General features: G+C 71.9%; 52 protein-coding genes and 1 pseudogene (1 of these 53 only partly in view). 25 read left to right on the forward strand and 28 right to left on the reverse strand.

Features of this window, described 5'->3' with window-relative positions:
- Positions 1 to 113: 113 nt before the first annotated feature.
- A complete protein-coding gene (locus tag NON00_RS03250; protein ID WP_256017646.1) occupies positions 114 to 842 on the forward strand; it encodes an SOS response-associated peptidase in 729 nt (242 codons plus the stop codon).
- On the opposite strand, the gene uraH is transcribed toward NON00_RS03250, so the two are convergent.
- Together uraH and NON00_RS03260 are read right to left on the reverse strand one after the other, a co-directional pair.
- A complete protein-coding gene (gene uraH / locus NON00_RS03255) occupies positions 827 to 1183 on the reverse strand; it encodes a hydroxyisourate hydrolase (RefSeq protein ID WP_256017647.1) in 357 nt (118 codons plus the stop codon). The genes NON00_RS03250 and uraH overlap by 16 nt on opposite strands.
- Positions 1183 to 2646 carry a SidA/IucD/PvdA family monooxygenase gene (locus tag NON00_RS03260; protein WP_256017648.1) on the reverse strand — a complete coding sequence of 488 codons (1464 nt, stop codon included), beginning with the start codon at positions 2644 to 2646 and terminating at the stop codon, positions 1183 to 1185. The genes uraH and NON00_RS03260 overlap by 1 nt, the downstream gene beginning before the upstream one ends.
- Before the next feature lie 138 nt (positions 2647 to 2784).
- Between NON00_RS03260 and NON00_RS03265 the strand changes: the two genes are divergently transcribed.
- The gene (locus tag NON00_RS03265; RefSeq protein ID WP_256017649.1) at positions 2785 to 4452 is read left to right on the forward strand and encodes an ATP-binding protein; all 1668 of its coding nucleotides are present in this window, start codon (positions 2785 to 2787) and stop codon (positions 4450 to 4452) included.
- Between the two features lie 47 nt (positions 4453 to 4499).
- Here the strand turns inward: NON00_RS03265 and NON00_RS03270 are convergent, their stop codons facing one another.
- Positions 4500 to 4715, reverse strand: a complete 216-nt coding sequence (locus NON00_RS03270) for a hypothetical protein (protein WP_256017650.1) — start codon at positions 4713 to 4715, stop codon at positions 4500 to 4502.
- A complete protein-coding gene (locus tag NON00_RS03275; protein WP_256017651.1) occupies positions 4702 to 5670 on the reverse strand; it encodes a tripartite tricarboxylate transporter substrate binding protein in 969 nt (322 codons plus the stop codon). The genes NON00_RS03270 and NON00_RS03275 overlap by 14 nt, the downstream gene beginning before the upstream one ends.
- A gap of 133 nt (positions 5671 to 5803) precedes the next feature.
- Here NON00_RS03275 and NON00_RS03285 point away from each other — a divergent pair, with 133 nt between their 5' ends.
- From NON00_RS03285 to sugE, 3 genes are all read left to right on the forward strand, one after another.
- On the forward strand, positions 5804 to 6529 hold the full coding sequence (locus NON00_RS03285; protein WP_305123181.1) for a GntR family transcriptional regulator: 726 nt from the start codon (positions 5804 to 5806) through the stop codon (positions 6527 to 6529).
- Positions 6530 to 6587: 58 nt separating this feature from the next.
- A complete protein-coding gene (locus NON00_RS03290; protein ID WP_256017652.1) occupies positions 6588 to 8336 on the forward strand; it encodes a dihydroxy-acid dehydratase in 1749 nt (582 codons plus the stop codon).
- 102 nt (positions 8337 to 8438) lie between these two features.
- Positions 8439 to 8753 carry a quaternary ammonium compound efflux SMR transporter SugE gene (sugE, locus tag NON00_RS03295; RefSeq protein WP_256017653.1) on the forward strand — a complete coding sequence of 105 codons (315 nt, stop codon included), beginning with the start codon at positions 8439 to 8441 and terminating at the stop codon, positions 8751 to 8753.
- Positions 8754 to 8899: 146 nt separating this feature from the next.
- On the opposite strand, the gene mqo is transcribed toward sugE, so the two are convergent.
- Positions 8900 to 10558: a malate dehydrogenase (quinone) gene (mqo, locus tag NON00_RS03300; protein WP_305123185.1), complete on the reverse strand. Its 1659-nt coding sequence runs from the start codon at positions 10556 to 10558 to the stop codon at positions 8900 to 8902.
- A gap of 324 nt (positions 10559 to 10882) precedes the next feature.
- Between mqo and NON00_RS03305 the strand changes: the two genes are divergently transcribed.
- A complete protein-coding gene (locus NON00_RS03305; RefSeq protein ID WP_256017655.1) occupies positions 10883 to 12148 on the forward strand; it encodes a M20 family metallo-hydrolase in 1266 nt (421 codons plus the stop codon).
- 150 nt (positions 12149 to 12298) lie between these two features.
- On the opposite strand, the gene NON00_RS03310 is transcribed toward NON00_RS03305, so the two are convergent.
- Both NON00_RS03310 and NON00_RS03315 read right to left on the reverse strand, forming a co-directional pair.
- The gene (locus NON00_RS03310) at positions 12299 to 12886 is read right to left on the reverse strand and encodes a DUF882 domain-containing protein (RefSeq protein WP_256017656.1); all 588 of its coding nucleotides are present in this window, start codon (positions 12884 to 12886) and stop codon (positions 12299 to 12301) included.
- A complete protein-coding gene (locus NON00_RS03315) occupies positions 12886 to 14529 on the reverse strand; it encodes a murein L,D-transpeptidase (RefSeq protein WP_256017657.1) in 1644 nt (547 codons plus the stop codon). The genes NON00_RS03310 and NON00_RS03315 overlap by 1 nt, the downstream gene beginning before the upstream one ends.
- 507 nt (positions 14530 to 15036) lie before the next feature.
- Here NON00_RS03315 and NON00_RS03320 point away from each other — a divergent pair.
- Positions 15037 to 16134 (forward strand): annotated as a pseudogene (locus tag NON00_RS03320) (aminotransferase class III-fold pyridoxal phosphate-dependent enzyme); the annotation flags it as partial.
- 139 nt (positions 16135 to 16273) lie between these two features.
- Here the strand turns inward: NON00_RS03320 and NON00_RS03325 are convergent.
- Genes NON00_RS03325 through NON00_RS03335 form a run of 3 tightly spaced genes read right to left on the reverse strand, consistent with a single transcriptional unit; the run spans position 16274 to position 18210 of the window.
- Positions 16274 to 17140 carry an FkbM family methyltransferase gene (locus NON00_RS03325; protein ID WP_256017659.1) on the reverse strand — a complete coding sequence of 289 codons (867 nt, stop codon included), beginning with the start codon at positions 17138 to 17140 and terminating at the stop codon, positions 16274 to 16276.
- A 9-nt stretch (positions 17141 to 17149) separates the two neighbouring features.
- The gene (locus tag NON00_RS03330; RefSeq protein WP_256017660.1) at positions 17150 to 17659 is read right to left on the reverse strand and encodes a DUF177 domain-containing protein; all 510 of its coding nucleotides are present in this window, start codon (positions 17657 to 17659) and stop codon (positions 17150 to 17152) included.
- On the reverse strand, positions 17656 to 18210 hold the full coding sequence (locus NON00_RS03335) for a ubiquinol-cytochrome C chaperone family protein (RefSeq protein ID WP_256017661.1): 555 nt from the start codon (positions 18208 to 18210) through the stop codon (positions 17656 to 17658). The genes NON00_RS03330 and NON00_RS03335 overlap by 4 nt, the downstream gene beginning before the upstream one ends.
- Positions 18211 to 18354: 144 nt before the next feature.
- Here NON00_RS03335 and NON00_RS03340 point away from each other — a divergent pair, with 144 nt between their 5' ends.
- Positions 18355 to 18879, forward strand: a complete 525-nt coding sequence (locus NON00_RS03340) for an outer membrane protein assembly factor BamE (RefSeq protein WP_256017662.1) — start codon at positions 18355 to 18357, stop codon at positions 18877 to 18879.
- Between the two features lie 157 nt (positions 18880 to 19036).
- Here the strand turns inward: NON00_RS03340 and NON00_RS03345 are convergent, their stop codons facing one another.
- The 11 genes from NON00_RS03345 to rpiB form a co-directional block, all read right to left on the reverse strand.
- Positions 19037 to 20239, reverse strand: coding sequence for an MFS transporter (locus NON00_RS03345; protein ID WP_256017663.1), 1203 nt, complete (start codon positions 20237 to 20239; stop codon positions 19037 to 19039).
- Complete coding sequence (gene thiL, locus NON00_RS03350) at positions 20239 to 21204, reverse strand: thiamine-phosphate kinase (protein WP_256017664.1); 966 nt, start codon at positions 21202 to 21204, stop codon at positions 20239 to 20241. The genes NON00_RS03345 and thiL overlap by 1 nt, the downstream gene beginning before the upstream one ends.
- A gap of 144 nt (positions 21205 to 21348) precedes the next feature.
- The gene (gene nusB, locus NON00_RS03355) at positions 21349 to 21858 is read right to left on the reverse strand and encodes a transcription antitermination factor NusB (protein ID WP_256017665.1); all 510 of its coding nucleotides are present in this window, start codon (positions 21856 to 21858) and stop codon (positions 21349 to 21351) included.
- Positions 21855 to 22337: a 6,7-dimethyl-8-ribityllumazine synthase gene (gene ribH, locus NON00_RS03360; RefSeq protein WP_256017666.1), complete on the reverse strand. Its 483-nt coding sequence runs from the start codon at positions 22335 to 22337 to the stop codon at positions 21855 to 21857. The genes nusB and ribH overlap by 4 nt, the downstream gene beginning before the upstream one ends.
- Positions 22334 to 23461, reverse strand: coding sequence for a 3,4-dihydroxy-2-butanone-4-phosphate synthase (ribB, locus tag NON00_RS03365; RefSeq protein WP_256017667.1), 1128 nt, complete (start codon positions 23459 to 23461; stop codon positions 22334 to 22336). Before ribB ends, ribH begins: the two co-directional genes overlap by 4 nt.
- Positions 23458 to 24075 (reverse strand): riboflavin synthase, encoded by a 618-nt coding sequence (locus NON00_RS03370; RefSeq protein WP_256017668.1) that lies wholly within the window; start codon positions 24073 to 24075, stop codon positions 23458 to 23460. Before NON00_RS03370 ends, ribB begins: the two co-directional genes overlap by 4 nt.
- Before the next feature lie 2 nt (positions 24076 to 24077).
- Positions 24078 to 25247, reverse strand: a complete 1170-nt coding sequence (gene ribD, locus NON00_RS03375) for a bifunctional diaminohydroxyphosphoribosylaminopyrimidine deaminase/5-amino-6-(5-phosphoribosylamino)uracil reductase RibD (protein WP_256017669.1) — start codon at positions 25245 to 25247, stop codon at positions 24078 to 24080.
- Positions 25247 to 25900, reverse strand: coding sequence for a GNAT family N-acetyltransferase (locus NON00_RS03380; RefSeq protein ID WP_256017671.1), 654 nt, complete (start codon positions 25898 to 25900; stop codon positions 25247 to 25249). Before NON00_RS03380 ends, ribD begins: the two co-directional genes overlap by 1 nt.
- A 7-nt stretch (positions 25901 to 25907) precedes the next feature.
- Positions 25908 to 26378: a transcriptional regulator NrdR gene (gene nrdR / locus NON00_RS03385; RefSeq protein WP_256017672.1), complete on the reverse strand. Its 471-nt coding sequence runs from the start codon at positions 26376 to 26378 to the stop codon at positions 25908 to 25910.
- A gap of 24 nt (positions 26379 to 26402) precedes the next feature.
- Positions 26403 to 27704: a serine hydroxymethyltransferase gene (gene glyA, locus NON00_RS03390; RefSeq protein WP_256017673.1), complete on the reverse strand. Its 1302-nt coding sequence runs from the start codon at positions 27702 to 27704 to the stop codon at positions 26403 to 26405.
- Positions 27705 to 27708: 4 nt separating this feature from the next.
- On the reverse strand, positions 27709 to 28200 hold the full coding sequence (rpiB, locus tag NON00_RS03395) for a ribose 5-phosphate isomerase B (protein WP_256017674.1): 492 nt from the start codon (positions 28198 to 28200) through the stop codon (positions 27709 to 27711).
- A gap of 244 nt (positions 28201 to 28444) precedes the next feature.
- Here rpiB and hemB point away from each other — a divergent pair, with 244 nt between their 5' ends.
- Together hemB and NON00_RS03405 are read left to right on the forward strand one after the other, a co-directional pair.
- Complete coding sequence (gene hemB / locus NON00_RS03400) at positions 28445 to 29446, forward strand: porphobilinogen synthase (RefSeq protein WP_256017675.1); 1002 nt, start codon at positions 28445 to 28447, stop codon at positions 29444 to 29446.
- 180 nt (positions 29447 to 29626) lie between these two features.
- On the forward strand, positions 29627 to 29962 hold the full coding sequence (locus NON00_RS03405) for a twin-arginine translocation signal domain-containing protein (protein ID WP_256017676.1): 336 nt from the start codon (positions 29627 to 29629) through the stop codon (positions 29960 to 29962).
- A 150-nt stretch (positions 29963 to 30112) separates the two neighbouring features.
- On the opposite strand, the gene NON00_RS03410 is transcribed toward NON00_RS03405, so the two are convergent.
- A complete protein-coding gene (locus NON00_RS03410) occupies positions 30113 to 31231 on the reverse strand; it encodes an alpha/beta hydrolase (protein WP_256017677.1) in 1119 nt (372 codons plus the stop codon).
- Positions 31232 to 31605: 374 nt separating this feature from the next.
- Here NON00_RS03410 and NON00_RS03415 point away from each other — a divergent pair, with 374 nt between their 5' ends.
- The 4 genes from NON00_RS03415 to NON00_RS03430 all read left to right on the forward strand — a co-directional run bounded on the left by NON00_RS03415 (position 31606) and on the right by NON00_RS03430 (position 37396).
- Positions 31606 to 33135: an aldehyde dehydrogenase family protein gene (locus tag NON00_RS03415; RefSeq protein WP_256017678.1), complete on the forward strand. Its 1530-nt coding sequence runs from the start codon at positions 31606 to 31608 to the stop codon at positions 33133 to 33135.
- A gap of 85 nt (positions 33136 to 33220) precedes the next feature.
- Entirely contained in the window at positions 33221 to 35593 is a 2373-nt protein-coding gene (locus NON00_RS03420) for a sensor histidine kinase (RefSeq protein WP_256017679.1), read from the forward strand.
- An 85-nt stretch (positions 35594 to 35678) separates the two neighbouring features.
- Positions 35679 to 36974, forward strand: coding sequence for an AmpG family muropeptide MFS transporter (locus tag NON00_RS03425; protein ID WP_256017680.1), 1296 nt, complete (start codon positions 35679 to 35681; stop codon positions 36972 to 36974).
- A complete protein-coding gene (locus NON00_RS03430) occupies positions 36971 to 37396 on the forward strand; it encodes a hypothetical protein (RefSeq protein WP_256017681.1) in 426 nt (141 codons plus the stop codon). The genes NON00_RS03425 and NON00_RS03430 overlap by 4 nt, the downstream gene beginning before the upstream one ends.
- A 186-nt stretch (positions 37397 to 37582) precedes the next feature.
- Here the strand turns inward: NON00_RS03430 and NON00_RS03435 are convergent, their stop codons facing one another.
- The 4 genes from NON00_RS03435 to dapA all read right to left on the reverse strand — a co-directional run bounded on the left by NON00_RS03435 (position 37583) and on the right by dapA (position 42309).
- Positions 37583 to 38494, reverse strand: a complete 912-nt coding sequence (locus NON00_RS03435) for an alpha/beta hydrolase-fold protein (RefSeq protein WP_256017682.1) — start codon at positions 38492 to 38494, stop codon at positions 37583 to 37585.
- The gene (locus NON00_RS03440) at positions 38488 to 40665 is read right to left on the reverse strand and encodes a TonB-dependent siderophore receptor (protein WP_256017683.1); all 2178 of its coding nucleotides are present in this window, start codon (positions 40663 to 40665) and stop codon (positions 38488 to 38490) included. Before NON00_RS03440 ends, NON00_RS03435 begins: the two co-directional genes overlap by 7 nt.
- A gap of 235 nt (positions 40666 to 40900) precedes the next feature.
- Positions 40901 to 41386 carry an SsrA-binding protein SmpB gene (gene smpB / locus NON00_RS03445; RefSeq protein ID WP_256017684.1) on the reverse strand — a complete coding sequence of 162 codons (486 nt, stop codon included), beginning with the start codon at positions 41384 to 41386 and terminating at the stop codon, positions 40901 to 40903.
- Positions 41387 to 41430: 44 nt separating this feature from the next.
- Entirely contained in the window at positions 41431 to 42309 is an 879-nt protein-coding gene (gene dapA, locus NON00_RS03450) for a 4-hydroxy-tetrahydrodipicolinate synthase (protein WP_256017685.1), read from the reverse strand.
- A 347-nt stretch (positions 42310 to 42656) separates the two neighbouring features.
- Between dapA and NON00_RS24710 the strand changes: the two genes are divergently transcribed.
- The 8 genes from NON00_RS24710 (at position 42657) to NON00_RS03490 (ending at position 51815) form a co-directional block, all read left to right on the forward strand.
- Positions 42657 to 44744 carry a lytic transglycosylase domain-containing protein gene (locus NON00_RS24710; protein WP_305123182.1) on the forward strand — a complete coding sequence of 696 codons (2088 nt, stop codon included), beginning with the start codon at positions 42657 to 42659 and terminating at the stop codon, positions 44742 to 44744.
- A complete protein-coding gene (locus NON00_RS03460) occupies positions 44744 to 45259 on the forward strand; it encodes a phosphatidylglycerophosphatase A (RefSeq protein ID WP_256017722.1) in 516 nt (171 codons plus the stop codon). Before NON00_RS24710 ends, NON00_RS03460 begins: the two co-directional genes overlap by 1 nt.
- A gap of 19 nt (positions 45260 to 45278) precedes the next feature.
- Positions 45279 to 45764 (forward strand): CinA family protein, encoded by a 486-nt coding sequence (locus NON00_RS03465; RefSeq protein WP_370688658.1) that lies wholly within the window; start codon positions 45279 to 45281, stop codon positions 45762 to 45764.
- A 206-nt stretch (positions 45765 to 45970) separates the two neighbouring features.
- Entirely contained in the window at positions 45971 to 46294 is a 324-nt protein-coding gene (gene secG / locus NON00_RS03470) for a preprotein translocase subunit SecG (RefSeq protein ID WP_256017687.1), read from the forward strand.
- Between the two features lie 154 nt (positions 46295 to 46448).
- Positions 46449 to 48077 (forward strand): CTP synthase, encoded by a 1629-nt coding sequence (locus NON00_RS03475; protein WP_256017688.1) that lies wholly within the window; start codon positions 46449 to 46451, stop codon positions 48075 to 48077.
- A gap of 177 nt (positions 48078 to 48254) precedes the next feature.
- Positions 48255 to 49928: a CHASE domain-containing protein gene (locus NON00_RS03480; protein WP_256017689.1), complete on the forward strand. Its 1674-nt coding sequence runs from the start codon at positions 48255 to 48257 to the stop codon at positions 49926 to 49928.
- A 109-nt stretch (positions 49929 to 50037) separates the two neighbouring features.
- Positions 50038 to 51315, forward strand: a complete 1278-nt coding sequence (gene eno / locus NON00_RS03485; protein ID WP_256017690.1) for a phosphopyruvate hydratase — start codon at positions 50038 to 50040, stop codon at positions 51313 to 51315.
- Positions 51316 to 51491: 176 nt separating this feature from the next.
- The gene (locus NON00_RS03490) at positions 51492 to 51815 is read left to right on the forward strand and encodes a septum formation initiator family protein (RefSeq protein ID WP_256017691.1); all 324 of its coding nucleotides are present in this window, start codon (positions 51492 to 51494) and stop codon (positions 51813 to 51815) included.
- A 121-nt stretch (positions 51816 to 51936) separates the two neighbouring features.
- Here NON00_RS03490 and NON00_RS03495 read toward each other — a convergent pair whose 3' ends face one another.
- Positions 51937 to 52812 (reverse strand): LysR family transcriptional regulator, encoded by an 876-nt coding sequence (locus NON00_RS03495; protein ID WP_256017692.1) that lies wholly within the window; start codon positions 52810 to 52812, stop codon positions 51937 to 51939.
- Between the two features lie 135 nt (positions 52813 to 52947).
- On the opposite strand from NON00_RS03495, the gene NON00_RS03500 reads away from it, so the two are divergent.
- On the forward strand, positions 52948 to 53985 hold the full coding sequence (locus tag NON00_RS03500) for a YeiH family protein (protein WP_256017693.1): 1038 nt from the start codon (positions 52948 to 52950) through the stop codon (positions 53983 to 53985).
- Between the two features lie 116 nt (positions 53986 to 54101).
- Here the strand turns inward: NON00_RS03500 and NON00_RS03505 are convergent, their stop codons facing one another.
- Positions 54102 to 54743 carry an aspartate/glutamate racemase family protein gene (locus NON00_RS03505; RefSeq protein ID WP_256017694.1) on the reverse strand — a complete coding sequence of 214 codons (642 nt, stop codon included), beginning with the start codon at positions 54741 to 54743 and terminating at the stop codon, positions 54102 to 54104.
- 183 nt (positions 54744 to 54926) lie between these two features.
- On the opposite strand from NON00_RS03505, the gene NON00_RS03510 reads away from it, so the two are divergent.
- Complete coding sequence (locus tag NON00_RS03510) at positions 54927 to 55415, forward strand: DUF983 domain-containing protein (protein ID WP_256017695.1); 489 nt, start codon at positions 54927 to 54929, stop codon at positions 55413 to 55415.
- Positions 55408 to 55505, forward strand: the beginning of a protein-coding gene (locus NON00_RS03515) for a UPF0262 family protein (RefSeq protein WP_256017696.1). The gene runs 373 nt beyond the window's last position; only the first 98 of its 471 coding nucleotides appear in the window; its start codon is at positions 55408 to 55410; the stop codon falls past the right edge of the window. Before NON00_RS03510 ends, NON00_RS03515 begins: the two co-directional genes overlap by 8 nt.

The raw sequence follows: 55505 nt of genomic DNA on the forward strand, positions 1-55505 counted from the left end.
CCACGGCACCGGGGACACTCCGGCCCAGCGGAGCGGCCCGCTTCTCCGGGAGACGGCGGCAGCCTGACAAACATTCTCAAAACCTCTCCTTCGCAAAACAGGGAGTCCTTTGCATGTGCGGCCGTTATTTCGTCCAGCGGGAGGCGGGCCGTCTGCGCGACTATTTCGGCACCGAGGGCGATCTGCCGAATCACCCGCCGAGCTGGAACGTGGCGCCGACGCAGGACTCCTGGGTGGTGCGGCGCCACCCGCAGGAGGGGGTGCGGCATCTCGGGGTGCTGCGCTGGGGGCTGGTGCCGCGCTGGGCGAAGGATGCCTCGGGCGCGGCGAAGCTGATGAACGCGCGCAGCGAGGGGCTGGCGGAGAAGCCCTCCTTCCGCGAGGCGGCGCGGAAGCGGCGCTGCCTGGTCCCGGCCGATGGCTTTTATGAATGGCGCCAGGAGGGCAAGGGCAAGCAGGCCTATGCCGTGGCGCTGAGGAGCGGCGCGCCGATGGCGCTGGCCGGGCTGTGGGAGGGCTGGCAGCAGCCGGATGGCTCCTGGCTGCGCAGCTTCACCATCATCACCACCGAGGCCAATGCGAAGCAGGCGCTGGTGCACCACCGCATGCCGGTGATCCTGCCGCGCGAGGCCTGGGCGCTGTGGCTGGGGGAGGAAGCGGGCGATGCATGGAGCGATGCCCTGGCTCTGCTGCGCCCCAGCCCGGCGGAGGAGCTGGCCTGCTGGCCGGTGGCCGCGCGCGTCGGCAAATTCGCCGAGAATGATGCCGGGCTGATCGCGCGCGATCCCTTAGCCAGCCCGCCGCCGGAGCTGGACGACCCCTCCCCCTACGAGCCGCGATAGGTGGAGTAGGACCAGGGCGTGCAGAGCAGCGGCACGTGGTAGTGCCCCTGCCCCTCGGCCAGGCCGACGCTGATCACCACCTCATCGAGGAAGCGCGGCTCGGGCGCCATGCCGCGGGCGGCGAAGTAGTCCCCGATCTGGAAGCGCAGCTCATAGCGGCCGGGGGTGAAGGCCTCCGGCGGCAACAGGGCGGCCTCGGTGCGGCCATCGGCGTTGGTGGTGCCGTGGCCGATATAGTGGCGGTCCGGCGCCACGCGCCAGAGTTCGACCCGCACGCCCTCGGCCGGGCGGCCGGAGGCGGTGTCAAGCACATGGGTGGAGAGGGCGGAGGGCTTGCTCATCACTCGGCGGCCTCGGGCAGTTCCTCGGGGATGGTGGAGGTGAGTTCGGCGAGATCGAAGCGGCGCAGGCTGTCGAGATGCGCCTCCGCATCCTCCAGCCAGAGGGCGCGGCAGAGGCCGTCCACCAGCCGGGGCACGCCGTATTTCATGCCGCTGATGCTGGCGCCGGAGAGGCCCATGGACAGGGTGGCGGCATAGGTCATGCAGTGGATGCGGCGCAGCAGCGGCGCGGCGCCCGGCGTCTTCTCCCGGAAGGAAAAATCGTCGGCGAGGTAGGGCGAGGCGCCGCAGAGCGGGCTTTCCTCGCCCGGCGGCGGGGTGAAGGCGTCCTTCCACAGCAGGATTTCCGGCGCGAAGGCCGCCAGTTCCGGCCGCAGCCCGAGGTCGAAGGTGAAGCCGGTGCCGAGGATGACGGCATCGGCGGTGAAGCGGCCGCGGGGCGTGTCGAGGGCGACCTGCTCCCCCTCCCCGCCCTTGTCCGTGCCTTTTTCCGGGCTGGCTTCCATGCTGGCGCCCTGGATGGGGGCGCCCATCACCAGCCGGAAGCGCGGGTCGCTGGCGACGCGGTCCCAGCTTTCCTGGGGCGGGGGCTGGTTCAGCTCGAAGATATGCCGGGTGAAGCGCCATTTCAGCACGTCCGGCAGGGCGTGGTACTGGGCGAGATAGCCGGCCTGTTCCATCCAGCGGAAGGGGTTGACGCGCGGCATGCGCGGGCGGCGGACCAGCATGGTGGCGCTGGCCGCGCCGGCCTCCAGCGCGGTGGCCAGGTTGTCGAAGGCGGAGGCGCCGGCGCCCACCACGATCAGGCGCCTGCCGGCCAGGGCGGCGAAGTCGATGGCCTGGGCGGTGTGCAGCACGCGCCCGGGCGGCAATGCGCCGAAGGGGTGCGGCACCTGCCAGGCGCCGGAGCCGTCCATGCCGGTGGCCAGCACCATGCGGCGGGCGAGCTGGACCTGCTCCCCCGCCGGCGTGCGGAAGCGCAGGGCGAGCAGGCGCCCGCCCTGGATGCTGTCCACCGCGAGCAGTTCATGCCCGTGGCGCAGCGGCAGTTCGAGGGTTTCGGCATACCAGTCGAGGTAGCGCTGCCAGTCCTCGCGGCCGATCTTGCGCAGGCTCTCCCAGGCTTCGGCGCCGTCGCGGGCGGTGAAGAAGGCGCGCGGCGTCAGCGCCGGCACGCCGAGGTCGGGGCCGGTGACGTGCTTGGGCGTGCGCAGGGTGCGCATGCGGGCGAAGGTGGTCCAGACGCCGGTGCCGCCCGGCGGGGCGCGGTCGAACACGGCAATGTTATCCACCTTCTGGCGGCGCAGGCCGAAAGCCGTTGCGAGGCCGGTCTGTCCGCCACCAATGATGGCCACATCCAGCACCGCCTCGGCCGCGGGCGGCATCCAGGGATGCGCCGGATAGTCGAGCAGGGCGAGTTGCTGCCGGGCCTGGCGGGCAAGCTCGGCGAGAGGGGCGGGCATGGAGATCTTCCCGGTCATGGCGTGGCGTGGCACGATGCTGCTATGCATCAAGCATGCCGCCGGCTGGCCCCGGCCGGCAAGCACGGCGATGCTTCGGCGCGATTTCGACAGGCCGCCCGACCCCGCATGGAGGTGCCCGTGAGTGCCAGCGTGACCAAGCTCCGCGTCAAGGATGAGGATTTCCTCGTCGCCTCGATGATCGAGCGTTGCCCCAAGAGCATGATGATCCGGGAACTGCTGCAGAACGCGGTGGAAGCCGCCTGCACCGCGCCGGAGGGCAGCCGCAGGGTCGAGTTCTCGGCGCTGGAGGTGGCGGGCGCGCGCAAGCTCGCCCTCTGGAACAGCGGCACGGGGCTGACGGGGCCGGAACTCTACCGGATGTGCGACATCGCCGCCTCGATCCGCAAGGAAACGGGGATGGACCGCAATTTCGGCATGGGCGCCAAGGTGGCCTCGCTGCCCTCCAACCAGAACGGGATGCGCTACCGCTCCTGCCGCAAGGGCTCGGTGCAGGAGGTGGTGATCGGCAAGTACGAGGGCGTCTATGGCCGCCTGCTGCGCCCTGGCGCGGATGGCAAGCCGGTCGAGGTGTCGCGCGTCACCGAGGCGGCCGAGGCCGAGGGCCGGCCGCTCGACCAGGAATGGACCGAGGTCGTGCTGCTGGGCAATGCCCCGGAGCAGGACACGGTGGCCGACCCCTACCAGGGCCAGCCGCGCAGCGCGCCGCGCTGGCTGCCCAGCACCATCGCCCTGCGCTTCTTCCGCTTCCCGCAGGGGGTGGAGGTGGTGATCCGCCACGGCGCCACCCATTTCGCCCGCGATGCCGGGCGCATCATCCCGATGGCCGACCGCCTGGCCACGCTGCGCGACTATGAGGCGGTGCGGCTGCCGGATGGCATCGTGCTGCACTATGCCTATGACCCCTCCGCCAGCCTGCCCGGCACGCCGGAGGAGAAGCGCAGCCTCTGCGCCCTCGTGCACCGGGACGAGCTCTATGCCCTGCAGACCGGCGCGTCCTGGCGGCGCGACGCGCCGAATTTCGGCATCTCCTTCCTGGCGCGCAACATCAGCGTGCTGATCGAGCTGCCGGAGGACTACCCGGTGCAGCCTGAGGCCTACCGCGAGTTCCTGCGCTACCGCAACGAGATGCAGGCGCAGGCGAAGGTGGCGGATTTCGCCGGGCTGGTGGCGCAGAACATCCCCGCCTGGCTGCGCGGCCACATGGCCGCCGCCATGCCGGAGGCGCCCTATGCCCAGGAGGCGACGGAAACCCTGCAGGAGCTGCTCCAGCGCCTGGATGTGCGCCGGCGCCGGCCCGGGCTGAAGCCCAGCCTGGACCCCAAGCTGAACCCCACCGCCACCGACCCCAGCCTGCTGCCGCCGGAGGTCGTGCCCTCCCTCATGCTGCTGCGCGACCCGGCCGAGCTGGCGGACCGCCACCTCACCCACCGCGCCGCCGCCTATTACCCGGAGACGCACCAGCTCCACATCAACCTGACCTACCCGGCGGTCGAGGCGCTGGCCGCGCGGCTGCGCGCCCTGGCGGCCGAGAATCAGGAGCCGGAGGCCGTCACCCGCTGCGCCCTGACGGTGGCGGAGCGGGCGATGGTGCTGCGCATCGCCCGCGCCATCGCCTATGGCCTCTCCAAGCGCGACCAGCCGCGCGAATGGCGCGAGCCGCATCTGCGCCTGCTGCTCTCGCCCGAGAGCCTCTCCCTCGCCGCCGAGGATATCGACAGCGGCTGGGCCGAGGCCGAGCAGGCCATGCGCCAGGCCCTGCAGGACGTGCCGCTGGTGACCGACTGAGCCACCCCGCCGCCGGGGCAGCCCTCCCGGCGGCGAAGGGCAGCCGCCTATTCGATCTGCAGCCCCGTGCGCCGCACCACCTCGCGGAAGCGGGCGAATTCCTCCACCAGGAAGGCCCGCGTCGACTCCGGGGTGGAATCATCGCGCGGGTCGGTGCCGGCGGTGGACAGGCGCTCCCGCACCGCCGGCTCGGCCAGCGCGGCATTGGGGGGGGGGGGGGGGGGCCCCCCCCCCCCCGCCGGCAAGTCACTACGCCCGACCACCACCCTCCCCGTGGAAACCACGTATCCCCCCACCCGCGGGGGGGGGGGGGGGGGGGGGGGGGGGGGGGGGGCCCCCCCCCCCCACCACCTCGGCCGGCATGTCCCTCGGCCCGACCAGCACCGTCCAGGTGGAAAGCTCGTAGCCCGCCACCCCGGCCTCGGCCAGGGTCGGCACGGCGGGGAAGTTGCGGTCCCGCCCGCGCGTCGTCACCGCCAGCAGGGTCAGCGAGCCATCGCGGATCTGCCCGACGACCGAGGCGATCTGGTCGATGGCGAAGAGCACCTCCTGCTTGATCAGCGCCTCCGCCACCGAACTGCCGCCGCGGTAGGGCACATGCATGGCCGGCGCCCCGGCCATCTGGCAGAACAGCGCCCCGGCCAGATGCGCCACGCCGCCCACGCCGGAACTGGCATAGCCCGCCCGCCCCGCCCCCGCGCGCAGCCGCGCCACCAGCTCCGGCACGCTGCGGATGCCGCTGGCGGTGGGCACCACCAGCCCCATCGCGCTCGTCCCCACCACGGCGATGGGGGAGAAATCCTCGGCCGGGTCATAGCGCGCCACGCCCGGCTGCGCCGCCGGCGCCACCGCCAGGGTGGAGGCCGAGCCGACCAGCAGCGTGTAGCCATCCGGCCGCGCCTGGCGCACCGCATTGGCCCCCAGGCTGGAGCCGGCGCCCGGCTTGTTCTCCACCACCACCCGCCCGCCCGGGGCGAGGAGCGGCCCCATCCGGTCCGCCAGCACGCGCCCGGCGAGGTCCGTCGCCCCGGCCGGGGCAAAGGGGACGATGAGGGTGATGGTGCGGTCCGGAAAGGCCGCCAGGGCGGGGCGGGCGGAGAGCGCCAGCCCGCCGCCGGCCAGGGCCAGAGCCTGAGCGCAGAAAGCCAAAGCGGGGGTGGGGAGAAGGCCGCAGACGGCACGGCGTGTGAGAGGCCCGCGCGCAGGGGAAAAGCGCATGGACATTCCTCCATTTTTGGTGATTGCGGCCACTCTCGGCAGCGTCGGCAATGGAGTCAACGATATTGTCGACAATCCTGCCGCCGCCTACTCTGCGCCACCGCACGCCCCGGCGCGCCCGCAGGACAGAGCCATGCCCCCCGACGCCCCCCGCAACACCCCGCCGCCCACTCCCCTGCCCCACGCCCAGCCGGACGCCCAGCCGGACACCCAGCCGGGCGCCCTCCCCGCCACCATCGCCACCGCCCTGGAGGAGGACATCGTCTTCGGCCGCCTCCACCCGCGCGAAAGGCTGCTGGAGGAAGAACTGGCCACGCGCTTCGGCGCCACGCGCCACGCCATCCGCCAGGCCCTGGCCGAGCTGGAGCGCATGGGGCTGGTGGAGCGCATCCCCAACCGCGGCGCCCAGGTGAAGGCCTACACCCTGGCCGAGGTGGAACAGCTCTACGCCCTGCGCGCCCTGCTGGAGCGCGAGGCGGCGCGACAGATGCCCCTGCCCCTGCCGGAGGCCGATCTCGCCACGCTGCGCACCCACCAGGAGCGGCATGACGAGGCCGTGCGCCGCCACGACGCCCGCGCCGCCTTCCGCGCCAACCTCGCCTTCCACCGCGCGCTCTTCGACCGCTGCGGCAATCTCTTCCTGGCCGAGACGATCGAGCATCTGGCGCTGCGCGCCCATGCCATCCGCTTCGCCGCCGTGACCGACCCCGCCGCCCTGGCCCAGGCGCGGGACGAGCACCACGCCATGCTCGCCGCCCTCGCCAGCGGCGACCGCGAGGCCCTGCTGCGGCTCTGCGAGGCGCATCTGGTGCCCTCCCGCCGCGCCTATCTGCGCGCCCAGGCGGCTTTCCTGGCCTGAGCCGGCCTCCTGGCCCGCGCCACCCCCCACAAAAACCCGATCCCCGAGGAGAACGCCCATGACCGACGCCCCCGAGACCGCCGCGCCCAAACCCGAGCCCAAACCCGAGTTGGCCCACGGCCTCGCCCGCGGCCTGACCAATTACGGGGACAGGGATTTCGCCCGCTACCTGCGCCTGTCCATGGCGCGCTCCATGGGCCTCTCCACCGGGCTGCTGAAGAAGCCGGTGGTCGGCATCGCCGCCACCTATTCCGAGTTCAACAACTGCCACCGCCTGGTGCCCGAGCTGGTGGCGGCGGTGAAGCGCGGCGTGCTCGCCGCCGGCGGCCTGCCGCTGGAATTCCCCACCATCTCGCTGGGCGAGGTCTTCCTGAACCCCACCAGCCTGTTCTTCCGCAACCTGATGTCGGTGGACACGGAGGAGATGATCCGCGGCCAGCCGATGGACGCCGTGGTGCTGGTGGGCGGCTGCGACAAGACCGTGCCGGCCCAGCTCATGGGCGCCGTCTCCGCCGATATCCCCGCCATCCAGGTGGTGACGGGGCCGATGATGACCGGCCGCTGGCGCGGTGAGCGCCTCGGCGCCTGCACCGACTGCCGCCGCTTCTGGGCGAAGTTCCGCGCCGGCGAGATCGACGCCGCGACGATCGAGGAGGTGGAGGGCAGCCTCGCCACCACCGCCGGCACCTGCGCCGTCATGGGCACCGCCTCCACCATGGCCTCCCTGGCCGAGGCGCTGGGCATGATGCTGCCGGGCACCGCCGCCATCCCCGCCGTCCATGCCGACCGCATCCGCGCCGCCGAGGCCTCCGGCGCCGCGGCGCTGCGCCTGGCGCAGCTCGGCCTGACGCCCGCGCGCATCGTCACGCCGAAAGCCGTGGAAAATGCCCTGCGCGTGCTGCTGGCCATCGGCGGCTCCACCAACGCCATCATCCATCTGACGGCCATCGCCGGGCGGGCGGGCATCCCGGTGGACCTCCACCGGCTGAACGAGCTGTCCGACACCACGCCGGTGCTGGTGGACCTCAAGCCCACCGGGCCCTTCTACATGGAGGACCTGCACGTGGCGGGCGGCATCGGCGCCGTGCTGCGCGAACTGGCGCCCCTGCTGCACCTCGACGCCCTGACGGTGACGGGCGAGACCCTGGGCGAGCGCCTGGCCGCCGAGCCGGGCTTCGTCGACCGCGCCGTGGTCCGCACCCGCGCCGAGCCGCTCCAGCCGCAGGGCGGGCTGGTGGCGCTGTTCGGCTCCCTCGCCCCGCGCGGCGCCATCCTCAAGCGCGCCGCCGCCGACCCCACGCTCTTCGAGAGGGAAGGCCGCGCCGTCGTCTTCACCTCGCTGGAGGACCTCGCCGCGCGCATCGATGACCCGGATCTCGACGTGACGGCGGAGGATTTCCTGGTGCTGCAGAATGCCGGGCCGCTCTCCGCCTCGGGCATGCCGGAGGCGGGCTACCTGCCCATCCCGTCCAAGCTGGCGCGGGCGGGGGTGAAGGACATGGTGCGCATCTCCGACGCCCGCATGTCCGGCACCGCCTATGGCACCATCGTGCTGCATGTGGCGCCGGATGCCGCCTCGGGCGGGCCGCTCGGGCTGGTGCGCGATGGCGACCGCATCCGCCTCTCCGTGCGGGAGCGCCGCATCGACCTGCTGGTGGCCGAAGACGAACTGGCCCGCCGCCGCGCCGCCCAGCCCCCCGCCCCGCCCCCGCCGAAGCGCGGCTATGCCCGGCTCTACAAGGAGCAGGTGCTCCAGGCCGATGAGGGCTGCGACTTCGACATCCTGCGCGCCGAACCCTCCCGCTAAGGCCCGAAACCCCCTATCTCTGGCGGCGGGAGGACGGCCTCCCCGCGCATGACAACGGCAGGGACGGCCCCGCCACCTTTCTCAGGGGGGCCCGCCCTCATCATGTCCTGGATCTACCTGCTGCTCGCCGGCCTGCTGGAAATCGGCTGGGCCGTCGGGCTCAAATACACGGAGGGCTTCACCCGCCCGCTGCCCAGCCTGCTCACCCTGGCCAGCATGGCGGCGAGCGTCTTCCTGCTCGGGCTGGCCCTGCGCGACCTGCCGATGGGCACCGCCTATGGCATCTGGACCGGCATCGGCACCGTCGGCACCGCGCTGCTCGGCATCCTGCTCTTCGGCGAACCCGCCACCGCGCTGCGGCTCTTCTGCATCGGGCTGATCATCGCCGGGATCGTCGGGCTGAAATTAAGCCATTAAGAGAAAATGTTCTTTTTTGAAAAAAAGAACCAAAAAACTTTTCTCAGCCAGCGTCCCGCCTCAGGCCTGAGGCGGGACGCCAAACTGAAAGAAAGTCTTTTTTCTTCTTTTTCTTCAGAAAAAGAAGAAAACCTAAAATAAAATAATCAAGGCGCCAGATCATGCACCGGGCCGCTCGGCTCACCCACCGGAGCGGGCTGCGGCGCCGGGCGCACCAGGGCGGCGGTGTCGATCCGCGGCGGGGCCGGAAGCTGGAGCACCTCACTGGTGGACAGCCAGCCCTGGTAGGCCTGCTCCGCGCTCTCGTTCAGGCGCTGGCCATAGCTCGGCACCATCTGGAGGATCTTCTCCTTCCAGGCCGGGCTGGCGACCTTGTCAGGGAAGACCTTCTCCAGCAGGCTCAGCATGATCGGCGCCGCCGTCGAGGCACCGGGCGAGGCACCCAGCAGGGCCGCCACGCTGCCATCGCGGGCGCTGACGATCTCCGTCCCCAGCTTCAGCACGCCGCCACGCTTCGCATCGCGCTTGATGATCTGCACGCGCTGCCCGGCCTGCCAGAGGCGCCAATCCTCCCGCCGCGCCTGCGGGAAATATTCGCGCAGGGCGGCGAAGCGCTCCTCATCGGAGAGCATGAGCTGCCCGGCGAGGTATTCCACCAGCGGGAACTCATCCAGCCCGACGCGCAGCATCGGCCAGGCATTGCTCAGCGTGGTGGAGGTCAGCAGGTCCAGATAGGAGCCTTCCTTCAGGAACTTGGTCGAGAAGGTGGCGAAAGGCCCGAAGAGCAGCACCCGCTTGCCGCCGAGGACGCGCGTGTCCAGATGCGGCACCGACATGGGCGGGGAACCGACCGAGGCCTTGCCATAGGCCTTGGCGAGGTGGCGCATCGTCACCTCCTGGTTCTCCGTCACCAGGAAGGACCCGCCGACGGGGAAGCCGGCATAATCCTCCGCCTCGGGGATGCCCGTCTTCTGCAGCAGGTGCAGCGCACCGCCACCGGCGCCGATGAAGAGGAAGCGGGTGTCAAAGACCTGCTCCACCCCCTCCTTCACAGAGCGGCAGGTGACGCGCCAGCGGCCATCGGCGGCACGTTGGATGTCCTTCACCTCGGTGGAAAGATACAGGCCGAAATCCGGCTGCCCCTGCAGGTGGGCGACGAACTGGCGGGTGATCTCGCCATATTCGAGATCGGTGCCGAGCGGCGTCCAGGTCGCGGCGATCTTCTGGGCGGGGTCGCGCCCCTCCATCATCAGCGGCACCCAGCGGCGCAGCTGCTCCGCATCCGTCGCGTATTCCATGCCGGCGAAAAGCGGGCTGGCCTTCAGCGCCTCATGCCGCCGGCGCAGGTATTCGGTATTCTCCTCGCCCCACACGAAGCTCATATGCGGCGTGTGGTTGATGAAGCTGCGCGGGTTCCTCAGCACGCCCGCGCGGATCTGCGCGGCCCAGAACTGGCGCGACACCTGGAAGGCCTCGTTGATCTCGATGGCCTTGGAAATGTCGATGCCGCCGCCCGGCTTCTCCGGCGTGTAGTTCAGCTCCGCCAGGGCGGAATGCCCGGTGCCGGCATTGTTCCAGCCATTCGAGCTTTCGAGGGCGACACCCTCCAGCCGCTCGACCATGGCCATGGACAGGCCAGGCTCCAGCGCGCGCAGCCAGACGCCGAGCGTGGCGCTCATGATGCCGCCGCCGATCAGCAGCACATCCACCTTGCGGGCCTCGGCCCCGGCGGCGAGGGCGGGCGCGCCCAAGGCGGAAGCGCCGGGCAGCGCCGAGGCGGCCAGGCCGGCCAGCGCCACGCCCATCACCTGCCGGCGGCTCACCGGAACATCCAGAGAAGAAACGCCCATCGAAACGGAATTCTCGTTGTCGCTATTCACCCAGAACCAGCCTGTCTTCTCAATTTTAGCGAATGCTGATGTTTAACTTTCGGGCAATGGACGAACAACCCGCACATCAGGACTATGCGCTGACTTCACCGCGCATCAGCCGCGCCCTGGGCGCACCCCTCCGCCCTGGCGGCCTGCCGGGCGCGCGGCCGAATTCGCGCGGGAAAAGCGGCGGGCGGGCTTGTCTTTCCGCCCTCCCCTGCCAGGAATGCCGGGAAATCATCCCCGGGAGAGCGAGTGATGTCCGTGGCCCCCAACCTGATCGCGGCGGTGGACGAGGCCCGCCAGTGGCGCCGCCTGATGGAAATGGCCGAGCTCGGCGCCATCCCCGGCCCGACGCCGGAGGACAGGGGCGTCAACCGCCCCTGCCTCTCGCCGCTGGACCGCGTGGCGCGCCGCCGGCTGATCGCCTGGGCGGAGGAACTCGGCCTCAGCATCGCCACCGACGAGATCGGCAACCTCTTCCTGCGGCATGAGGGCACGGAGCCGGGCGCCGCCCCGGTGCTGACCGGCAGCCACATGGACAGCCAGCCCAATGGCGGGCGCTTCGATGGCATCTGGGGCGTCCTCGCCGGGCTGGAGGCGGTGCAGGCCATCCGCGAGGCCGGGCTTTCCACCCGCCGCCCGATCGAGGTGGTGGCCTGGACCAATGAGGAGGGTGGCCGCTTCGCCCCCGGCTGCATGGGCAGCATGGCCTGGACCGGCTTCCGCCCCCCCACCACCTGGGACGCGGTGACGGACCCGGAGGGCATCACCTTCCGCGCCGCGCTGGACGAGCATCTGCGCGAGGAGGCGGACCTGCCCCGCCGCCCGCTCGGCGCCTACCGCCCGCATGCCTATGTGGAAGCCCATATCGAGCAGGGGCCGCGCCTGGAGGCCGGGGGGCTGGATATCGGCGTCGTCACCGGCATCCAGGGCAGCCGCTGGTTCACCGTGGAGATCCACGGCAAGACCGACCACGCCGGCACCACGCCCCTGATGCAGCGCCAGGACGCGGTGCAGGACATGCTCCGCGCCATCACCGCCCTGAACACCCTGATGCACGACCCGCAGGACGTGCTGCGCTTCACGGTGGGCAAGGTGGAGGTCTTCCCCAATGCCTCCAACACCGTGGCGGACCTGGCGCGCTTCTCCATCGACTTCCGCCACCCGGTGGCCGAGGTGCTGCTGAAGCGCGGCGATGCCATCCCCGGCGTGATCCAGGCGGCGCTGCGCGACTGCACCGCGACGGTGACGGAACGCTTCCACGCCCTGCCCGTCACCTTCCAGCCGGAAGTGCCGGAGGCGGTGGAGCGCGCCGCCCTGGCCCAGGGGCTGAAGGCGCTGCGCCTGCCCTCCGGCGCCTTCCACGACGCGCAGTTCCTCGTGCCGCTCTGCCCGACGGGGATGATCTTCGTGCCCTGCCGCGGCGGCGTCAGCCACCACCCGTCCGAATATTCCACGCCGGAGCAGCTGGCCAAGGGCACGCGCGTGCTGGCGGCGGCGCTGGTGGAACTGGCGAAGTAAGGGAGAGAAACAAAAGAGGTTCTTTTTTGAAAAAAAGAACCAAAAAACTTTTCTCAGTCAGCGTCCCGCCTCAGGCCTGAAGCGGGACGCCAAACTGAAAGAAAGTCTTTTTGCTTCTTTTTCTTTAGAAAAAGAAGATGATTTTACAAATCACCAGCGCCGCGGCGGCCCGCAATCCAGATGGACGAAGCCCTCGCGCCGGTAGAAGCCGACGCCGCCCACCTGCATCTGCGCGGCGGTGCGGGCCACGCCGAAGGAATCGCGGCCCTGGAGGCGGAAATCCGCCGCCATGCCCGACATGTGCAGGCTGACCGTCGAGACCCGGCGCGAGCGCATGGCGTTGGAGGCATTGTGCTCCGGCGTGCGGTAGCCACTGGAGATGACGAAAGCCTCGTCCAGCGCATCCAGCCGGCTGGCCACGGCGTGCAGCACGTCGAACAGGCGCGGGTCCATCGGCGTCACCTCGGAGGCCGAAAGGTCGCGCAACACCCAGTCCAGCTTGTGCAGGGCCTCGCGGTCATAGCGGCCCTCGCGGAAATAGACGCCATCGAAGCTGTCTTCCGTGAAGGCCCGCTGCACCTTGAGGCGGCGCAGCGGCGGCAGCGCCACCGCCTCCGCCCGCCGCGGCAGGGCGGCGGCGCCGAGCAGGCCAAGCCCGGCCGCCAGCACCTCGCGCCGCCCGGCCTGGGCGGGGTCACAGCAGGGGCAGGTGGGGAAGGAGGAACGTCGCAACGGCATCACTCGATCGTGGAGAGGGGGGCGGTCTGGGCGCGCACGGCCTCGCCCGAGGCGCGCACCGGCGTGGCCGAGGGCATGGCCCGCGCCTCGGCCGGCTTGGCGGGCGAGGTGGGGGGAGCGGGGGCGCGCGCCACCACCGCGGCGGGCGGCGTCACCGCCGGGCGCTTCTGGTCCAGCAGGCGCAGATAGGCGCCATCCAGCCCATAGAGATCGGCCAGCAGCCGCGCCTGCCCGTCCTCCACCACCACGGTGTCGTAGTGCAGCCGCACCGGCAGGGTGCGGGCGAGGCCGACGAAGCTGGTCTGCCGGCTGTCCAGCGCGCGCTGGGCGCGCTCGCGGTTCCAGCCGGGGGCGCCTTCCAGCACCAGGTCGAGCAGCTCCATCGGCTGGCTCAGGCGGATGCAGCCGGAGGAGAGGGCACGGTCCGCCCGGCTGAACAGGTGCCGGTCCGGCGTGTCGTGCAGATAGATGTCATCGCCATTCGGCATGACGAATTTCAGCCGGCCGAGGGCGCTGACATCGCTGGCATCCTGGCGGACGAAATAGGGGAAGCGCTGCGGGTTCACGCTGGCCCAGTCCACCGTCATCGGGTCCACCTCCACGCGCTCCCCGGCGACGGTGGTGAAGAGGCGAAAGCCCTTCTCCATCATCGCGCGCGGGTCGCGGCGGAACTTGGGCAGCAGGTCCTCGCGCGCATTGCGCTCCGGCACGCCCCAGGGCGGGTTGAACTGCACCGCCGTCATCCGCACCGCCAGCATCGGCGTGGCCCGCGCCGTCTTGCCGACGATGACGGGCATCTGCATCACCAGCTTCGTGCCCTCCAGCACGCGCAGGCGGAATTCGGGGATATTCACCTCGATGCGGCGGCCGGGCGGCGGGGTGGGCTGGCCACGGCGCTGGTCCATCGCCACGCGGATCTGCCCCACCCGCGCCTCGGCCGGGCGGTTGAGCAGGCGCTGCGTCATGGCGCCGACGCGGCCATCCGCCTCCAGCGCATTCGCTGCCTGCCAGCGGCGGACGGCGGCTTCCAGCGCCGCGTCATAGCGGGCGCCGCCATCCGGCGCGGCGGCCAGGGCGGCATCCTCCACCGCCAGCCGGGCGCGCAGGGCGGGGATGCGGGTGGCATCCTCCATCCCCGGATCCAGCGTGCCGCCGGGGGGAATGGAGGGCCAGCCCCCGGCCTCCACCCGCGCGCGGGCGGCATGCAGGGCGAGGCGCAGCGCCGGCATGTCCGGGTGCAGCAGCGCCGCCTGCTCGATGACCTCGGCCGGCTCGGCGCTGCCATAGAGGCGGGCCTGCCATTGGGCCAGCGGCTGGGCCGCGGCATCGCGCCGCAGGTCGGGCCGGCCGGCATATTCGGGCACATGGCCCAGCAGCAGGTCCGACAGCGCCGCCACCGCGCTGGCATAGAGCGCGGCGGTATAGCCCTGCGGGTCGGTGGTGGCGCGGGCATCCTCGGGGATGTCGTAATGGCGGGGGGTCAGCCCGTCCTGGTCCAGCGCGCGCAGCCGCGCGGCGAGGCGCAGCAGCGCCTCCCACCCCGGCTGCACCGCCGGCCCGCGGGCTGGCCCCGCCGCCCGGGCTGGCCCCGGCAGGGCCAGGGCAGAGGCGATCAGCAGGGCGGACAGGTCTCTGCGGCGCATGACGCCTCCCATAACAGGGGGCCACCCGCCCCCGCCAGTCTTGACACAGCGTTGTTACGCGCCGGCGGAGAGGCCTGAAAGACCTCACATCCCGCTACCGCGTTTCCGGGAAACCGGGGGCTTGACCCCCTGCGGGAGCAGGCGCAGCCTCGGCACAGACATTCTGCCAGGGGAATGGCCATGTCCGCCAGTGCCGCACCTGCGAAAACCGCCGCCGCGCATACCGGGCCGGCGAATGCCACCCCTGCGCTGGAGGCGCATGTTACGCCTGCGCTGGAGGCGCGTGTAAACCCTGCGCTGGAGGCGCGGCCCAATGCCTCCCTCCCGCTGATGCTGGAGGAGGCGCGCGCCGCCTATGCCGCCGCCCGCCCCGCCTCCGCCACCCTGCACGACACCGCGCGGCAGAGCCTGGCCGGCGGCAATACGCGCAGCGTGCTGTTCTACACCCCCTTCCCCACCGCCATGACGCATGGCCGCGACTGCCGGCTGTGGGATGCGGACGGGCGCGAATACATCGACTTCTGTGGCGAGTATTCCGCCGGCCTCTTCGGCCATTCCGAGCCGCGCATCCTGGCCGCCATCCGCGCCGCGCTGGAGAAGGGGCTGAACCTCACCGCCGTGGGGCAGAATGAGGGGCGGCTGGCGGCGCTGATCCAGGCGCGCTTCCCGGCGATGCAGCGCCTGCGCTTCACCAACAGCGGCACGGAGGCCAACATCATGGCCCTGACCGCCGCGCGCAATGCCAGCCGCCGCCCCGGCGTGCTGGCCTTCCGCGGCGCCTATCATGGCGGGGTGCTGGTCTTCTCCGGCGGCGGCGAGGCGGTGACGCTGCCCCTGCCCTTCACCCTGGCCGACTACAATGACGGCCCCGGCGCCGCCGCGCTGATCCGCGCGAAGGCGGACGAGATCGGCGCCGTGATCGTCGAGCCGATCCAGGGCGCGGGCGGCTGCCTCCCGGCCGAGCCGGCCTTCCTGCACGCCCTGCGCGCCGCCACCGCCGAGACGGGCGCCGTGCTGATCCTGGACGAGGTGATGAGCAGCCGGCACGCCCCCGGCGGCATGCAGCAGCGCCTGGGCGTGGTGCCGGACATGGTGACGCTGGGCAAATACATGGCCGGCGGCATGAGCTTCGGCGCCTTTGGCGGCCGGGCGGAGATCATGGCGCAGTTCGACGGCCACCGCCCCGGCACGCTGCCGCATGGCGGCACCTTCAACAACAACGTGCTCTCCATGGCCGCCGGCGTCGTCGCCCTGGGCGAGGTCTTCGGCCCCGCCGAGGCGGAGGCCCTCTTCACCCGGGGCGAGGCCCTGCGCGCCGCGCTCAACCGCGTGCTGGCGGGCAGCGGCATGCAGTTCACCGGGGTGGGCAGCATGCTCTGCCCACATTTCCGCCCCGGCCCCATCCGCGCCGGCTACGCCGCCACCCCGGCGGAGGAGCAGCTGCGCGAACTCTACTTCCTCGACATGATGGAGGCCGGGCTCTACCTCGCCCGGCGCGGCATGATCGCCCTCAGCCTGCCGATCGGCGATGCCGAATGCGCCCGGCTGGTGGAAGCGACCGCCGCCTTCCGCGAGCGCCGCGCGGCGGTCCTGCCAGGGATTTGAAATGAAAGAGAAAAATTCTTCTTTTTCTGAAGAAAAAGAAGCAAAAAGACTTTTTTTCAGGCTGCCGCCGTCTCCCGGCCCAGCGGGACGCTGAACTGAAAAAGTTTTTTGGTTCTTTTTTTCAAAAAAGAACCCCTTCCTACTTCTTCTTCTGGATCAGCAAATTCGCCAGATACGGCGCCGCCAGAAGCTGATCGCGCGAGATGGCCGCCACCCACCCGCCCCGGCACAGGCGGCCGATGGACAGGCCCATGCCCAGGATCTCATCGACGAAGGCATCCGGGGCGAAGCCGGCGGCGCGGATCTGCCCCGGGGACCATTCCATGATGATCCGCAGCCGGGGATTGCCCGCGATGGCCTGCCGCGCACCCCGGAAGACCAGCGGCTCCGCCCCTTCCACATCCACCTTCATCACGTCCAGCCGCCCGCCGAGGCGGGGCAGCAGGTCATCCACCCGCAGTGCGGGCACGGTGAAGGGCTGCTCCGGCGCCTCGCGCATGCTGTTGGTGAAGTCCACCCCACAGGCGGCGATGCTGGTGTTGCCGCTGCGCTGCATGCGGCGGAACAGCGTCACCTCCCCCTCCCGCTCATGGATGGCGGCCTGGAGGATGGCGCAGCGGTCCTTCAGCCCGTTCATGACGACATTGTCCATGGCGTAATCCGCCACGGCGGCATCCGGCTCCACGCCGATCACCCGCCCGCGCGGGGCGAGCAGCGCCATCAGCACCGAGAAATAGCCGAAATTGGCCCCCAGATCGAGGCAATGGCTATCCTCGTCCAGATGGCGGCAGAGCCAGGCGGTGGCCATGTGCTCATAGGTCTTGCCCAGGATGAAGCCGGGGCTGATCAGCCGGTCCCGCGCATCCACCAGGTAATGGGCCGGCCGGCCATTGAAGGAGCGGCCGCAGAGCACCTTGCCCTCGCCCACATAGACCGCCGGCTTTGCGCGGGCGTAGCTGATATTGGCCCAGCCAACGATGCGGCGCAGCCAGCGGGGCAGAGCCATGGCCGGGCGTCAGCGCCGCTTCAGCACGGCGAAGGGGTTGGGCCGGGCCGGGGCCTCTTCCGGCGCCTCCTCCTCCACGATCTCCGGCAGGGCGGCGCCCGGCGCGCGGGGATAGGGGTCGAGCGCCAGGGAAAGCTGCTCGGCCAGGGCCTCGCCCAGCTCCATCACCCCGTTCTCGTCGGCGTGGATTTCGTCGGGGCCTTCCGGGTCGTCGGAGAAATCCGCCTCGGCGGGGAGGAAACGCAGATCCACCGCCTCCTCCACCTGCTGCGTCACCGGCTCCAGCGTCACCACGCAGGCCTGCACCACCCGGGCGCGCAGCGTGCCGCGGATGCGGATGGCGCCGCCCCGCTCCTGCCGCATCTCCAGCTCGGCGCTGAAGGCATCGATGGCGGGAATGCCGAAGCGCGCGGCCAGGGCGGCGCACTCCGCCGCCTTCGCCTCCACCAGCTGGCGGCGGCCATCGGGGCCAACGGCCACCCAGGGCAGGGTGCGCGAGAATTCCAGGTTCTCCGTCATGCGGGGTCCTCCTCCGGCGCGGGGAAGCGGGCGGTGCCGCGCGCCAGGTCATCCAGGGTTTGCGCCGCCAGGGCGGCATCAATGCGGAAGGCCAGCGCCGCCAGGGCCACCGGGCCGGGGGCCGTGGCCTCCTGCCCGCCGCGCCAGACATTGCGGGCCAGCGCCAGGGCCAGCGCCGCCGCGTCCCCGGCGGCCAGCGGCGCCTCATAGGCCTGGGCGCGGCCGTGGAAGGCCTCCCACATGTTCTTCACCCGCTTGGCGATGGACATGTCACCCACCCCCATCTCCCGCAGGTTGAAATCCATGTCGGCGAACATGGCGTCGAACACCGCCTGGGCCAGGGCGGCGCCGCGCGGGTCGGCATCCCTGTGCAGGCGCCGGATCAGCAGCGCGACATGCAGGCCGATCAGGTCGAAGCGCCCATCCAGCGTGTCCGCCACGCCGAGCGTGGTGAAAAAGGCCGGGTGGCGGGCGGCGCGCACGGCGGCGCCGTAGAGTTCAAAGCCCTGCCGCTCATGCGGCTTGCGGCGGAACAGGCCGAACAGGCCCATGGTCGGACGGCTCCCTGGCTGGCGCACGCAGGCGCCGGTTGACCCCGCTGCGGGGCGGTGGCAATCGGTCCTGCAGATGGACCGCATCCCCGCGCCGGTCAATCCGACCGCGTGGGGCCCTGGCCAAGAGGAATCCGGGCGCCCGTGACTCGCAGCGACAATCCCCGCAGCCTTGCCCGCCCGCCGCGCCTGCGCGCCGCGTTGCTGGCCCTGACCCTCGCCCTGCCCGCCGCCGGCTGCTCCTTGTTCGAGGCGCCCCCGGTCCAGCGCGGCAACAAGGCCGATCCGGACCTCCTCGCCCAGCTCACGCCGGGGGTGCAGACCCAGGCCGATGTCCAGTCCCTGCTCGGCCCGCCGACCTCCACCGGCACCTTCGACCGGACGAACTGGTATTACATCAGCTCCGTCACCCGCATGCGCCCGGGCACCAAGGGCGCGGTGGAGGAACGCCGTGTCGTCGCCCTCACCTTCGACGAGCGCGGCGTGCTCCGGCAGATCCGCGAGCTCGGTGAGAAAGACATGAACGACAATGTCGGCATGGTCGAGCGCACCACCCCCGTACCGGGCACCGAGCGCACCGTCCTCCAGGCGCTGTTCGGCAATATCGGCCGCATCGGCGCCGGCAACATGGGCAGTGAGCAGGGTCCCGGCACCGGTCCGGGACGCTGATTTCATAGTTTAGATAAAGAATCTTCTTTTTCTAAAGAAAAAGAAGCAAAAAGATTTTTTCCGTTTGGCGTCCCGCCTCAGGCCCGAGGCGGGACGCTTTCTGAAAAAGTTTTTTGGTTCTTTTTTTCAAAAAAGAACCTTTCTCTCTCGTCTTTTCTTACGCCACGGCCCGCCGCCGCCCCTGCAGCATCACCAGCAGCAGGGCCAGCCCGATGGCGGGCAGCAGCAGGATGTTCAGCGTCGTCCAGCCCGCCACCTCGTGGATGGCGCCGGAGGCCAGCGCCGTGCAGGCCACCGTGCCGAAGACGATGAAGTCATTGGCCGCCTGGGCGCGCACGCGCTCTTCCGGCCGGTGCGCCTCGGCCAGCAGGTTGGTGGCGCCGACGAACATGAAGTTCCAGCCCACGCCCAGCAGCATCAGCGCGGCGCCGAAATTGGCGAAATCCTGCCCCGACAGCCCCACCGCGACACAGGCGAGGTTCAGCACCGCCCCCGCCGCGATCACCCGCCGCGCGCCGAAGCGCCCGATCAGCCGCCCGGTGACGAAGCCCGGCGCGAACATCGAGACGGCATGCATCTGGATCACCGTCGCGCTGGCGGCGATGCCGAAGCCGCAGAGCTGCATCTCCAGCGGGGTGGAGGTCATCACCAGATTCATCGTGCCATAGGCCATGGCGCCGGTGACGGCGGCGATGAGGAAATCCGGCCGGCGCAGGATCTCGCGGAGCGGCGTCGCCACCTTGGGCCGCGGCGGCGCCGGCGGCAGCGTCGCCCGCGACAGCAGCGTCATGCACACCAGCGGCAGCAGCGCCAGGATCATATAGGTGCCGAGGAAGGTGAAGGGCGGGATCATCTCCCGCGAATGCTTCACCAGTTCCGGCCCGAAGATGGCCGAGAGCACGCCCCCCGCCATCACCAGCGAGACGGCGCGCGGGCGGTAGGCCGGGGTGGCCACCTCCGCCGCCGCGAAGCGGTAATGCTGGGAAATGCCGAAGCCCAGCCCGGCCGGCACCGCGCCAAGGCAGTAGAGCGCGAAATTGCCGTGCCACACGCCGAGCGCGAAGGTCACGCTGCCCAGGAAGGCGCCGCAGGCACCGAGCAGGAAGCCCGGCTTGCGCCCCAGCCGCGCGAAGACGAGGCCGGCGGGGATGGAGGCCGCCATCGTCGCCGCCATCTGCATGGCCATGGGCAGGGTGGCCAGGGCCTTGTCCGTGGCCAGGCTGTGGCCGATCAGGGCGGACATCGCCACCTGCCCCACCGTGCTCGCCTGCATCAGCGCCTGGCAGAGGAACATCAGCCAGACATTCTTCCGCATGGCCGCCGCGGCCTCCGCCGTCTGTCCGGCCTCGTGAACTGTCATCAGAAGTGACTCCATCCTCCCGGGCCGGGGGGAAGTTCCGCGCCGGCCTCATCCAGCACGGTAACCACCGCCTCGCCCGGCACGAAATGCCCGATGCGGGACACAGCCACGCCACAGGCGGCGGCGCGGGCGAAAATTTCCGGCGCGGCCCCGGGCGGGGCGGCGAAGAGAAGCTCATAATCATCGCCGCCCGAGAGCAGCTTCGGCAGCGCCACGGCGCCCGCGGCCACCAGCGCGGCGGCGGGCGGGGAGAGCGGCACATCGGCCGCGCGCAGCACCGCGCCACAGCCACCGGCCCGGCAGAGATGGCCGAGATCCTGCACCAGCCCGTCCGACACATCCATGGCGGCGCGGGCGAGGCCGGCCAGCGCCTGCCCCAGGGCGAGGCGCGGCCGCGGCAGGCGATAGCGTGAGGCCAGGAAGCCCCCCGCATCCGCCACCGCGCCGCGCAGCGCCATCAGCCCCAGCGCGCCATCGCCGATACTGCCGGAGACCCACACCTCATCCCCCGGCCGGGCGCCGGCGCGGCGCAGCGCCTGCCCCGGCGCGACATGGCCGAGGATGGTGAGGGAGAGCGTCACCGGGCCGGGGATGGACACCGTATCGCCGCCGAGGACGGAGAGGCCGAATTCGCGCTGGTCCTCCGCCAGCCCGGCGGAGAAGGCGGCGAGCCAGGCATCCGGCGTGCCGCGCGGCAGGGCAAGCGTCATCAGGTAGCCGAGCGGCGCGGCGCCCATGGCGGCGAGGTCGGAGAGGTTCACCCGCAGCAGCTTGCGGCCCAGCGTCTCCGGCGGGTCGTCGGGGAGGAAATGCACCCCGGCCACCATCGCATCAGCGGCGAGCACCAGTTCACGGTTGGCGGGGGGGGTCAGGAGCGCGGCGTCGTCCAGCAGGCCCAGCGCGCCGGGGCCGGCCAGCGGCGCGAAATGGCGCGCGATCAGGGAGAATTCAGCAGGAATGGGCATCGCATGCTCTCCAGGTGGCCTTGAGGGGGCTTTGCCCCCTCAACCCCCCCTTCTTTCCCTTGGGCAGGGGACGGGGTCCCCTGCACCCGCCTTCAGAGTTTGAGAGGGGCGAAGCCCCTCTCATGCAGGCGGTGGCCCGGCTGTTCAGCGCTGGAACTCGGTGGGGCGCAGCGCGCGGGCCATGGCATCCAGCACGCCATTGGCGAAGCGCGGCTCCTCGCCGCTGAAGAAGCCGTGCGCGATGTCCATGTACTCGTTGATCACCACGCGCGCCGGCGGCTCGGTGCCCGAGGAGAGCTCATAGGCGGCGGCGCGCAGCAGGGCGCGCAGCACGGGGTCGAGCCGCGCCACCGTCCACTCGCCGGCCAGATGGCCCTGGACGATCTCGTCCAGGCCGTCGGGCTGGCGCGCCACGCCGCGCACCACGCTGGCGAAGAGCGGCACATCGGCCAGCGGCACCCGGCCATCCTCGAAGCCCCCGGCATCGGGGCCGATGCGGTAGCGGACGAACTGGTCGATCACCGCCTCCGCCGCCTCGCCGCTCTGCTCGCTCTGGAACAGCGCCTGGATGGCGGCCACGCGCGAGCCGGTGCGCGGGCGCCCGGCCACCGGCGGGCGCGGCTTCCTGCCGGCAGGAGTCTGGGGCGCGCTCATGCCTGCCCCCAGCGGCGCGCCAGCGCGATCTGCTGCAGCAGGGCGTGCACCGCCTCCGCCCCCTTGTTGTGGCGGTCATCGGCGCTGCGCGCCTCGGCCTGGGCCAGGCTCTCCACCGTCAGCAGGCCGAAGCCGAGCGGGGCGCCCGTCTCGCCGCTGATGTCCATCACGCCCTGGCACACGGCCTCGCAGATGAACTGGTAGTGGTCGGTCTCGCCCTTCACCACGCAGCCGAGCAGCAGGAAGCCGTCCCAGCCCGGGGCCACCTTCAGCGCCATGCGCAGCGCCGCCGGCAGCTCGAAGGCGCCGGCGACATCGACCACCTCCAGCGTGGCGCCGATCTCGGCCAGGATCTTCTCGGCGCCACGGCGCATGCCGCCCACGACGCCGTCATAATACGGCGCCTGGATCAGCAGGATGCGCGGCGCGGGGCCGGGGATGGCGGGGGTCGCGCGTTCCGGCGCGTCGGCGGTGCTCATGCGGCGCCTTCTTCCTCGATGGGCCGGCTCTCGGACACGGTCAGGCCATAGCCCTCCAGTCCGACGATGGCCTTGGGGTGGTTGGTCAACAGGACCATGTCCTTGACGCCAAGATCCGCCAGGATCTGGGCGCCGATGCCGTAGTCGCGCAGCTCCGGCGGCGCGCTGCGGTCCCGCCGGGCGCGGATGCGCTCCGACAGGGCGGTGGGCTTCACGTCGCGGATCAGCACCACCACGCCGCGCCCTTCCTGGGCGATGGCGCGCATGGCGCTGTGCAGCTCGGCCGAGCCGCTGGTGCCCACGATATCGGCGAAGAGGTTGACGGCGTGCATGCGCACCGGCACCGGGCCGGGGCGCGCCAGGTCGCCCTTCACCAGCGCGACATGCTCGCCATATTCCTGCGTGTTGGCATAGACGACGACGCGCCATTCCCCGCCGGGCAGGTCGGCCAGGCGGTTTTCCTCCACCCGCTTCACCAGCCGCTCGGTGCGGCGGCGGTAGCCGATGAGGTCGGCGATGGTGCCGAGCTTCAGCCCGTGATGCTGGGCGAAGGCCACGAGGTCCGGCATGCGGGCCATGGTGCCGTCGTCATTCATGATCTCGCAGATCACGCCGGCCGGGTTCAGCCCGGCGAGGCGGGCGAAATCCACCGCCGCCTCGGTATGGCCGGCGCGCACCAGCGTGCCGCCCTCCCGCGCCACCAGCGGGAAGACATGGCCCGGCGTCACGATCTGCTCGCGCCCCGCCTCGGGGTTGATCGCCACCGCCACGGTGCGGGCGCGGTCGGCGGCGGAAATGCCGGTCGTCACCCCTTCCCGCGCCTCGATCGAGACGGTGAAGGCGGTCTGGTGCCGGGTGCCGTTGCTCTGCGCCATCAGCGGCAGGCCGAGCTGCTCCACCCGCGTCCGCGTCATGGCGAGGCAGATCAGCCCGCGCGCGTGGCGGGCCATGAAGTTGATGGCATCCGGCGTGGCGAACTGCGCGGGGATGACGAGGTCGCCCTCATTCTCCCGGTCCTCGTCATCGACGAGGATGAACATGCGGCCGCGCCGCGCCTCCTCCAGCAGCTCCTCGGTGGGGCTGAGGAATTCGGCGAAGGAGGTGCGCTGGGTCAGGACGGTCATGCGGAGTGCTCCCCCACCTCGAATTCACGGAGCCGGGCGACGTAGCGCGCCAGCATGTCGATCTCGATATTCACCCGGTCGCCGGCGGCGAGGCCGCCCAGCGTCGTCACCTGCGCCGTGTGCGGGATGAGGTTCACGCCGAAGGCCGTGCCCTCCACCGCGTTCACGGTGAGGGAGACGCCCTCGATGGTGACCGAGCCCTTGGGCGCGACGAAGCGCGCCAGCGCCGCCGGCAGCCGCACGGTGAGGCGCAGCGAGCCATTCTCCGGCGTGGCCGAGACCACCTCGCCCACGCCATCGACATGGCCGGAGACGACATGGCCGCCAAGCTCATCGCCCATGCGCAGCGCGCGCTCAAGGTTGATGGCGGCGCCCGGCCGCCAGGCGCCGAGCGTGGTCTTGCCCAGCGTCTCGGCCGAGACCTCGACGGTGAAGCGGTCCGCCTCGCGCGTGATCACCGTCAGGCAGCAGCCGGAACAGGCGATGGAGGCCCCGATGGCCGCGCCCTCCAGCCAGCCCTCGGGCGTGGCGATGACGAGGCGCATATCCTGCCCCCCGCCGATCGGCGCGACCGCGGCGACCTCGCCCTTCGCGGTGATGATTCCGGTGAACATGCTCAGGCGGCCCCCATCTCGCTTTCGCTCATCCTGCTGTCCGCGAGCGATTCATACTCGCTCAGCAGGTCCGCCCCGGCGGTGGCCAGGGTGGTGCGGCGATATCTGGGCATGGCCGACAAAAGCTCCAGCGGCAAGGCGTCCAGCGCGGGCCTGCCATCGCCGCCGATCAGGCCGGGGGCGTGGAACCAGGCCAGCCGGTCCACCAGCCCGGCACGCAGCAGCGCCGCCGCCAGCGCCGCGCCGCCCTCGGCCAGCACGCGCGTCAGGCCGCGCGCGGCCAGGGCGCGCAGCAGCGCCGCCGGGTCGAGGCCGGGATGGCCCTCCGCCTCGGGAACCTCGATGATCTCGGCCCCGGCGGCGCGCAGCGGCGCCAGCAGGGCCTCCGGGTGGCCCGGGCGCGTCGCCACCCAGACGGGGCCGCCGCCCGCGCGCAGCATGCGCGCCGTGGCGGGCAGGCGCAGCCGGGCATCCGCCACCACCCGCACCGTCGGCACCGGGGTGAAGCCGGGGAGGCGGCAGGAGAGGTCCGGGTCATCGGCCAGCGCCGTGCCGCTGCCCACCAGCACGGCATCGTGCCGGCCGCGCAGGGCATGGGCGGCGCGGCGCGCCTCCGGCCCGGTGATCCACTGGCTCTCGCCGGCGCGGGTGGCGATGCGGCCATCCAGCGTGGTGGCCAGCTTCAGCGTCAGCAGCGGCAGGTTCCGCGTCAGCCGCTTGAGGAAGCCGGCATTCAGCGCCCGCGCCTCCGCCTCCAGCAGCCCGGTGGAGACGGCGATGCCGGCGGCGCGCAGCCGGGCGATGCCGCCGCCATCGACGCGCGGATCCGGGTCGCGCAGGGCGATGACGACGCGCGCCACCCCGGCGGCCACCAGCGCATCGGCGCAGGGCGGCGTGCGGCCCCAGTGGCAGCAGGGCTCCAGCGTGACATAGGCGGTGGCGCCGCGCGCGGCGGCGCCGGCCCGGGCCAGGGCCTCCGTCTCCGCATGCGGGCGGCCGCCGGGGGCGGTCCAGCCGCGCCCCACCACCTGCCCGTCCGCCGCCACGATGACGCAGCCCACCGAGGGGTTGGGCCAGGTATTGCCCAGCCCGCGCGCCGCCAGCGCCAGGGCGGCGCGCATATGCGCCGTGTCCTCCACGCTGTGGCGGGCCTGGGCGGGCAGCGCGTTCATCACGCGGCGGCGCCGAAGGGAGGCAGCTCGGGCAGCTCGGGCTGGGGCAGCCCGGACGGGAGCAGCCCAGACGGGAGCAGCTCGGGCTGGGGCAGCGCCTTGGCCAGCACGGTGTGCGGCAGCGTCACCTGCAGCACCGGCTCGGTGCGCTGCCCGGCCGCCTGCATGGCATAGCCGCGCCGGCGGAACAGGCCGAGGGCGCGCAGATGCCCGCTCGGCACCCGCACGCGCAGGCTGGGCGCGCCCCCGGCGGCCAGCAGCGCCTCCATGGCGGCGAGCAGGGTGGAGCCGATGCCCTGCCCCCCCACCTGCGGCGCGACCCAGAGGCCGGAGAGCCGCGCATCGGCCCCGGCCTCCGGCTTCTCGGCCAGGGCGCAGCCCAGCGGGCCCTGCGCGCCCTCGGCGAGCAGCAGCGGGCCGCCCTGCGCCAGCGCGGCGGCGAAGAGGGCAGTGAAGCGCTCCACCGTGGCGCGGCGGCGCAGCTCGGCCGGCAGCAGCGCCGCCGTGCCCTGGGCATAGGCCGCCACCGCCACGGCGGCGAGCGCCGGCAGGTCGGCGGCGCCCGCGCGGCGCAGCGTCAGCCCTGCCCCCAGCGAGATGCCGGCAGCCGAAGCCCCGCCGGCCAGGGCCGCGGGATGAAACAGTTTGACCATGCCGGGTTCAGCCCTTGCCGTTGCCGTCGCCGAAATCGAGGGAGCCGAGGAAGGCGCGGAAGTCGCTCGCCTCCCCGAAATTCCTGTAGACCGAGGCGAAGCGCACATACGCCACCTGGTCCAGTTCCTTCAACGTCTCCATCACCATCTCGCCGATGGCGCGGCTGGAGATCTCGCTCTCGCCCTCGGCCTCCAGGCGGCGCTGGATGCCGTTGACGATGCGCTCGATGCGGTCCTCGTCCACCGGCCGCTTGCGCAGCGCGATGCGGATGGAGCGGGCGAGCTTGTCGCGGTCGAAGGGCACGCGGCGCTGGTCGGACTTCACCACCGTCAGCTCGCGCAGCGTCACGCGCTCGAAGGTGGTGAAGCGCGCCCCGCAGGAGGGGCAGGAACGCCGGCGCCGGATGGCCGCCCCGTCATCGGCGGGGCGGCTGTCCTTCACCTGCGTGTCCTCGCTGCCGCAGAACGGACAGCGCATGGCCCGGCCCCCCGCCCCGGCCGCTCAGCGGTAGATCGGGAAGCGCTGGCAGAGGGCCAGGACCTCGGCCCCCACCTCGGCCTCGATGGCGGCATTGCCCTCGGGGTCGTTGGCGCGGGAGAGGCCGGTCAGCACCTTGCCGATCAGGCGCCCGATCTGGCGGAACTCCGCCTCGCCCAGGCCGCGCGTGGTGCCGGCCGGCGTGCCGAGGCGGATGCCGGAAGTGACGAAGGGCTTGGCCGGGTCGAAGGGGATGGCGTTCTTGTTGCAGGTCAGATGGGCGCGGCCCAGCGCCGCCTCGGCCGCCTTGCCGGTCAGGCTCAGCGGGCGGAGGTCGACCAGCATCAGGTGGTTGTCCGTGCCGCCGGTGACGATGCCGGCGCCCTGGGCCACCAGCTCCTCGGCCAGGGCCTTCGCATTGGCCACCACGGCCTTGGCATAGGCGCGGAATTCGGGGCGCAGCGCCTCGCCGAAGGCCACCGCCTTGGCGGCGATCACATGCTCCAGCGGGCCGCCCTGCAGGCCGGGGAAGACGGCGCTGTTGAACTTCTTCGCCAGCGCCTCGTCATTGGTCAGGATCATGCCGCCGCGCGGGCCGCGCAGCGTCTTGTGGGTGGTGGTGGTCACCACATGGGCGTGCGGGAAGGGGCTGTCATGCGCGCCGCCGGCCACCAGCCCGGCGAAATGCGCCATGTCCACCATGAAGTACGCGCCGACCTCATCAGCAATGGCGCGAAACTTGGAAAAATCCCAGGCGCGGGAATAGGCGGAGCCACCGGCCACGATCAGCTTGGGGCGGCTCTCGCGGGCGATGCGGGCGACCTCGGCCATGTCGATGCGGCCGCTCTCGCGGTCCACCGTGTAGGGGGCGACCTTGAACCACTTGCCAGACATGTTGACCGGCGAGCCATGCGTCAGGTGGCCGCCGGCGGCGAGGTCGAGGCCCATGAAGGTGTCGCCCGGCTGGAGCAGGGCGAAGAACACGGCCTGGTTGGCCTGGGCGCCGGAATGCGGCTGGACATTGGCGTAGCCGCAGCCGAAGAGCTGCCTGGCGCGCTCGATCGCCAGCGTCTCGATCTCGTCCACATACTCGCAGCCGCCATAGTAGCGCTTGCCCGGCAGGCCCTCGGCATACTTGTTGGTCAGGATCGAGCCCTGGGCCTCCAGCACGGCGCGGGAGACGATGTTCTCGGAGGCGATCAGCTCGATGCCATCCTGCTGGCGGATCAGCTCACGGCCGATCAGCGCGGCGATATCGGCATCGGCCTCGGCCAGGGAGGCACCGAAGAAGCGGCCATCGAGGGTCGCGGGGGAGAGCTCGTTCATGGCGTCAGGCCTCCTGGGGCCGGGCAGAGGCAGAGGGGGCGGCGGAGGTGACCGAGGGCATCAGCTTGGCGATGCGCCGGTCGTGGCGGCCGCCTTCATAAGGGGTGGTGAGGAAAGCGGAAAGCGCATCCAGCACCACCTCGTGCCCGATCGTGCGGGCGCCGAAGCAGGCAATGTTGGCATCATTGTGCGCGCGGGTCAGCCGGGCCTCGGTGGTGTTGTGCACCACCACGGCGCGGATGGCCGGGTGCCGGTTGGCGGCGATGCTCATGCCGATGCCGCTGCCGCAGACCAGCACGCCGAAGCGCGCCTGCCCGCCCGTGACCGCCTCGGCCACCGGATGGGCGAAATCGGCGTAGTCGCAGCTCTGCGTGCCATGGGTGCCAAAATCGAGCACCGGATGCCCGGCCGCCTCCAGCGCGGCGCGCAGGCTGTCCTTCAGGGCGGCGCCGGCATGGTCGGCGCCGAGGGCGATGGGGGTCTCGGCCGGGTTCATGGCGGCCCCGTTACCACGTCTTGTTGATCGGGAAAACTCGAACCCCCAACCCTGGGGCGCAACCCCGGCATGTGCGGCAGGGAAGGCCAGGGGGAAAGCCAGGAGAGGATCAAGGCCAGGGGGAATGAATTCCCCCTGGACCCCCTTCTTTTTTTTCTCTGATAAAAGAAAAAGAAGGGGTCCGGGGAATTCATTCCCCGGCCTTTCCTGTCACACGCCAGCGTGCCCCCGGGAGCCTCAAAGAATGACCGACATGCCGGGGTCCTTCCCCGCCACCCGCCTGCGCCGCAACCGCCACGACGCCTGGACGCGCCGCATGGTGGCGGAAAACCGCCTCTCGGTGGACGACCTGATCTGGCCGATCTTCCTCATCGAGGGCGAGGGGCAGGTGACGGAGGTGGCCTCCATGCCCGGCGCCCACCGCGTCACCCTCGACCGGCTGGCCGCCCATGTCGCCCCGGCGGTGGAGCTTGGCATCCCGGCCATCGCCCTCTTCCCCGCCACCCCGGCCGGGCTCAAGGACGCCGAGGGCAGCGAGGCGAAGAACCCCGACAACCTGATCTGCCGCGCCACCCGCCTGCTGAAGCGCGAATTCCCGGAGACGGGCCTCGTCGGCGATGTCGCCCTCGACCCCTATACCGACCACGGCCATGACGGGGTGATCCGCGATGGCTATGTCGCCAATGACGAGTCGGTGGCCGTGCTGGTGGCCCAGGCCGTCAACCAGGCGGAAGCCGGCATCGACATCATCGCCCCCTCGGACATGATGGATGGCCGCGTCGGCGCCATCCGCGCCGCCCTCGACGCGCGCGGGCTGATCCATACCCGCATCATGTCCTACGCGGCGAAATACGCCTCCGCCTTCTACGGCCCCTTCCGCGACGCGCTCGGCTCCGGCGGCGCGCTGAAGGGGGACAAGAAGACCTACCAGATGGACCCGGCCAATTCCGACGAGGCGCTGCGCGAGGTGGCGCTCGACCTCGCCGAGGGCGCGGACATGGTGATGGTCAAGCCCGGCATGCCCTATCTCGACATCGTGCGCCGGGTGAAGGACCGCTTCGCCGTGCCCACCTTCGCCTATCAGGTGAGCGGCGAATACGCGATGATCATGGCCGCCGTCCGCAATGGCTGGCTGGACCATGACAAGGCGATGCTGGAAAGCCTGCTGGCCTTCAAACGCGCCGGGGCCGATGGCGTGCTGACCTATTTCGCCGTCGAGGCCGCGCGGCGGCTGCGCCAGGGCTGAGCCGGGCCGGACGGGACAAGAAAGGGCGGGGCAAGGGAGGACGGGGCAAGAGAGGGGGCGCCCGCCCCCTTACCTTGCGGCGAACTCATCCGCCGTTCACTGGAACCCGGCGCCGCACCCGCCTAGCTCTCCCTCCTGTGCCCCGCCGACCGGCGCGGCCCTGACGGAGAAAATGCCCCGATGATCCGCCGCTCCTTCCTCAAGGGGCTGGCCCTGGCCAGCCTGACGGCCACCGCGGCCTGCGCGCAGCCCATGCCGCCGCCGCCCTATCCGCCCGGGCCGCGCCCTGCCCCCTACCCGCCCATCCCCGAGCTGCGCAGCGAGGTCCGCCCGCCACCGCCACCCTATCCGGAGCGCTTCGTCTGGCAGCCCGGCCACTGGCACTGGGACGGGCGCGAATATGCCTGGGTCGGCGGCCGCTGGATCCCCCGCCCCGAGCGCGGTGCCGAATGGATCCATGGCCGCTGGGTCTGGGGCAACGGCGGCTGGACCTGGCTCCCCGGCCACTGGCGTTAATTTTTTCGGGCTGCCGCCGTCGGGTGGAGAGGCGGGACGCAACCCTCTCCCCGCGCGGCGGTGGCCAGGGCGCCCCTCCCCCTGGGCCGGAGCGCCCCGCCTGAGTGCCGCCCCTCTCGTCCCGGCCCTGACCGGCAGCTGACAGAAGAATCAGGGGCGGGAGGGGGGGATGAGGGCGGGGGCCGGGAGGGCGAAGGCGGAGCGCAGTTCGCCGGCCATGAAGCGCTGCGCCGCGCCGGCCTTGGGCAGGACCAGCGGGTCCACGCCGAAGAATTCATGGGTCACGCCCGGGAAATCCTGCCCCACCACCTGCACGCCGCTCTGTTGCAGGCGCCCGGCGAGCAGCAGGCCATCGCTGCGCAGCGGGTCGATCTCGGCGGTGATGAGGATGGCCTTGGGCAGGCCGCGCAGATCGGCCCGGCCATAGACATTCAGGCGCGGGTCCTGGAGTTCGCCCGGCAGCACGGTGGCATGGCGCAGGAACCACTGCATCATGGCGGCGTTCAGCGGCCTCGCCATGGCGTTCTGCTGGTAGGAGGGGGTGGACATGTCCGTCCCCGCCAGCGGGTAGATCAGCCCCATGGCCACCGGCAGCGGCGTGCGGCCCTCACGCGCCGCCATGGCGACGTTGATCGCCAGATTGCCGCCCGCGCTCTCCCCCACCACCGCCACGCGGGTGAGGTCGGCGCCGAACTGCGCGGCGTTCTGCAAGGCCCAGACATAGGCCGCATAGGCATCCTGGTGCGCGGCGGGGAAGCGCGCCTCGGGCGCCTGGCGGTAATGCACGGACAGCACCATGGCCTGCGCCTCGGCCGCCAGGGCGCGGGCGGAGGCGTCATAGGCATCGAGCGAGCCGATCACGAAGCCGCCGCCGTGGTAGTAGACGATCAGCGGCAGCAGCGGGCGCGGCGCGTCGCCGGCGCGCAGCGGCGGCACCGGGCTGTAGAGCCGCGCCGGCAGCGGGCCGCCCAGGCCGGGGATCTCGATATCCCGCACCAGCGGCAGCGGGCGCGGCAGGGCCGGGCGGCCCAGCGCGCGCTGCCGCTGCGCCACCGCATCGGCCAGGGTGGGCTGCAACCGCGCCTCCTCCGGCCGCAGCGTCTCGACCGGCCGCGGGTTCAGCGCCTGGAGGCTCTCCAGCAGGGCGCGCATCTCCGGGTCCGCGCGGCCGGTCGGGTCGGCGGGCGGCAGGGGCTCGGGCGCGGTGGCGCAGGCGGCCAGCAGGCCGGGCAGCAGCATCAGGCCGGCGCGGCGGGACATGGACAGCATGGCGGCATCTCCTCCAGGGCCCGCCATCAGCGGCGGGCGGCGCCGGGGAAACACGGACTTCGCCTTGCCGGTTGCGCGCCCGGGGGCGGGAGGCGCCCACGGAAGGCGGGGTCCGGGGGGACCCTGTCCCCCCGGCGGGGTCAGGGGCGGAGCCCCTGGCCGAGAAACGCGCCCCACCCCCGCGCCGGGGCCTGGCCGCAGCCGGCGAATTCGGCGCGTTCCACCCTGGAGTGGCGGACCATGCGGCGGACGGTATCGGCGGTGAGCAGCGCCCCGCAGCAGGACCGGAGAGGAAGGGTTGCCGCCGGGCCGCCCGCATCGCATGGTCGCGCCCCCTGATCGCCAGCCCGATCGCCCGCTGCGGGAGAAGACCCATGCTCGACCATCCGGCCACCACCACCCTTCCTGAGGCACCCCCTGAGGCGCCCTGCCTGGATCCCTTCGCCCTGGCGCGGGCGCTCTCCGGCGCGCATCTGATCGGCGGCCGGCTGGTGCCGGCGCGCGCGGGCAAGGTCTTCCCCGTGGTGAACCCCGCCACCGGCGCGGTGGTGGCCGAGGCCGCCGATGGCGACGCCGCCGATGTCGAGGCCGCCGTCAGCGAGGCCGCCACCGCCCAGAAGGCCTGGGCGAAGGTGCCGGCGCGCAGGCGCGGCGCGCTGGTGGCGCAGGCCGCGGCGCTGATCCGCACCCATGTCGAGGAGCTCGCCCGCCTCGTGGCCCTCGAGACCGGCAAGGCGCTGCGCACGGAAAGCCGTGTGGAGGCCAACAACGTCGCCGACATCTTCGACTTCTTCGCCGGCCTCGGCGGCGAGCTGAAGGGCGAGAGCGTGCCCTTCGGCCCGGAGGTGCTGAACATCACCGTGCGCGAGCCGCTCGGCGTCGTCGGCGCCATCATCCCGTGGAACATCCCGATGATGCTGCTGGCGCTGAAGGTGGCGCCCGCCCTGGTCGCCGGCAACAGCGTGGTGGTGAAGTCGGCCGAGGAGGCGCCGCTGGCCGTGCTGCGCATCGCCGAGCTGATGAACCGCGTGCTGCCGCCCGGCGTCTTCAACCTGCTCTCCGGCCAGGGGCCGGAATGCGGCGCGCCGCTCGTCGCCCACCCGCTGGTGCGGAAGGTGACCTTCACCGGCAGCGTCGAGACCGGCAAGATCATCGCCCGCACGGCGGCGGACAAGCTCATCCCCGTCACGCTCGAACTCGGCGGCAAGTCGCCGATGATCGTCTTCGCCGACTGCGATTTCGAGAAGACGGTGCAGGGCGCGCTGACCTCGATGCGCTTCACCCGCCAGGGGCAGAGCTGCACCGCCGCCAGCCGCATCTTCGTCGAGCGCCCGATCTTCGAGGCATTCGTGGCCGAGATGGCGAAGCGCGTGGACGCCCTGGTGATGGGCGACCCGCTGGATGAGAAGACCGATATCGGCACCATCATCTCCCCCGGCCAGTTCGAGAAGGTGCGCGCCTTCATCGCCGAGGGCCGCGCGACGGCCGGCGCCGAGGGCCGCGCCTGCTCCGCCCTGCCGGCCGACCCGGCACTGCGGAAGGGGCTGTTCATCCAGCCGCACATCTTCACCGGGCTGACGAAGGAGAGCCGGCTGGTGCGCGAGGAGATCTTCGGCCCCGTCACCTGCGTCTTCCCCTTCGACGACGCGGAGGCCGTGCTGGCGGAGGCGAACGACACCGAATTCGGCCTCGCCGCCAGCGTCTGGACCAACAACCTGAAGATCGCCCTCACCTTCGCCCACCGCATCGAGGCCGGGCTGGTGCAGGTGAACCAGAACCTCGTGGTGCAGCCCAACCTCTCCTATGGCGGGGTGAAGAATTCGGGGCTTGGCAAGGAAGCCAGCCTTGAATCCATGCTGGAACATTTCACCCATAAAAAGACAATCATGGTAAACATGGCCTGAGGCCGGGAATCGAACCGGTCCGTTTTCCGGGGGGCGGCCCGCGCGCGGCCGCCCCGCCGGCCTGGAGGCGGAGGCACAGTCACGGATGAGGGCAGGCCCGGGCAGCATGGGGCGCGCGGCGGCCGCGCCGCACGCGGCCCCCTCCGTGCTGCCTCCCGCCGCATTGCCGGCCCCGCACGAGCCACGCCCCGCCCCGCGCTTCCGCATCCACCTGCTGCGGCTGGTGGTGGTGGCCCTCCTGCCGCTGGTGCTGCTCTCCGGCGCGCTGGCGCTGTGGACGGCGCAGGCCCAGCGTGCCGAGGTGCTGCGCGGCATGGCGCAGACGGCCCATGCGCTGCAGATCGCCATCGACCGCGAGCTGCGCACCGGCATGGTGACGCTGGAGGCCCTGGCCGGCATGCCCGGCCTCGACGCGCTGCTGGAGCCGGGTGCGCCGGAGGAGGAGGGGGCGGCCTTCCAAGCCCGCGCCAGCGCCATGGCCGAGCGCCCGCCCGGGGCGATGCGCAATTTCGCGCTGATCCGCCTGGGCCCGGCGGGGGAGCCGCTGGAACAGGTGATGAGCACCTTCGGCCCGCCCGGCATGCGCCGCACCCTGCCGACGCGGATAGAACATCCGCCGCGCCCCGGCCTGCCGCTGCCGGACGCGAAGACGGTGTGGCTGGAAATGATTCATGGCGGGCGGGCGCGCGTCTCCGACCTCTACCGCAACAACCAGGACCAGCCCTGGCGCTTCGCCATCACCCTGCCGATCGAGCGCGAGGGGCGGCCGGTGGCGCTGCTGATCGCCGCGCTGTGGCCGGAGCGCATCACCGCCATCCTGGAGGAGCACCGCCCGCCCCCCGGCTGGCATGCCACGGTGGTGGACCGGGGCGGCATCATCCTCGCCCGCTCCAGCGACACGGCGGCGTGGCTGGCCCTGCCGGCGCCAGCGCCGGTGCGCGCGTTCCAGGGCGAGCCGGAGCGGCGCGAGGCGGTGCTGTTCATGCCCGAGGCGCCGACGGGCGCCAGCTATGCCGCGCTGCGCCGCCTGGAGCAGGTGCCCTGGGCCCTGGCCTATGCCGCCCCGGCCGCCAGCGTGGACGGGCCGCGATGGCGCACCCTGGCGCTGGCGGCGGCGGCGGGGGTGCTGGCGCTCGGCCTCGCCGCGCTGGCGGCGCTGGTGCTCGGCCGCCGCCTGGGGCGGGAGGTGGAAGGGCTGGGGCGCGATGCCGCGGCCGTCGCCCTCTCCGAGGCGCCGCCCCGCCCGCGCCCGGCGGCGATGGTGCGGGAGGTGGCGGAGGCGCGGGCCAGCCTGCACCGGGTGGGCCAGGCCCTGCACCAGCGCGCCGGGGCCAAGCGGGAGAGCGAGGCGCGCCAGGCCCTGCTGATGCGGGAGGTGGACCACCGCGCCAAGAACGCGCTGGCGGTGGCGCTGTCGCTGGTGCGGCTGGCCCCGCGCGACGTGACGCCGGAGCTGTTCGCCGCCACCGCCGAGGGGCGGCTGGCCGCCATGGCGCGCGCCCATTCCCTGCTGGCGCAGGAGGCGTGGGAGGGTGCCGCGCTGCGCGCCGTGGCGGAGGGCGAGCTGGCCGCCCATGCCGGCCGCGTGGTGATGGAGGGGCCGGAGCTGCGGCTGGAGGCCACGGCGGTGCAGCCGCTGGCCATGCTGCTGCACGAGCTGGCCACCAATGCCGCCAAGTATGGCGCGCTGAGCCAGCCGGAGGGGAAGGTCTGCCTGGCCTGGGAGGGGCTGCCCGATGGCGGGTTGCGGCTGCGCTGGGCGGAGAGCGGCGGCCCGCCGCTGGAGGGGCCGCCGGTGCGGCGCAATTTCGGCAGCCGCCTGGTGCGGCAGCTGGCGGAGCGGCAGCTGGGCGGGCGGCTGACGCTGGAATGGCCGCGGGAGGGGCTGCGCGTCACGCTGCGCCTGCCGCCGCGCGGGGCCGGGCCGGCCGCGGGCCCGTCCGGCGGGATGGGCGGCTGGCCGAGCCATGGGCCAAGCCATGGGCCCGGCCAGGGGCCCGGACAGGAGCCCGGACAGGGGCCAAGCCATGGGCCGGGAGGCGGCATCGGCGGCGGATGGTCCCCCGCCACCGGCATGGCGCGCGGTGAGGCCGGCTGGGGCGCAGCACCCCGCCTGCTGCTGCTGGCCACCTCCCCCGCCCTGGTGCGCGACATGTCGGCCCTGGCGGCGGAGGGCGGGCTGCTGCTGCTCGGCCCCGTGCGCGAGCCGGGCGAGGCCCAGGGCTGGCTCAGCGCCGGCATCGCCGCCGCGGTGATGGAGGTGCCCGGCCCCGCCGAGCCCTTCTTCCCGCTGGCGGACCGGCTGACCGAGCGGGGCGTGCCCTGCATCTTCATCGCCGGGCCGGGCGCGGCGGAGGCGCTGTCCGGCCGGGCCGCCGCCGTGCTGCGCCCGCCCTGCGGCCGGGGGGAGATCTCCGCCGCCATCGCCGCCGCCCTGGCCCGCCCGGCCCAGGCCTGAGGCAGGGCCACCCCCGCCTGGGCTCTCTCCTGCCTGGGCGGCCCCCGGTTCAAAAGCGGCGCGCGGCGTGGCAGTTTGGCGGCCCATGCCCCGTCTCCTCGCCCGCCTCCTCCCCGCGATCGCGCTCAACGACCGCCGCTTCCTGATCATGCTGGCCCTCGGCTTCTCCGCCGGGGTGCCGCTGCCGCTCACCGCCTTCGTGCTGCGGCAATGGATGTCCGAATCCGGCCTCTCGCTCACCGCCATCGGCATGACGACGATGATCGGCCTGTCCTATTCGCTGAAATTCCTGTGGTCGCCGCTGATCGACCACGCGGCGCCGCCCTTCTTCCGGCGGCTCGGGCGGCGGCGCGGCTGGCTGGCCAGCATCCAGCCGCCGCTCGCCCTGGCCATCCTGGCGATGGGCCTCACCAACCCGGCGGTGGCGCCCGAGGCCACCGTGGCCGTCGCCATCCTGGTCGCCTTCCTCTCCGCCAGCCAGGATATCGTCATCGACGCCTACCGCATCGAATTGCTGGAGGAGCAGGAACAGGGGCTCGGCCTCGCCTATTACGTCTGGGGCTATCGCGGCGCGATGCTGGCGGCCAGCGGCGGCGGGCTGACCGTCGCCGAATATGCCGGCTGGACGGCGACCTTCGCCTATTGCGCGGCGCTGATCGGCGTGGGCCTCGCCGCCACCCTGGCGGGGCGGGAGCCGGCGGCGCCCGCCATGGCGCCCCTGGCGCCCACCGGCTGGTCCGCCCGGCTGCGCGCGGCGGTGGTGGACCCCTTCGCCGATTTCATGCGGCGGCCCTACTGGCTCGGCATCCTGCTCTTCATCGCCCTGTTCAAGCTGGGCGAGGCCATGGCCGGGGTGATGCCGGCACCCTTCTACCGCGAGCTGGGCTTCAGCCGCGCCGAGGTGGCGCAGGTCGTCGGCGTCTTCGGCCTCTTCGCCACGCTGCTCGGCGCGCTGGCCGGGGGCTGGCTGGTGGCGCGCATCGGCACGGCGCGCGCCCTGGTCATCACCGGGCTGGGGCAGATGCTCTCCAACCTGATGTATGTCGCCCTCGCCCAGGCCGGGCATGACGTGCCCATGCTCTGGCTCCAGGTCGGCATCGAGAACGCGACGGACGGGCTGGCGGATGCCGCCTTCGTCACCTACCTCTCCAGCCTCACCCGCCGGGCCTTCACGGCGACGCAGTATGCGCTGCTCTCCTCGCTGGCGGCGGTGCCGCTGCGCACCATCGGCGGCGCCTCCGGCACGCTGGCCGAGGCGCTGGGCTGGCCCGACTTCTTCCTGCTGACCACCGCCGCCGCCCTGCCGGCCATGGGGATCATGCTCTACCTGCTGGCCCGGCTGCCGCCGGCGCCGGCCGACGCCCGAGGCCCGAAAGAATGACGATGCCCTCCTCCCCCGCGCCGCGCCGCGCCCCCGCTGCCCAGGCCCCGCACAGGCAGCTGGCCGCCGCCCTGGCGGGGCTGCACCGCACCCTGCTGAACGCCCAGGCCATCGGCCACCCGGCGGCGCAGAACCCCTATGCGCTGCTCCAGGCGGTGATGCATGACCCGGCCTTCGCCTGGCTGCGCGCCTTCAGCGACCTGATGGTGAAGATCGACGAGGCCGGGGCCAAGGGCGCCACCCCCTCGCCCGAGGCGATGCAGGGTTTTCTCCTGGCGGCCACCGCCCTGGCCGAGGGCGGCGCCGAGGCGCCCGAGGCCCATGTGAAGCTGCGCGGCTTCCTGCTGCGGCGCGAGGTCGCCACCGCCCATGCGGCCCTGCGCGAGACCCTGGCCCAGCTGCGCGCCAGCCACGGGCAGTAAGGGAAGGCCATGAGAGGGGCTTTGCCCCTCTCTGCACCTGCGCGGCAGTGCCGCGCAGCCACCAAAGGCCTGAGGCCTTTGGAAACCCATCCGTTGGTTTCCAACTGAAGGCGGGTGCAGGGGATCCTATCCCCTGCCCAGGGGAAAGAATGGGGGGAGTTTGAGGGGGCAAAGCCCCCTCAAGGCTCAACCGAGCAGGAAGCGCATCCCCTCCCGCGTCGCGGGGGCCACCACGGAGCCATGCGTCTCCCCCTCGAAGACGCGGAAGGCGAGGTCCGGCGCCTCCTCCCCCAGGGCGGCGAGGCGCCCGGTCATCTCCTGCGCGCGGCTGACCATGCGGTTCTGCGCCAGGCGGGCGCGGCGCTCGGGCGTCAGGCCCGGGCGGTCGAGGGGGGGTTCCTCCTCGCTGCCGGCGCAGAGAAACAGGCGGCGATGGCGGGTGCCGGGCGGCGGCGCGGCCAGGAAAGGTTCCGCCGTGCGCAGCAGCGTCCCCTGGTTCCACCAGATGGAGGGGCTGGCCGCCACCCCCGCCCAGAGCCAGTCCGGCCGGCTGAAAAAGGCGTAGAGCACGCAGAGCCCGCCATAGGAATGGCCCAGCATGGCCAGCCGCCCGGCATCGACCGGATGGCGGCGGGCGATGGCGGGCTGGATCTCGTGGCGCAGCACGTCCAGGAAAAGCTCCGCCCCGCCGAAGCCGTGCGGCGCATCGGCGGCGGGGGGCGTGTAGTCGCGGTTCCGCCCGCCGGGGTCGCGCGGCGGCTCCTCCGGGTAGCCGAGGCCGGCCAGCACCGCCGGGCCCGGCCGCCCGCCCGCCGGCTGGCGCAGGGCCTCGACCGCCAGGGGGAAGGTGGCCGGCCCGTCGAGCAGGAAGACCAGCGGCCAACCCGCGGAGGGCGGTGGCCCCTCCGGCCAGGCGAGCTGGATGCGGTGATGCGCCTCCGGCTGGCGCGGGCTGCGCCAGGACCAGAGCGCGCTGCGCGGCAGGCCGGGAATGGGCCCCATCTCCCGCAGCCCGGCTTCCGGGGCGGGCGTGGCCAGCCCGCGGCCGCACAGCCCGGCGCCGAGCGCGGCGCCGAGCAGCGCGCGGCGCCTCACCACGTGTAGCGGATGCCGCCCAGCACCATCCGCCGCAGCCCGAAGAAGCAGGCCGTGGTGGAGGAGCAGGAGGAGACGTATTCCTTGTCGAACAGGTTGGTCACGTTCAGCGTCGCTTCCACACCTTCGAGGGGGCCGCCGAAGCGGCTCAGATCGTAGCGGATGGAAGCATCATAGAGGGTGGCGGCGGGAACGTGGAAGCTGTTCGCCTGGTCGCCCATGCTGGTGCCGAGGTAGCGCACGCCACCGCCGACGCCGAGCCCGGCCAGCGCCCCCTCGCGGAAGCGGTAATTGGCCCAGGCCGAGGCCATGTGCTTGGGCACCACCGGCGCCTGATTGCCCGTCACCCCCGCCACGGCGGAGCTGGTGATCACCGCGTTGGTGTAGGTGTAGGTGCCGATCAGGTCGAGGTTGCGGCTGATCGTCGCGCGCCCCTCCAGCTCGATGCCGCGCGAGCGGATCTCGCCCGTCTCGATCGAGTAGCTGGTGTTGTTGGGGTCGGTGGTCAGGACATTCTGCTGGGTGATCTGGAAGCCGGCGAGCTGGATGAAGCTGTCATAGCCATCCGGCTGGAACTTCACGCCCACCTCGTACATCTGCCCCGTGGTGGGGTCGAAGGGCGTGCCGCCGCGCGCCGGGGAATAGGTGCCGCTGTTGGGCAGGAAGGAGGTGGCGTAGCTGGCATAGGGCGCCAGGCCATTGTCGAAGCGGTAGAGCGCGCCCGCCCGCCAGGTGGTGGCGGTGTCGAACTGGCTGGTATGGGTGCCGCTGCTGCGCGTCACCGTCTCGCTGCTGGCGAAGTCCTGGCGGATGCCGAGGGTGAAATGCCAGCGGCCATAGGCCATCTGGTCCTGCAGGTAGGTGCCGAGCTGGTCCTGGATCTGCGTGGTCAGCGCGGCGTTGATGGTGGGGACGGTGATGCCATAGGCCGGGCTGAACATGCTCAGCGAACTGACATTGGCCTGCCCCAGCCGGCGCTTGGCGGAGGCGCGGCTGTAGTCGAGCCCGCCGAGGACGACATGCTCCAGCCCGCCGGTGCGGAAGACCGCCTGCGCCTGGTTGTCGAGGGCGAAGCTGTCGACATGCTCGATGGAGAGGGCGGCGGCGCGCGCCAGCGTCCTGCCATCGGCGGAGATGCTGCGGATGGAGATGCCGCGGAACTCGCTGTCGATATGCTGGTAGCGGAAATTCTGGCGGAAGGTCCAGACATCGTCCAGCTGGCGCTCGAACTGGTAGCCGATGGAGGCCTGCCGGCGCTCGAAATGGTTCCAGTTGGGGTCGCCGCTGAAGAAGTTGGAATGCAGCTGGCCGTTGCGGTTGGCCAGCACCGTGCCGCTGGCGGGGACGAAGCCGTAGAAGCCGCTATCCGGGTCGTACTGGTAGTTGGCCAGGATGGTGAGCGTCGTCTCCTTGTCCGGCCGCCAGGTCAGGGCCGGGGCGATGGCGATGCGCTGCTCGTCATTATAGTCCACCTGGCTGCCGGCGGTGCGGGCGATGCCGCTCAGGCGGTAGAGGAAGGTGCCATCCTCGGTGACCTTGCCGCCGAGGTCGAAGGCGGTCTGCGCCAGCCCGTGGCTGCCCGCCTCCAGCCGCACCTCGTGGATCGTCTCCTCGGTGGGGCGGCGGCTGACGAGGTTGACGATGCCGCCCGAGCCGCTCTGGCCATAGAGGACGGAGGCGGGGCCGCGCAGCACCTCGATGCGCTCCAGCAGCCAGGGGTCCACATTGGGCACGGCGTAGGAAATGCCGCGCTGCTGGCGCAGCCCGTCGAGATAGTTGACATAGGCCGCATCGGTGCCCTGGCCGCCGAAGCCGCGGACATAGACGCTGTCATAGCGCACGCCCGGCCGCACCTCGCCCTGCACGCCGGCGGTGTAGCGCAGCGCCTGGGAGACGGTGGTGGCGCCCTGGTCGTCCATCTGGTCGCGGGTGACGACGCCCAGCGATTGCGGCGCCTCGATCAGCGGCGTGTCGGTCTTGGTGCCGGTGGTGGTCAGCGGCGCGACATAGCCACGGATCGGCTGCCATGCCTTCCAGGCCGTGCCCTGGACCTGCACTTCCGGCAATTCGGTGGCGGCGGCATCCTGGGCGCGCGCCGGGGCGGCGGCGCCGAGGGCCGCCAGGGCCACGCCGGCGAGCAGGAGGGCCCGGCGAGCCGGAAGGGTGCGGAGCATGGCATGGTTCTCCATCGCGGGGGGAGGCGCGGAACAATCCGCCACCGCCCGCAATAATGAGAATCATTATCACCCGCAATCCACAGGGGGGATGCATGTCCGGTTGTTCATGAAACAGTGCCAACCGGGGGGAAACCCATGAATGGGTTTCCAAAGGCCTCAGGCCTTTGGTCGGGAGAGTTTGAGAGGGGCGAAGCCCCTCTCGACACCCCGCGCCGGCCCTCGCGGGCCGCCCTCAGCCCTTCTCGCGCATCAGCCGGGCCTTGTCGCGCTGCCAGTCGCGCGCGGCGATGGCCTGGCGCTTATCGGCCTTGTTCTTGCCCTCGGCGAGGCCGAGCACGACCTTGGCCACACCGCGCTCGTTGAACAGGATCTCGAGCGGCACGAGGGTCGCGCCCTCGCGCGTCACGGAGCCGGTCAGCTCGCGCACCTGCTTCTTGTGCAGCAGCAGCTTGCGCGGGCGGCGCGGCTCGAACTTCGCCATGAAGCTGCCGGCCTGCCATTCGGGGATATAGCTGTTGAACAGCCACATCTCGCCATCGCGCTCGCCGGCCCAGGCATCGGCCAGGGCGGCGCGGCCGGCGCGGAGCGACTTCACCTCCGGCCCCAGCAGCACCAGCCCGGCCTCGAAGGTCTCGTTGATCTTGTAGTCGAAGCGCGCCTTGCGGTTCTGCGCGGCGGTGCCGTGCGAGATCAGCGACTTCTTGCGAGGCTCAGCCATTCTTGTCCCCTGCGGGGAGGGGCGCGCCCCTCCCGGCCTTCATCTCAGTTCAGCAACCCGGCGGAGAGCATGGCGGCCTTCACCCGCTCCCGCGTGCTGTCGGCCACGGGCGCCATCGGCAGGCGGCAGAAGGCGGTGGATTTGCCGAGCAGGCTCGCCGCGTACTTCACCGGCCCCGGCGAGGTCTCGCAGAACATGGCGTCGTGCAGCGGCACCAGCCGCTCCTGCAGCGCCATGGCGGTGGCGAGGTCCCCTGCCTCCCAGGCGCTGTGCATCTCGGCGCAGAGGCGCGGCGCGACATTGGCCGAGACGCTGATGCAGCCCGCCCCGCCCGAGGCGCGGAAGGCCAGCGCCGTGTGGTCCTCGCCCGAGAGCTGGCAGAAATCCGGCCCGCAGGCGAGGCGCGTGTGCAGCGGCCGCGCCAGATTGGCCGTGGCATCCTTCACGCCGACGATGTTCGGGTGCTTCGCCAGCCGCGCCATGGTCTCGACGCTCATGTCGACGACGCTGCGGCCGGGGATGTTGTAGATCAGCACGGGCAGGTCCACCGCATCGGCGATCGCCTTGAAGTGGAGGTAGAGCCCCTCCTGCGTCGGCTTGTTGTAGTAGGGCGTGACCACCAGGGCGGCATCGGCGCCGGCATCCTTGGCGTGGCGCGTCAGGGCGATGGCCTCGTCCGTGCTGTTCGAGCCGGTGCCGGCGATCACCGGCACGCGCCCGCCGGCGGCCTCGACGCAGAGCTCGACGACGCGGTGGTGCTCCTCATGCGACAGGGTCGGGCTCTCGCCCGTGGTGCCGACGGGGATCAGGCCATGCGTGCCCTCCGACACCTGCCAGGCGACGAAGTCCTGGAAGGCTTTCGGGTCCAGCGCGCCATCCTCGGTCATGGGGGTGATCAGCGCGACAAGGGAACCCTTGAACATCGGACGAAACTTTCCTTTTCCGCGGGCCGTTCCGGCGGCCGCACAGGCTGGCTGGCGTGGTGGCAGGGCGTGGAAGCTAGGCGCCCTGCCCTTCCCGCACAAGGGCGCGTGGCCTTGAGAGGGGCTTTGCCCCTCTCAAACCTGCGCGGCAGTGCCGCGCAGCCACCAAAGGCCTGAGGCCTTTGGAAACCCAACTGAAGGCAGGTGCAGGGGGCCCTGCCCCCTGCCCAAGGGAAAGAAGGGGGGAGCTTGAGGGGGCAAAGCCCCCTCAGGGGCCATGCGGGGCTGACGCCGCATCCCGTGGGAAGGGAGGACAAGGGCGGGGCTTTCCGATAGGGTCCGCCGCCATGTCCGCCCGCCTCTCCGCCCACGCCCCTGCCCGCCCCCACGCCCGGCGCCGCTGGCTGCCCATCCTGGCGCTGCCCATCCTGGCGCTGCCCGTCCTGGCGCTGCTCTCCGCCGCGCCCGCCCTGGCCCAGCCCTGGGCGCCGGAGCCCGCCCGCGCCGCCGGGCGCGCCGCCATGGCCGCCGCCCAGGCCGGGCGCTGGGCCGAGGCCGAGACCCTCGCCCGCCAGGGGGCGGACCCGCTGGCGGCCAAGCTCGTCACCTGGGCGCGGCTGCAGGTGCGCGGCCAGGCGACAGCCGAGGAAATCGCCAATTTCATCGCCACCAACCCGGACTGGCCGCTGCAATCCACCCTCGTCCAGCGCGGCGAGGAAGTGCTGCCGGTGATGGCGCCGGATGCCGTGGTGCTGCGCCTCTTCGCCCGCCAGCCGCCGCGCGGCCTGCCGGCGCTGCGGCAGCTGGCCGAGGCGCTGCAACGCCAGGGCAAGGCGGCGGACGCCACCCGCGTGCTGCGCGCCGGCTGGCGCGAGGGCGCGGGCGATGCCTCCAGCGAGCCCACCTTCCTCGCCGTCTTCGGCGGCCAGCTGCGGCCCGAGGACCACCGCGCCCGCTTCGAGAAGCTGGCCTGGACGCGGCAGACCACCGCCGCCGCCCGCCTGCTGCCGCTGCTGCCCGCCGCGATGGCGCAGTCGGCGCAGCTCCGCCTCGCTTTGGCCGGGGACCAGCCGGGGGCGGAGGCCAATGCCACGCCACGCGCCGCCGGCGATCTCGGCCTCGCCGCCGAGCTGGCCCGCTTCCTCCGCCGCCAGGACCGGGACCGCGAGGCCGCCGCCCTGTGGCAGCGCGCCGAGCCGCTGCAGCGCGACCTGACGCCGGATGCCGCCCGCGCCCTGTGGACGGAGCGGCAGGTGCTCTCCCGCAAGCTGCTGCGGCTGGGCGATGCGGAGGCCGCCTACCGCGTCGCCGCCGCGCATGGCCAGACGGAGGGCGAGGGCTTCCAGGAGGCCGAGTTCTGGGCCGGCTTCATCGCCCTGCGCCGGCTGGAGGACCCGGCCCGCGCCGCCCGCCACTTCGCCCGCCTGGGCCAGGACAGCGCCAGCGTCATCACCAATGCGCGCGGCGCCTACTGGCGCGCCCGCGCCGCCGCCGCCCAGGGCCGCGCGGAGGAAGCGCGCAGCCAGCTTGCCGCCGCCGCCGCCCTGCCCACCGCCTTCTATGGCCAGCTCGCCGCCCTGGCGCTGGGGGAGAGCCCGGCGCAGCTCGCCGCGCGCATCGCCAGGACCCGCCCGCCACAGCCCAGCGCCGAGGCCGCCGCCGCCTATCTGGACAAGGACCTCGCCCGCGCCGTGCTGACGCTGGCCGATCTCGGCGACACCAGCCGCGCCCGCGCCTTCCTGCTGCGGCTGGAGGAAATCGCGGCGGCGCCACAGGACCAGGTGCTGGCGGCGCGGCTGGCCACCAGCATCGGCCGGCCGGACCATGCCGTCTGGGTCGCCCGGCGCGGCGGCGTCGATGGCGTGATGATGCTGCCCGAGGGCTACCCCACCCCCTATGCCCTGCCCGCCGGGGCGGAGGTGGAGCCGGCCTTCGCCTGGGCCATCACCCGGCAGGAAAGCAATTTCGACCCCTCCGCCATCTCCAGCGCCAATGCGCGCGGGCTGATGCAGCTGCTGCCCTCCACCGCGGCGCTGGTGGCGCGGCAGCTCGGCATCCCGCACCAGCCGGCCTGGCTGACCAGCCAGCCGGAGCACAATATCCGCCTCGGCACGCGCTATCTGGCGGACCAGATCGCGCGCTTCGGCAACCTCGCCATGGCGGCGGCGGCCTACAATGCCGGGCCGCGCCGGGTGGAGGAGTGGGTGGTCACCTATGGCGACCCGCGCCTGCCGCCCGGCAACGGCGGCACGGACATGATCGACTGGATGGAACAGATCCCCTTCAGCGAAACCCGCAACTACGCCCAGCGCGTGGTGGAGAATGCCGTGGTCTACCGCGCCCTCGGCGCGCAGGGCGGCAGCCAATGGGGCGGCCAGGAGGGGCAGGAGCACCCGCTGCAGCCCTGGCTGGCCCCCGTGCTGGCGGCGCGCTGATGCCGGACGGGGCGGCCATGGGTGGGGAGGGCACGGCCCGCCGGGGGGGCGCCCTGCCCCGGATGCTGGCCAGCCTGGGCGGGGTGGGCTTCCTGCGCCCCGCCCCCGGCAGCTGGGGCAGCGCCGTGGTGCTGCCGGCGGCGCTGCTCGGCCCCTGGGCCTGCCTGGCGCTGGCGGGGCTGTGCGCGGCCCTCGGCTGGTGGGCGCTGGCCCGCCTGCCCGAGGCGCGCGAAGACCCCTCCTGGGTGGTGATCGACGAGGGCGCGGGGCAGAGCCTCGCCCTGGCCGCGCTCGGCAGCGGCCTCGCCACGGGCGTCCCGTCGGGTTTCGGCGCGGCGCCGGGCATCGCGCTGGCCTTCCTGCTGTTCCGGCTGTTCGACATCACCAAGCCCGGGCCGGTGGGCTGGGCGGACCGCCAGAAGGGCGCCAGCGGCGTCATGCTGGACGACATCATCGCCGGCGCCCTGGCCGCCCTGGTCATCCTGGCGCTGCGCCTCGGGGGGATGCTGCCATGAGCCTGCTGCCATGAACCTGCTGCTGGACGAGACCCTGCTGGAGCGCGCCGCCGCGCTGCTGGCGCGACTCCAGGCGCGCGGCCTGACCCTGGCCACGGCCGAGAGCTGCACCGGCGGGCTGGTCAGCGCGGCGCTGACCGCCATCCCCGGCTCCTCCGCCACGCTGCTGGCCGGCTATGTCACCTATTCCAACGCCGCCAAGGCGCGGATGCTGGGCGTGCCGGAGGCGATGCTGGAGGCCCATGGCGCCGTCAGCGCCGAGGTCGCCCAGGCCATGGCGGAAGGGGCGCTGCGCGATTCGGGGGCGGATCTCGCCATCGCCACCACCGGCATCGCCGGGCCGGGCGGCGCCACCGCCACCAAGCCGGTCGGGCTGGTGCATTTCGCCTGCGCCCGGCGCGGGCAGGCGACGCGGCGCTATCATCAGGTCTTCCCCGGTGACCGCGCGGCGGTGCGGGAGGCCAGCCTCGCCACCGCCTTCGGGCTGCTCGAAGAGGCTCTGTGAAAGAACCTCTGGCTGTATGATGCGTGGTCTTGAGAGGGGCTTCGCCCCTCTCAAACTCTCCCCACCAAAGGCCTGAGGCCTTTGGAAACCCATCTGTTGGCGCCCGGGGATGACGGGGTGGGGCGGCGGCGCCTTCCCACAATGATCGGTCCGCCGGGATATCCCTGCTGGCGCTTCCTTGCGAAAGCGGCTAGGAGCGCAGCGCCATGATGACCGTCCTGCTCGTCCTGCATCTGTTCGTCACCCTCGCGCTGATCGGCGTCGTGCTGCTCCAGCGCAGCGAGGGGGGCGGGCTTGGCATTGGCTCCTCCCAAGGGATGGGGGCCTTCATGACCGGGCGCGGCACGGCCAACCTGCTGACGCGCACCACCGCCATCCTGGCCACCCTGTTCATGGGCCTGGCCCTGGCGATGGCGCTGATCGGCAAGGGCCAGTCCGGCCGCAGCTCGATCCTGGACGTGCCGCCGCCCGCCGCCACCGCGCCCGCCGCGCCGGCGGCCCCGCCGCAACCGGCGGTGCCCACCAACTGACGGTTCCCGAATCGGGCGCCGGGCGGAAGCCCAGGCGCCCGAACCTTTTAATGGGGGGCCTTTTCCTCTTCCGGCACCCCCGCTTCCCACAACCAGCAGCCTTGCCGTGCCATCGGCTTCCCGTGGCCGGTGGCGCGCGTTAGAAAGGACGCCCATGACGCGGTTCGTATTCATCACCGGCGGCGTGGTTTCCTCTCTCGGCAAGGGCATCGCGGCGGCCAGCCTCGGCGCGCTCTTGCAGGCGCGGGGCTACAAGGTCCGCATTCGCAAGCTCGACCCCTACCTCAACGTCGATCCGGGCACGATGAGCCCGTATCAGCACGGCGAGGTCTTCGTCACCGATGACGGGGCGGAAGCCGATCTCGACCTCGGCCATTATGAGCGCTTCACCGGCGTGCATGCGACGCGGGGGGATTCCTACACCTCCGGCCGCATCTATGCCGAGGTGATCGCCAAGGAGCGCCGGGGCGACTATCTGGGCGGCACCGTCCAGGTCATCCCGCACATCACCGACGCCATCAAGGACGCCGCCACGGCCGATACCGAGGGGCTGGACTTCGTCCTGGTCGAGGTGGGCGGCACGGTGGGCGACATCGAGTCCCTGCCCTTCCTGGAGGCCCTGCGCCAGCTCCACAACGAGCTCGGCCCGCAGCGCAGCCTGTTCATGCACCTCACCCTGGTGCCCTACATCCCCTCCGCCGGCGAGCTGAAGACCAAGCCGACGCAGCACTCCGTGAAGGAGCTGCTCGGCCTCGGCATCCAGCCGCAGATCCTCCTGTGCCGCTGCGACCGGCCCATCCCGGAGAATGAGCGGCGCAAGATCGCGCTGTTCTGCAACGTGCGGCCGGAAAGCGTGATCCCGGCGCTCGATGCCTCCAGCATCTACGCCGTGCCGCTGCAGTACCATGCCGAGGGGCTGGACCGGGAGGTGCTGCGCCATTTCGGCCTGTCCATCTATGGCGAGCCGGACCTCACCCACTGGAAGCGCTTCGTCCAGCGGCTGGAGAACCCCGAGGGCGAGGTGAAGATCGCCGTCGTCGGCAAGTACATCACCCTGCTCGATGCCTATAAGTCCCTGGCCGAGGCCCTGGTCCATGGCGGCACCGCGCATGGCGTGAAGGTGAGGCTCGACTGGGTGGACAGCCAGATCTTCGAAAGCCCGAACGCGGTGGAGCGGCTGGAGGGGGTGCATGGCATCCTCGTCCCCGGCGGCTTCGGCGAGCGTGGCGCGGAAGGCAAGATCGAGGCCGTGCGCTTCGCGCGCGAGCACAAGATCCCCTTCCTCGGCATCTGCTTCGGCATGCAGATGGCGGTGATCGAGGCGGCGCGGAACCTCGTGGGCATCGAGGGCGCCTCCTCCACCGAGTTCGGCCCCTGCGACGAGCCGGTGGTCGGCCTGCTGACCGAGTGGCAGCGCGGCAATGCGCGCGAGATGCGCTCGGCGGAGGGCGATCTCGGCGGCACCATGCGCCTCGGCGCCTACCAGGCCAAGCTGGCCGAGGGCTCGCTGGTGCGCCAGGTCTATGGCCAGCCGGTGATCGAGGAGCGCCACCGCCACCGCTACGAGGTCAATATCGGCTACCGCGAGCGGCTGGAGGAAGCCGGGCTGCGCTTCTCCGGCCTCTCGCCGGACGGGCTGCTGCCGGAAATCGTCGAGTATCCGGACCACCCGTGGTTCATCGGCGTGCAGTACCACCCGGAACTGAAGTCGAAGCCCTTCAGCCCGCACCCGCTCTTCGCCGGCTTCGTCGGCGCGGCGGTGAAGCAGGCGCGGCTCGTCTGAGACCCTGGCGGGGGGAGGCACCGGCCTTTCCCCGCCGCCCCCTATCGCCCCTCCCCATCGCCCCTCCCCATCGCCCCTCCCTATCGCCCTGGGCAGAGCGGCGCGGGCCGCGCGCGAGCGCCCTGAATGGCTTCCATAAGCCCCCGGGCATTTACCGGGCTTTAAGCTTTCTGCGCCATGTTGAGACATGCGCCGCAGAGCCACGGCGCATCCCTCGCCTCCGGCTCGCTGGGGAAGGCTGCGCGGTTGTTACGTGGCGAAGCGAAGGCCCTGTCCGCCCGCGTCATCCTGCTCCGCCGCGTGGCCAGGATCGTGCTCGCGCTCGGCGTCGTCGGCACGCTGGTGCTGTGGCACATGACCGCCCAGCGCGCCCTGCACGAAACCGAGGAACGCTTCCAGGAAGCCGGCCGCCATGTGCAGCGCCTCGTCGAGGAACGCCTGCTGCGCAGCCTCGACCTGATCGCCGGCTTCCGCGCCCTCTTCGAGGTGAGCGACCACGTCACCCGCCAGGATTTCCACCGCCACGCCCAGAGCCTGCGCCTGACCGAGCGCTTCCCCGGCGTGCTGGCCGTGCAATTCGCCCCCTACGTCCCCGCCCCCGAGAAGGAGCGCTTCGAGGCCCAGGTCCGCGCCGATATCAGCCTCGACCCGCATGGCTATTCCGACTACGCCATCCACCCGGCCGGGGAGCGCCCCTTCTACCTGCCGGTGCTCTACAACGAGCCGATGGCCGGCAACGAGGCCGCCTTCGGCCACGACAACGCCGCCGAGCCCACCCGCCTGCGCGTGATGGAGCGCAGCCGCGACACGGGCGAGCCCATGGCCTCCCCGCCGCTGGAACTGGTGCAGGGCGAGATCGGCTTCGTCGTCCGCCAGGCCATCTTCCGCCGCGGCGTGCCGACCTGGACGGTGGAGCAGCGCCGCGCCGCCTTCATCGGCCAGATCAGCGGCGTCTTCCGCGCCAGCGAGGTGCTGAAGCCCCTGCTGCGCGACCATCTCCAGGAATACCGCATCCGCCTCTACGACCGCGGCCCGCAGGGCGGCACCATCACCGCCACCGGCAACCTCATGTATGACAGCCGCGCCGAAAGCCAGATGCGCGAGCCGGAGAGCGTCGCGCGGCTGGAGCGCCCCTTCAGCGTCGCCGGGCGCAACTGGGCCGTCGTGATGACCCGGCCGCTGATCACCCCCTATGTCGAGCCGCTGCCCCTGGCCGTGCTGCTGGCCGGCGTCTCCCTCACCCTGGCCATGCTCTGGGTGATCTACGGGCTGGTCGCGCATTACCGCAACGCCGTCGACATCGCCGAGCGCCTGCTCCACCAGGCCCAGCACGACGCGCTCACCGGCCTGCCCAACCGCCTCGCCCTGGAGCACCGGCTGGAGGACGGCCTGCAGGCCGCGCGCCAGGCCGGCGGCGCCCTCGTCCTGCTCTTCCTCGATCTCAACCGCTTCAAGGTCATCAACGATTCGTTGGGCCATGACGCCGGCGATGCCGTGCTGCAGGCCGTCGGCCTGCGCCTGCGCAACGCCCTGCGCCCGGGCGACACCATCGCCCGCCTCGGCGGGGATGAGTTCGTCATCCTCCTCACCGGCGCGAAAATCCTGGAGCGCTGGCAGGCCATCGCCGCGCGGATGATCGAACTGATCGAACAGCCAATTGAATATAAAGGGGAAATTCTCTCAGTCGGCGCCAGCATGGGGGCCGCCTTCTACCCGCGCGATGGCGGCGATGCCGAAACCCTGCTGCACCACGCCGATGGCATGATGTACGCCGCCAAGCGCGGCCAGCGCGACACACAGCCCGCGACCCCGGCGGCCCCCACCCCCGCCCCCGTCTCCAGCCGCGCCTGACGGCCCCCGCGCCACCCCGCCACACCCCGCCCGCCGCCAAGGCCGGGCTTGCCCTCCGGCCAAGAGCGTCCTATCCGCGCCTTCTCCGACACACCCAGGGGAGTCCGGAATGACCGCCATCGCCGACATCATCGCGCGCGAGATCCTCGATTCGCGCGGCAACCCCACCGTCGAGGTGGATGTCGTGCTGGACAGCGGCGCCATCGGCCGCGCCGCCGTCCCCTCCGGCGCCTCCACCGGCGCCCATGAGGCGGTCGAGCTGCGCGACGGCGACAAGGCCCGCTACCACGGCAAGGGCGTGCAGAAGGCCATCGCCAATGTCGAGGGCGAGATCTTCGACGCCCTCTCCGGCATGGACGCCACCGAACAGGTGAAGATCGACGAGACCATGCTGGCCCTCGACGGCACGCCCAACAAGGGCCGCCTCGGCGCCAACGCCATCCTCGCCGTCTCCCTCGCCACCGCCAAGGCCTCGGCCGAGCATTACGGCGTGCCGCTCTACCGCTATGTCGGCGGCGTCTTCGCCCGCACCCTGCCGGTGCCGATGATGAACATCATCAACGGCGGCAAGCACGCGGACAACCCGATCGACATCCAGGAATTCATGATCATGCCGGTGGCCGCCGGCTCCTCCGCCGAGGCCGCCCGTATCGGCGCCGAAGTCTTCGCCAGCCTCAAGAAGGCCCTGCACGACGCCGGCCACAACACCAATGTCGGCGACGAGGGCGGCTTCGCCCCCAACCTGAAATCCGCCGACGAGGCACTGGGCTTCATCGCCAAGGCCTGCGAGGCCGCCGGCCACCGCGTGGGCGAGGACATCATGTTCGCCCTCGACTGCGCCTCCACCGAGTTCTTCAAGGACGGCGTCTACGACATGGAAGGCGAGGGCAAGAAGCTCGACGCCGCCGGCATGGTGGACTACCTGGCCGACCTCTGCGCCCGCTACCCCATCATCTCCATCGAGGACGGCATGTCCGAGGATGACTGGGCCGGCTGGAAGCTGCTGACCGACCGGCTCGGCGCAAAGGTGCAGCTGGTGGGCGACGACCTCTTCGTCACCAACCCCGAGCGCCTGCGCCAGGGCATCGAGAAGAAGACGGCCAACTCCATCCTGGTGAAGGTCAACCAGATCGGCACCCTGACGGAGACGCTGGAAGCGGTGGAGACCGCCCACCGCGCCGGCTACACCGCCGTCATGTCCCACCGCTCGGGCGAGACGGAGGACAGCACCATCGCCGACCTCGCCGTGGCGACCAATTGCGGGCAGATCAAGACCGGCTCGCTCTCCCGCTCGGACCGTCTGGCCAAGTACAACCAGCTGATCCGCATCGAGCAGGGCCTCGGCCCCTCCGCCCGCTACGCCGGCCGCACCATCCTCAAGCGCTGAGCGCCACCGCCGGGGAGGGCACGCCCCTCCCCGGCCTCTGTTTGCCCGGCCTTGCTTTGTTCGTGTCCTGATGGCCACGCCGGCCGCGAATTCGTTGTTTTCCCCCACTTCCCCTTGCGCGTTATCTTTATCCTGTCGTTAACCAACGGGCGATTGACGCGGAACGAGGCGAATCGATGCGGGCCATCAAGCGGGCGATCCAGGTCCTCTGGCTTCCCCTGGTCTTTGCCGGGCTGATCTGGCACTTCGCCTGGTACGCGGTGCATGGGCCGCGCGTCGGCTCCCTGGCGCGCGAGGCCAAGGCCGCCGAAATCGCCGCCGCCCGCATCACCCTGGCCGAAGCCGAGGCCGAGCGCGACTCGATCGAGCGCAAGGTGGTCGGCCTGCGCGGCGACCGCATCGACCGCGACCAGCTCGATGAACGCGCCCGCGCCCTGCTCAACATGGTGGGCAAGGATGAGCTGGTGATGCCCTACGCGCCCAATCAAAGGCTCTTTTAAGTCCTTCTTTTTCTGAAGAAAAAGAAGCAAAAAGACTTTTTTTCAGGCTGCCGCCGTCTCCCGGCACAGCGGGACGCTTTCTGAAAAAAGTTTTTTGGTTCTTTTTTCCAAAAAAGAACACTTACTTTTCCAAAGCCAACTCCAGCAGCGCCCGGCTCGCCCGGCTGGCATAGCGCTCCCGGTGGCGCAGCGCCTTGAAGCTGCGCGGCGGCAGGCTGACCCCGGCGCGCACCAGCAGCCCCGCCGCCAGATGCGGCCCCGCCGCGCGCTCCGAGACCACCGTGGCGCCACCCCCCGCCTCCACCGCCGCCAGCACCGCCTCGTTGGAGGGCAGTTCCAGCGCCACGCGCAGCGGCGACAGCCCCCATTCCTTCAGCAGCCCCTCAAAGGCGGCCCGCGTGCCGGACCCGGCCTCGCGCATGATCCACGGCGTCTCCGGCAGGCGGGACAGCGCGATCCACCCCGCCCCGGCCCAGGGGTGGCCCAGCCCCACCACCACCACCAGCTGATCCCGCGCCAGGACGGTCTGCGAGAGCGCCGGCTCCTCCACCTCCCCCTCCACGAAGCCGAGTTCCGCGCTGCCCTCCAGCACGGCCTGGGCGACGCTGGTGGTGTTGCCCGCCCCCACCTCCACCGCGACAGCGGGGCAAGCCTGGTGAAAGCGCACCAGCAGCGGCGGCAGCCAGTAGCTCGCCACCGTCTGGCTGGCCTGGATGCGCAGCGTGCCGCGCAGCGTGCCGCCAAGTTCGGAGAGCACCAGCTCCGCCGCCTCGGCCCGCGCCAGCACCGCGGCGGCCTCCGTGCGGAAGATGCGGCCTTCCTCCGTCAGCTCGATGCGGCGGCCGACGCGGTGGAACAGGGTGATGCCATGCCGCCCCTCCAGCGCGCGGATGGCGGCGCTGACGGCCGATTGCGTCAGGTGCAGCGCCTCGGCGGCGCGGGTGACGTGCTCGCGCTCCGCCACAGCCAGGAAGATGCGCAACTGTTCCAGGGTCATGCGCCGGGCCGCGTCCTTCTCCACCGGGGTGCTGAGCGATATTCAGAAGAGAAATCGAACGGAATGACAAGAACAACGCGTTGGATCGAACGGATGCGGTGCGGCAGGGTGTCGCATCCCTGACACGGTTCCGTCATGTCCGCTGCCACCCACGCCTCCCCCCTGCCCCGCCGCCTGCTGGCCTGGAGTGCCGAAATGGCGCCGGGCCTCGCCCTCTGCGGTGGCGTGGCGCTGGCGGGCACGGCGCTGGCCCGGCTGGAGGCCGCGCTCTTCGGCCGCGCCTGGGTGGATGGGCTGGTGCTGGCCATCCTGATCGGCACGGCCCTGCGCAGCCTCTGGGCGCCGCCCAAGGCCTGCGCGCCGGGCATCGCCCTCTCGGCCAAGACGCTGCTGGAAGTGGCGGTGATGCTGCTCGGCGCCTCGCTCAGCCTGCCGGCGCTGCTGGCGGCGGGGCCGGGGCTGATCCTGGGCATCGCCGCCGTGGTGGTGCTCTCCATCCTCGCCAGCTACGGGCTGGGGCGGCTGATGGGCCTGCCGGAGAAAATGGCCATGCTGGTGGCCTGCGGCAATTCCATCTGCGGCAATTCGGCCATCGCCGCCGTGGCGCCGGTGATCGGCGCGCAGGCGCGGGATGTGGCCTCCGCCATCGCCTTCACCGCCGTGCTCGGCGTGGGCGTGGTGCTGAGCCTGCCGCTGCTCGTGCCCGTGCTGGGGCTGGACGAGGTGCAATACGGCATCCTGGCCGGGCTGACGGTCTATGCCGTGCCGCAGGTGCTGGCCGCCACCGCCCCGGTGGGCGCGCTGGCCGTGCAGGTGGGCACGCTGGTGAAGCTGGTGCGCGTGCTGATGCTGGGGCCGGTGGTGCTGGTGCTCTCGCTGCGCGCCGGGACGCAGGGCGGGCAGAAGCCCGGCCTCTCCCGCCTGGTGCCGTGGTTCATCCTGGGCTTCCTGGGGCTGGCGCTGCTGCGCGCCCTGGGCGCCGTGCCGGAGGCGCTGCTGCCGCCGCTCTCCGGCCTCACCGCGGCGCTGACGCTGCTGGCCATGGCCGCGCTCGGCCTCGGCGTCGATCTCCGCAGCGTCGCCAAGGCCGGCCCGCGCGTGACGGCGGTGGTGGTGCTCTCGCTGCTGGCGCTCGGCGTGGTCAGCCTGGGCGTCATCGCCCTGCACGGTTAAGTAAGATTTTTTTCAGTTTGGCGTCCCGCCTCAGGCCCGAGGCGGGACGCTTTCTGAAAAAAGTTTTTTGGTTCTTTTTTTCAAAAAAGAACCTTTCTTGCTTTCAAATCCCCCCCTCACACCAGCGCCAGCAGCGCCTGCGCCGCCGCTGCCTGGCATGGCTCGATGACGGGCACGCCGGCGGCGTCCTCCACCGCCGCGCGGTGCCCGGCCATGCCGGCGCAGCCCAGGATGACGGCCTCCGCCCCCTGGGCGACCAGGGCGCGGGCGGTGTCGCAGAGCGCACCACGGGCGGCGCTGGGGTCGGTCAGCACCTCCATGGGCAGGTTGAGGGCGATGCTGGCGGCCAGCCGGGCCTCCGCCCCCATGGCCTGGAGGGCGCGGCGCTGCCGGGCCTTGGAAGCCTCGACGAAGGCGATGACGCCGAAGCGCTCCGCCCGCGCCAGGGCGGCGGCCACGGCGCTGCGGAAGGGGCCGAAGACGGGCTTTGGCGTCACCGTCCGCACCGCCTCCAGGCCGGGGTCGGAGACGCAGGCCAGGATATAGGCCTCGGCCGGGCTGGCCTCGACCAGGCGGCAGAGCGGTTCCGCCACGCCGTACCAGTCCCGCCAGGAGGCGATGGCCGGCGGTCCGCCGGGGAGGGAAATGGTCTCAAAGACCGGCCGGCCGGGGGCGGCGAAGGCCTCCAGGCTGGCGGCGATGCCCGCCGTGCAGCTTTGCGAGGAATTCGGGTTGATGACGAGGATGCGCTTGACCATCTGAACAGCATCCCCGCCCCACCAGGGCGGCGCAAGGCGTGGAGCGCCGGGGGGGGGGCGCGAGGCGGGGTGCGGCCCAGCCTGATACCGCTTCTGCTTGATCGGCAGGCCCGGACAGGGCGATATTGCACCGCACACGGAACAGCCCGGCAACAGGGCCCAGACAAAGCCAGGATCACGCCCATGGACAGCCAGCCCAAGCGCTGGGAACCGGCACGCGCCAGCGGCGCGCCGGCCGCTCTGCCACCGCTGACGACGCTGCTCGCCCGTGGCGCGCGCAACCGCTGCCCGGTCTGCGACGGGGGGCCGGTCTTCCAGGGCTTTCTCCGCGTGGTGCCGGAATGCGCGCAGTGCCACACGCCGCTCGGCCGGCTGCGGGCGGATGACGCGCCGCCCTATTTCACCATCTTCATCGTCGGCCACCTGCTGGTGCCGGTGATCTTCTGGGTGGAGAAGGCCTATGAGCCGCCGATGTGGCTGCACATGGCGGTGTGGCTGCCGCTCTTCGCGGTGATCTCCACCCTGCTGCTGCGCCCCATCAAGGGCGCCACGGTGGGGCTGATGCTGCGCCTTGGCCTGCTGACGCCGGAGGACGAGATGCCGCTGCCCGCGCCGCTCCCGCCCGCGCCTCTGCCCGCGGCGCCGCCGCACGAGGGCAAGCCCCATGGCTGAGCAGCGCCTTGCCCGCATCACGCTGCCGGACAGCGCGCCGTTGCCCAACCCCTATGCCGAGGCGGACCGCGCCCAGGCGGTGGCCGACCT

The organism is Roseomonas sp. GC11, from assembly GCF_024437745.1.
Lineage (GTDB): Bacteria > Pseudomonadota > Alphaproteobacteria > Acetobacterales > Acetobacteraceae > Pseudoroseomonas.

Coding starts and splice junctions, on each gene's coding strand:
- NON00_RS03250 (WP_256017646.1), top strand. CDS start 114: ATGTGCGGCCGTTATTTCGTCCAGCGGGAGGCGGGCCGTCTGCGCGAC.
- uraH (WP_256017647.1), bottom strand. CDS start 1,183: ATGAGCAAGCCCTCCGCCCTCTCCACCCATGTGCTTGACACCGCCTCC.
- NON00_RS03260 (WP_256017648.1), bottom strand. CDS start 2,646: ATGCCCGCCCCTCTCGCCGAGCTTGCCCGCCAGGCCCGGCAGCAACTC.
- NON00_RS03275 (WP_256017651.1), bottom strand. CDS start 5,670: ATGCGCTTTTCCCCTGCGCGCGGGCCTCTCACACGCCGTGCCGTCTGC.
- NON00_RS03285 (WP_305123181.1), top strand. CDS start 5,804: ATGCCCCCCGACGCCCCCCGCAACACCCCGCCGCCCACTCCCCTGCCC.
- NON00_RS03290 (WP_256017652.1), top strand. CDS start 6,588: ATGACCGACGCCCCCGAGACCGCCGCGCCCAAACCCGAGCCCAAACCC.
- sugE (WP_256017653.1), top strand. CDS start 8,439: ATGTCCTGGATCTACCTGCTGCTCGCCGGCCTGCTGGAAATCGGCTGG.
- mqo (WP_305123185.1), bottom strand. CDS start 10,558: ATGGGCGTGGCGCTGGCCGGCCTGGCCGCCTCGGCGCTGCCCGGCGCT.
- NON00_RS03305 (WP_256017655.1), top strand. CDS start 10,883: ATGTCCGTGGCCCCCAACCTGATCGCGGCGGTGGACGAGGCCCGCCAG.
- NON00_RS03310 (WP_256017656.1), bottom strand. CDS start 12,886: ATGCCGTTGCGACGTTCCTCCTTCCCCACCTGCCCCTGCTGTGACCCC.
- NON00_RS03315 (WP_256017657.1), bottom strand. CDS start 14,529: ATGCGCCGCAGAGACCTGTCCGCCCTGCTGATCGCCTCTGCCCTGGCC.
- NON00_RS03325 (WP_256017659.1), bottom strand. CDS start 17,140: ATGGCTCTGCCCCGCTGGCTGCGCCGCATCGTTGGCTGGGCCAATATC.
- NON00_RS03330 (WP_256017660.1), bottom strand. CDS start 17,659: ATGACGGAGAACCTGGAATTCTCGCGCACCCTGCCCTGGGTGGCCGTT.
- NON00_RS03335 (WP_256017661.1), bottom strand. CDS start 18,210: ATGGGCCTGTTCGGCCTGTTCCGCCGCAAGCCGCATGAGCGGCAGGGC.
- NON00_RS03345 (WP_256017663.1), bottom strand. CDS start 20,239: ATGACAGTTCACGAGGCCGGACAGACGGCGGAGGCCGCGGCGGCCATG.
- thiL (WP_256017664.1), bottom strand. CDS start 21,204: ATGCCCATTCCTGCTGAATTCTCCCTGATCGCGCGCCATTTCGCGCCG.
- nusB (WP_256017665.1), bottom strand. CDS start 21,858: ATGAGCGCGCCCCAGACTCCTGCCGGCAGGAAGCCGCGCCCGCCGGTG.
- ribH (WP_256017666.1), bottom strand. CDS start 22,337: ATGAGCACCGCCGACGCGCCGGAACGCGCGACCCCCGCCATCCCCGGC.
- ribB (WP_256017667.1), bottom strand. CDS start 23,461: ATGACCGTCCTGACCCAGCGCACCTCCTTCGCCGAATTCCTCAGCCCC.
- NON00_RS03370 (WP_256017668.1), bottom strand. CDS start 24,075: ATGTTCACCGGAATCATCACCGCGAAGGGCGAGGTCGCCGCGGTCGCG.
- ribD (WP_256017669.1), bottom strand. CDS start 25,247: ATGAACGCGCTGCCCGCCCAGGCCCGCCACAGCGTGGAGGACACGGCG.
- NON00_RS03380 (WP_256017671.1), bottom strand. CDS start 25,900: ATGGTCAAACTGTTTCATCCCGCGGCCCTGGCCGGCGGGGCTTCGGCT.
- nrdR (WP_256017672.1), bottom strand. CDS start 26,378: ATGCGCTGTCCGTTCTGCGGCAGCGAGGACACGCAGGTGAAGGACAGC.
- glyA (WP_256017673.1), bottom strand. CDS start 27,704: ATGAACGAGCTCTCCCCCGCGACCCTCGATGGCCGCTTCTTCGGTGCC.
- rpiB (WP_256017674.1), bottom strand. CDS start 28,200: ATGAACCCGGCCGAGACCCCCATCGCCCTCGGCGCCGACCATGCCGGC.
- hemB (WP_256017675.1), top strand. CDS start 28,445: ATGACCGACATGCCGGGGTCCTTCCCCGCCACCCGCCTGCGCCGCAAC.
- NON00_RS03405 (WP_256017676.1), top strand. CDS start 29,627: ATGATCCGCCGCTCCTTCCTCAAGGGGCTGGCCCTGGCCAGCCTGACG.
- NON00_RS03410 (WP_256017677.1), bottom strand. CDS start 31,231: ATGCTGTCCATGTCCCGCCGCGCCGGCCTGATGCTGCTGCCCGGCCTG.
- NON00_RS03415 (WP_256017678.1), top strand. CDS start 31,606: ATGCTCGACCATCCGGCCACCACCACCCTTCCTGAGGCACCCCCTGAG.
- NON00_RS03420 (WP_256017679.1), top strand. CDS start 33,221: ATGAGGGCAGGCCCGGGCAGCATGGGGCGCGCGGCGGCCGCGCCGCAC.
- NON00_RS03425 (WP_256017680.1), top strand. CDS start 35,679: ATGCCCCGTCTCCTCGCCCGCCTCCTCCCCGCGATCGCGCTCAACGAC.
- NON00_RS03430 (WP_256017681.1), top strand. CDS start 36,971: ATGACGATGCCCTCCTCCCCCGCGCCGCGCCGCGCCCCCGCTGCCCAG.
- NON00_RS03440 (WP_256017683.1), bottom strand. CDS start 40,665: ATGCTCCGCACCCTTCCGGCTCGCCGGGCCCTCCTGCTCGCCGGCGTG.
- smpB (WP_256017684.1), bottom strand. CDS start 41,386: ATGGCTGAGCCTCGCAAGAAGTCGCTGATCTCGCACGGCACCGCCGCG.
- dapA (WP_256017685.1), bottom strand. CDS start 42,309: ATGTTCAAGGGTTCCCTTGTCGCGCTGATCACCCCCATGACCGAGGAT.
- NON00_RS24710 (WP_305123182.1), top strand. CDS start 42,657: ATGTCCGCCCGCCTCTCCGCCCACGCCCCTGCCCGCCCCCACGCCCGG.
- NON00_RS03460 (WP_256017722.1), top strand. CDS start 44,744: ATGCCGGACGGGGCGGCCATGGGTGGGGAGGGCACGGCCCGCCGGGGG.
- secG (WP_256017687.1), top strand. CDS start 45,971: ATGATGACCGTCCTGCTCGTCCTGCATCTGTTCGTCACCCTCGCGCTG.
- NON00_RS03475 (WP_256017688.1), top strand. CDS start 46,449: ATGACGCGGTTCGTATTCATCACCGGCGGCGTGGTTTCCTCTCTCGGC.
- NON00_RS03480 (WP_256017689.1), top strand. CDS start 48,255: ATGTTGAGACATGCGCCGCAGAGCCACGGCGCATCCCTCGCCTCCGGC.
- eno (WP_256017690.1), top strand. CDS start 50,038: ATGACCGCCATCGCCGACATCATCGCGCGCGAGATCCTCGATTCGCGC.
- NON00_RS03490 (WP_256017691.1), top strand. CDS start 51,492: ATGCGGGCCATCAAGCGGGCGATCCAGGTCCTCTGGCTTCCCCTGGTC.
- NON00_RS03495 (WP_256017692.1), bottom strand. CDS start 52,812: ATGACCCTGGAACAGTTGCGCATCTTCCTGGCTGTGGCGGAGCGCGAG.
- NON00_RS03500 (WP_256017693.1), top strand. CDS start 52,948: ATGTCCGCTGCCACCCACGCCTCCCCCCTGCCCCGCCGCCTGCTGGCC.
- NON00_RS03505 (WP_256017694.1), bottom strand. CDS start 54,743: ATGGTCAAGCGCATCCTCGTCATCAACCCGAATTCCTCGCAAAGCTGC.
- NON00_RS03510 (WP_256017695.1), top strand. CDS start 54,927: ATGGACAGCCAGCCCAAGCGCTGGGAACCGGCACGCGCCAGCGGCGCG.